The 57,194-nt window shown below is 55.4% G+C and carries 54 protein-coding genes and 6 tRNA genes (2 of these 60 only partly in view); 44 read left to right on the forward strand and 16 right to left on the reverse strand.

The features are described from left to right. The first annotated feature begins 127 nt into the window (after positions 1-127). Together E3U32_RS11660 and E3U32_RS11665 are read left to right on the forward strand one after the other, a co-directional pair. Positions 128-204 (forward strand) — tRNA-Asp (locus E3U32_RS11660). Between the two features lie 52 nt (positions 205-256). Then, positions 257-332: transfer RNA gene (locus E3U32_RS11665), tRNA-Trp, on the forward strand. A gap of 99 nt (positions 333-431) precedes the next feature. Here the strand turns inward: E3U32_RS11665 and hdfR are convergent. Then, positions 432-1,253: an HTH-type transcriptional regulator HdfR gene (gene hdfR / locus E3U32_RS11670; RefSeq protein ID WP_134348928.1), complete on the reverse strand. Its 822-nt coding sequence runs from the start codon at positions 1,251-1,253 to the stop codon at positions 432-434. A gap of 118 nt (positions 1,254-1,371) precedes the next feature. Here hdfR and E3U32_RS11675 point away from each other — a divergent pair, with 118 nt between their 5' ends. Then, a complete protein-coding gene (locus E3U32_RS11675) occupies positions 1,372-1,710 on the forward strand; it encodes a DUF413 domain-containing protein (RefSeq protein ID WP_134348929.1) in 339 nt (112 codons plus the stop codon). 26 nt (positions 1,711-1,736) lie between these two features. Here the strand turns inward: E3U32_RS11675 and E3U32_RS11680 are convergent, their stop codons facing one another. Next, complete coding sequence (locus E3U32_RS11680; protein ID WP_134348930.1) at positions 1,737-3,257, reverse strand: YifB family Mg chelatase-like AAA ATPase; 1,521 nt, start codon at positions 3,255-3,257, stop codon at positions 1,737-1,739. Between the two features lie 341 nt (positions 3,258-3,598). Between E3U32_RS11680 and ilvL the strand changes: the two genes are divergently transcribed. From ilvL to ilvA, 7 genes are all read left to right on the forward strand, one after another. After that, positions 3,599-3,697, forward strand: a complete 99-nt coding sequence (gene ilvL / locus E3U32_RS11685; protein ID WP_001311244.1) for an ilv operon leader peptide — start codon at positions 3,599-3,601, stop codon at positions 3,695-3,697. 86 nt (positions 3,698-3,783) lie between these two features. Beyond that, positions 3,784-3,834, forward strand: a complete 51-nt coding sequence (gene ilvX / locus E3U32_RS23695) for a peptide IlvX (protein ID WP_166792073.1) — start codon at positions 3,784-3,786, stop codon at positions 3,832-3,834. 2 nt (positions 3,835-3,836) lie between these two features. Further along, positions 3,837-5,483, forward strand: coding sequence for an acetolactate synthase 2 catalytic subunit (gene ilvG, locus E3U32_RS11690; RefSeq protein ID WP_134348931.1), 1,647 nt, complete (start codon positions 3,837-3,839; stop codon positions 5,481-5,483). Further along, a complete protein-coding gene (ilvM, locus tag E3U32_RS11695) occupies positions 5,480-5,743 on the forward strand; it encodes an acetolactate synthase 2 small subunit (protein ID WP_059354681.1) in 264 nt (87 codons plus the stop codon). The genes ilvG and ilvM overlap by 4 nt, the downstream gene beginning before the upstream one ends. Positions 5,744-5,761: 18 nt before the next feature. Continuing rightward, positions 5,762-6,691 (forward strand): branched-chain-amino-acid transaminase, encoded by a 930-nt coding sequence (gene ilvE / locus E3U32_RS11700; protein WP_134348932.1) that lies wholly within the window; start codon positions 5,762-5,764, stop codon positions 6,689-6,691. A 61-nt stretch (positions 6,692-6,752) separates the two neighbouring features. Then, positions 6,753-8,603, forward strand: coding sequence for a dihydroxy-acid dehydratase (ilvD, locus tag E3U32_RS11705; protein ID WP_134348933.1), 1,851 nt, complete (start codon positions 6,753-6,755; stop codon positions 8,601-8,603). Positions 8,604-8,605: 2 nt separating this feature from the next. Further along, entirely contained in the window at positions 8,606-10,150 is a 1,545-nt protein-coding gene (gene ilvA, locus E3U32_RS11710; RefSeq protein ID WP_134348982.1) for a threonine ammonia-lyase, biosynthetic, read from the forward strand. Between the two features lie 33 nt (positions 10,151-10,183). Here the strand turns inward: ilvA and ilvY are convergent, their stop codons facing one another. Then, positions 10,184-11,074, reverse strand: a complete 891-nt coding sequence (gene ilvY, locus E3U32_RS11715) for an HTH-type transcriptional activator IlvY (RefSeq protein ID WP_134348934.1) — start codon at positions 11,072-11,074, stop codon at positions 10,184-10,186. Between the two features lie 152 nt (positions 11,075-11,226). Between ilvY and ilvC the strand changes: the two genes are divergently transcribed. After that, positions 11,227-12,702: a ketol-acid reductoisomerase gene (ilvC, locus tag E3U32_RS11720; protein WP_134348935.1), complete on the forward strand. Its 1,476-nt coding sequence runs from the start codon at positions 11,227-11,229 to the stop codon at positions 12,700-12,702. A gap of 86 nt (positions 12,703-12,788) precedes the next feature. Here the strand turns inward: ilvC and ppiC (E3U32_RS11725) are convergent, their stop codons facing one another. Both ppiC (E3U32_RS11725) and ppiC (E3U32_RS11730) read right to left on the reverse strand, forming a co-directional pair. Further along, positions 12,789-13,070 (reverse strand): peptidylprolyl isomerase PpiC, encoded by a 282-nt coding sequence (gene ppiC / locus E3U32_RS11725; protein ID WP_023309650.1) that lies wholly within the window; start codon positions 13,068-13,070, stop codon positions 12,789-12,791. Positions 13,071-13,120: 50 nt separating this feature from the next. After that, positions 13,121-13,402, reverse strand: a complete 282-nt coding sequence (ppiC, locus tag E3U32_RS11730; RefSeq protein WP_134348936.1) for a peptidylprolyl isomerase PpiC — start codon at positions 13,400-13,402, stop codon at positions 13,121-13,123. A 112-nt stretch (positions 13,403-13,514) separates the two neighbouring features. On the opposite strand from ppiC (E3U32_RS11730), the gene rep reads away from it, so the two are divergent. Beyond that, on the forward strand, positions 13,515-15,539 hold the full coding sequence (gene rep, locus E3U32_RS11735) for a DNA helicase Rep (protein WP_134348937.1): 2,025 nt from the start codon (positions 13,515-13,517) through the stop codon (positions 15,537-15,539). 57 nt (positions 15,540-15,596) lie between these two features. On the opposite strand, the gene gppA is transcribed toward rep, so the two are convergent. Continuing rightward, complete coding sequence (gene gppA / locus E3U32_RS11740; protein ID WP_134348938.1) at positions 15,597-17,081, reverse strand: guanosine-5'-triphosphate,3'-diphosphate diphosphatase; 1,485 nt, start codon at positions 17,079-17,081, stop codon at positions 15,597-15,599. 6 nt (positions 17,082-17,087) lie between these two features. Then, entirely contained in the window at positions 17,088-18,356 is a 1,269-nt protein-coding gene (rhlB, locus tag E3U32_RS11745) for an ATP-dependent RNA helicase RhlB (RefSeq protein ID WP_047345477.1), read from the reverse strand. 144 nt (positions 18,357-18,500) lie between these two features. Here rhlB and trxA point away from each other — a divergent pair, with 144 nt between their 5' ends. The 17 genes from trxA to E3U32_RS11830 all read left to right on the forward strand — a co-directional run bounded on the left by trxA (position 18,501) and on the right by E3U32_RS11830 (position 33,658). After that, positions 18,501-18,830: a thioredoxin TrxA gene (trxA, locus tag E3U32_RS11750; protein WP_006179218.1), complete on the forward strand. Its 330-nt coding sequence runs from the start codon at positions 18,501-18,503 to the stop codon at positions 18,828-18,830. Positions 18,831-19,175: 345 nt separating this feature from the next. Further along, positions 19,176-20,435, forward strand: a complete 1,260-nt coding sequence (gene rho / locus E3U32_RS11755; protein WP_134348939.1) for a transcription termination factor Rho — start codon at positions 19,176-19,178, stop codon at positions 20,433-20,435. Between the two features lie 241 nt (positions 20,436-20,676). Continuing rightward, complete coding sequence (gene wecA / locus E3U32_RS11760; RefSeq protein ID WP_134348940.1) at positions 20,677-21,780, forward strand: UDP-N-acetylglucosamine--undecaprenyl-phosphate N-acetylglucosaminephosphotransferase; 1,104 nt, start codon at positions 20,677-20,679, stop codon at positions 21,778-21,780. Between the two features lie 13 nt (positions 21,781-21,793). After that, positions 21,794-22,840 carry an ECA polysaccharide chain length modulation protein gene (wzzE, locus tag E3U32_RS11765; RefSeq protein ID WP_134348941.1) on the forward strand — a complete coding sequence of 349 codons (1,047 nt, stop codon included), beginning with the start codon at positions 21,794-21,796 and terminating at the stop codon, positions 22,838-22,840. Positions 22,841-22,896: 56 nt separating this feature from the next. After that, entirely contained in the window at positions 22,897-24,027 is a 1,131-nt protein-coding gene (gene wecB / locus E3U32_RS11770) for a non-hydrolyzing UDP-N-acetylglucosamine 2-epimerase (protein ID WP_134348942.1), read from the forward strand. Next, on the forward strand, positions 24,024-25,286 hold the full coding sequence (gene wecC / locus E3U32_RS11775; protein ID WP_134348943.1) for a UDP-N-acetyl-D-mannosamine dehydrogenase: 1,263 nt from the start codon (positions 24,024-24,026) through the stop codon (positions 25,284-25,286). The genes wecB and wecC overlap by 4 nt, the downstream gene beginning before the upstream one ends. After that, positions 25,283-25,960 (forward strand): dTDP-4-amino-4,6-dideoxy-D-galactose acyltransferase, encoded by a 678-nt coding sequence (gene rffC, locus E3U32_RS11780; protein ID WP_134348944.1) that lies wholly within the window; start codon positions 25,283-25,285, stop codon positions 25,958-25,960. Before wecC ends, rffC begins: the two co-directional genes overlap by 4 nt. Positions 25,961-25,964: 4 nt before the next feature. Continuing rightward, positions 25,965-27,095: a dTDP-4-amino-4,6-dideoxygalactose transaminase gene (gene rffA / locus E3U32_RS11785; protein WP_134348945.1), complete on the forward strand. Its 1,131-nt coding sequence runs from the start codon at positions 25,965-25,967 to the stop codon at positions 27,093-27,095. A gap of 1 nt (position 27,096) precedes the next feature. Then, positions 27,097-28,347, forward strand: coding sequence for a lipid III flippase WzxE (wzxE, locus tag E3U32_RS11790; RefSeq protein WP_134348946.1), 1,251 nt, complete (start codon positions 27,097-27,099; stop codon positions 28,345-28,347). Then, complete coding sequence (locus E3U32_RS11795) at positions 28,344-29,423, forward strand: TDP-N-acetylfucosamine:lipid II N-acetylfucosaminyltransferase (protein WP_134348947.1); 1,080 nt, start codon at positions 28,344-28,346, stop codon at positions 29,421-29,423. Before wzxE ends, E3U32_RS11795 begins: the two co-directional genes overlap by 4 nt. Further along, complete coding sequence (wzyE, locus tag E3U32_RS11800) at positions 29,420-30,772, forward strand: ECA oligosaccharide polymerase (RefSeq protein ID WP_134348948.1); 1,353 nt, start codon at positions 29,420-29,422, stop codon at positions 30,770-30,772. The genes E3U32_RS11795 and wzyE overlap by 4 nt, the downstream gene beginning before the upstream one ends. 12 nt (positions 30,773-30,784) lie before the next feature. After that, complete coding sequence (gene wecG / locus E3U32_RS11805; RefSeq protein ID WP_134348949.1) at positions 30,785-31,525, forward strand: lipopolysaccharide N-acetylmannosaminouronosyltransferase; 741 nt, start codon at positions 30,785-30,787, stop codon at positions 31,523-31,525. A 197-nt stretch (positions 31,526-31,722) separates the two neighbouring features. Next, on the forward strand, positions 31,723-33,108 hold the full coding sequence (gene thrP, locus E3U32_RS11810) for a bifunctional threonine/serine APC transporter ThrP (protein WP_134348950.1): 1,386 nt from the start codon (positions 31,723-31,725) through the stop codon (positions 33,106-33,108). Between the two features lie 102 nt (positions 33,109-33,210). After that, positions 33,211-33,287 (forward strand) — tRNA-Arg (locus tag E3U32_RS11815). A gap of 64 nt (positions 33,288-33,351) precedes the next feature. After that, a tRNA-His gene (locus E3U32_RS11820) sits at positions 33,352-33,427 on the forward strand. 21 nt (positions 33,428-33,448) lie between these two features. After that, positions 33,449-33,534: transfer RNA gene (locus E3U32_RS11825), tRNA-Leu, on the forward strand. 47 nt (positions 33,535-33,581) lie between these two features. Beyond that, a tRNA-Pro gene (locus E3U32_RS11830) sits at positions 33,582-33,658 on the forward strand. 540 nt (positions 33,659-34,198) lie between these two features. Here E3U32_RS11830 and hemY read toward each other — a convergent pair. From hemY to hemC, 4 genes are read right to left on the reverse strand one after another with little or no spacing between them, the layout of a single operon-like run. Continuing rightward, positions 34,199-35,398: a protoheme IX biogenesis protein HemY gene (hemY, locus tag E3U32_RS11835; protein ID WP_134348951.1), complete on the reverse strand. Its 1,200-nt coding sequence runs from the start codon at positions 35,396-35,398 to the stop codon at positions 34,199-34,201. 2 nt (positions 35,399-35,400) lie between these two features. Beyond that, complete coding sequence (hemX, locus tag E3U32_RS11840) at positions 35,401-36,603, reverse strand: uroporphyrinogen-III C-methyltransferase (protein ID WP_134348952.1); 1,203 nt, start codon at positions 36,601-36,603, stop codon at positions 35,401-35,403. A 20-nt stretch (positions 36,604-36,623) separates the two neighbouring features. Next, complete coding sequence (hemD, locus tag E3U32_RS11845) at positions 36,624-37,364, reverse strand: uroporphyrinogen-III synthase (RefSeq protein ID WP_134348953.1); 741 nt, start codon at positions 37,362-37,364, stop codon at positions 36,624-36,626. Next, positions 37,361-38,302 (reverse strand): hydroxymethylbilane synthase, encoded by a 942-nt coding sequence (gene hemC, locus E3U32_RS11850; protein ID WP_134348954.1) that lies wholly within the window; start codon positions 38,300-38,302, stop codon positions 37,361-37,363. The genes hemD and hemC overlap by 4 nt, the downstream gene beginning before the upstream one ends. A gap of 349 nt (positions 38,303-38,651) precedes the next feature. Between hemC and cyaA the strand changes: the two genes are divergently transcribed. Further along, complete coding sequence (gene cyaA / locus E3U32_RS11860; protein ID WP_134348956.1) at positions 38,652-41,195, forward strand: class I adenylate cyclase; 2,544 nt, start codon at positions 38,652-38,654, stop codon at positions 41,193-41,195. Between the two features lie 95 nt (positions 41,196-41,290). On the opposite strand, the gene cyaY is transcribed toward cyaA, so the two are convergent. Next, positions 41,291-41,611 carry an iron donor protein CyaY gene (gene cyaY, locus E3U32_RS11865; protein WP_028018192.1) on the reverse strand — a complete coding sequence of 107 codons (321 nt, stop codon included), beginning with the start codon at positions 41,609-41,611 and terminating at the stop codon, positions 41,291-41,293. A gap of 135 nt (positions 41,612-41,746) precedes the next feature. Between cyaY and lptM the strand changes: the two genes are divergently transcribed. The 8 genes from lptM to corA all read left to right on the forward strand — a co-directional run bounded on the left by lptM (position 41,747) and on the right by corA (position 48,676). Then, on the forward strand, positions 41,747-41,950 hold the full coding sequence (gene lptM / locus E3U32_RS11870; RefSeq protein ID WP_134348957.1) for an LPS translocon maturation chaperone LptM: 204 nt from the start codon (positions 41,747-41,749) through the stop codon (positions 41,948-41,950). Between the two features lie 35 nt (positions 41,951-41,985). Next, positions 41,986-42,810 (forward strand): diaminopimelate epimerase, encoded by an 825-nt coding sequence (gene dapF / locus E3U32_RS11875; RefSeq protein ID WP_134348983.1) that lies wholly within the window; start codon positions 41,986-41,988, stop codon positions 42,808-42,810. After that, complete coding sequence (locus E3U32_RS11880; protein ID WP_134348958.1) at positions 42,807-43,514, forward strand: DUF484 domain-containing protein; 708 nt, start codon at positions 42,807-42,809, stop codon at positions 43,512-43,514. The genes dapF and E3U32_RS11880 overlap by 4 nt, the downstream gene beginning before the upstream one ends. After that, positions 43,511-44,413, forward strand: a complete 903-nt coding sequence (gene xerC, locus E3U32_RS11885) for a tyrosine recombinase XerC (protein ID WP_134348959.1) — start codon at positions 43,511-43,513, stop codon at positions 44,411-44,413. Before E3U32_RS11880 ends, xerC begins: the two co-directional genes overlap by 4 nt. After that, positions 44,413-45,129 (forward strand): 5-amino-6-(5-phospho-D-ribitylamino)uracil phosphatase YigB, encoded by a 717-nt coding sequence (gene yigB, locus E3U32_RS11890; protein WP_134348960.1) that lies wholly within the window; start codon positions 44,413-44,415, stop codon positions 45,127-45,129. Before xerC ends, yigB begins: the two co-directional genes overlap by 1 nt. 76 nt (positions 45,130-45,205) lie before the next feature. Continuing rightward, positions 45,206-47,368: a DNA helicase II gene (gene uvrD / locus E3U32_RS11895; RefSeq protein WP_134348961.1), complete on the forward strand. Its 2,163-nt coding sequence runs from the start codon at positions 45,206-45,208 to the stop codon at positions 47,366-47,368. Positions 47,369-47,517: 149 nt separating this feature from the next. Beyond that, positions 47,518-47,574 (forward strand): YsgD/CorL family protein, encoded by a 57-nt coding sequence (gene ysgD / locus E3U32_RS23780; protein WP_212743980.1) that lies wholly within the window; start codon positions 47,518-47,520, stop codon positions 47,572-47,574. A 151-nt stretch (positions 47,575-47,725) separates the two neighbouring features. Beyond that, complete coding sequence (gene corA / locus E3U32_RS11905) at positions 47,726-48,676, forward strand: magnesium/cobalt transporter CorA (RefSeq protein ID WP_080330379.1); 951 nt, start codon at positions 47,726-47,728, stop codon at positions 48,674-48,676. 43 nt (positions 48,677-48,719) lie between these two features. On the opposite strand, the gene rarD is transcribed toward corA, so the two are convergent. Both rarD and yigI read right to left on the reverse strand, forming a co-directional pair. Beyond that, positions 48,720-49,616, reverse strand: a complete 897-nt coding sequence (rarD, locus tag E3U32_RS11910) for an EamA family transporter RarD (protein ID WP_134348962.1) — start codon at positions 49,614-49,616, stop codon at positions 48,720-48,722. Positions 49,617-49,667: 51 nt separating this feature from the next. Beyond that, positions 49,668-50,135 carry an acyl-CoA thioesterase YigI gene (yigI, locus tag E3U32_RS11915; protein ID WP_008501538.1) on the reverse strand — a complete coding sequence of 156 codons (468 nt, stop codon included), beginning with the start codon at positions 50,133-50,135 and terminating at the stop codon, positions 49,668-49,670. A 163-nt stretch (positions 50,136-50,298) separates the two neighbouring features. Here yigI and pldA point away from each other — a divergent pair, with 163 nt between their 5' ends. The 3 genes from pldA (at position 50,299) to rhtC (ending at position 53,770) form a co-directional block, all read left to right on the forward strand. After that, complete coding sequence (pldA, locus tag E3U32_RS11920; protein ID WP_087822933.1) at positions 50,299-51,168, forward strand: phospholipase A; 870 nt, start codon at positions 50,299-50,301, stop codon at positions 51,166-51,168. Between the two features lie 90 nt (positions 51,169-51,258). Then, on the forward strand, positions 51,259-53,088 hold the full coding sequence (gene recQ / locus E3U32_RS11925; RefSeq protein WP_134348963.1) for an ATP-dependent DNA helicase RecQ: 1,830 nt from the start codon (positions 51,259-51,261) through the stop codon (positions 53,086-53,088). Between the two features lie 61 nt (positions 53,089-53,149). Next, positions 53,150-53,770, forward strand: a complete 621-nt coding sequence (gene rhtC / locus E3U32_RS11930) for a threonine export protein RhtC (RefSeq protein WP_134348964.1) — start codon at positions 53,150-53,152, stop codon at positions 53,768-53,770. Here the strand turns inward: rhtC and rhtB are convergent. Then, complete coding sequence (gene rhtB, locus E3U32_RS11935; protein ID WP_047959687.1) at positions 53,767-54,387, reverse strand: homoserine/homoserine lactone efflux protein; 621 nt, start codon at positions 54,385-54,387, stop codon at positions 53,767-53,769. The two genes, rhtC and rhtB, sit on opposite strands and share 4 nt — an antisense overlap. A 109-nt stretch (positions 54,388-54,496) precedes the next feature. On the opposite strand from rhtB, the gene pldB reads away from it, so the two are divergent. The 3 genes from pldB to E3U32_RS11950 all read left to right on the forward strand — a co-directional run. Continuing rightward, entirely contained in the window at positions 54,497-55,489 is a 993-nt protein-coding gene (pldB, locus tag E3U32_RS11940; protein ID WP_134348965.1) for a lysophospholipase L2, read from the forward strand. 25 nt (positions 55,490-55,514) lie between these two features. Beyond that, on the forward strand, positions 55,515-56,315 hold the full coding sequence (gene yigL / locus E3U32_RS11945; protein WP_134348966.1) for a sugar/pyridoxal phosphate phosphatase YigL: 801 nt from the start codon (positions 55,515-55,517) through the stop codon (positions 56,313-56,315). Between the two features lie 82 nt (positions 56,316-56,397). After that, a protein-coding gene (locus E3U32_RS11950; protein WP_134348967.1) for a carboxylate/amino acid/amine transporter crosses the window boundary here: on the forward strand, positions 56,398-57,194 show its 5' portion. 103 nt of this gene lie beyond the right edge of the window; only the first 797 of its 900 coding nucleotides appear in the window; it begins with the start codon at positions 56,398-56,400; the stop codon falls past the right edge of the window. Next, a protein-coding gene (metR, locus tag E3U32_RS11955) for an HTH-type transcriptional regulator MetR (protein WP_048339012.1) crosses the window boundary here: on the reverse strand, positions 57,185-57,194 show its final stretch. The gene runs 944 nt beyond the window's last position; the window shows 10 of its 954 coding nt (coding positions 945-954); its start codon lies off the right edge, out of view; it ends in the stop codon at positions 57,185-57,187. The two genes, E3U32_RS11950 and metR, sit on opposite strands and share 113 nt — an antisense overlap.

Raw genomic sequence — 57,194 nt, forward strand, 5'->3', positions numbered from 1 at the left:
CTCAGAAGTGAAACGCCGTAGCGCCGATGGTAGTGTGGGGTCTCCCCATGTGAGAGTAGGGAACTGCCAGGCATCAAATTAAGTAGTAAGCCGGTGCATAAATCCGGTGGTTACAGCAGTCTTCGGTGGAGCGGTAGTTCAGTCGGTTAGAATACCTGCCTGTCACGCAGGGGGTCGCGGGTTCGAGTCCCGTCCGTTCCGCCACTTATTAAGACATTAAGCCTGCCTTACTGGCAGGCTTAATGGTAAAAACTTTAGGGGCGTAGCTCAGTTGGTAGAGCACCGGTCTCCAAAACCGGGTGTCGCGAGTTCGAGTCTCTCCGCCCCTGCCATATACAATCCTTTGCTTCGGCAAAGGATTTTTTTTTGCCTGAAATACTGGAAAAAACCCTCTTCTTTATTTTTAGCCAGCATCCCTGCTGGCTGATGTATCAATCCATTACATTGATTTTTAACAGATCTTTTATCTGGGTTTGCTTGTCACTGTTTTGTAGCCAAATTGCATACAGCGGCCTGGTAAGCGTGGTGGAATCCATCACGGTATGCAGCCCCGCTTTGGTGTCTGCCCAGCGAACAGGTAACCAGGTACAACCTTTCAGCAGGGACAGCTGCTGACAAGCGATCTCCGCAGAGCTGGTCGTTAACTGTGGAACATCATCAGGTGCAATCAATCCCGTCTCATGCTGCTGAAAATCTGGCCCCCATTCCAGGCGCAGATAGGTCAGGTCTGTCTTCATCATTGAAGGTTCAGAGGCATAAAGAGCCAGGCCAAACTGACCAACAATCTGGCTGCTAAATTCATCCATCTTGGGGGCTTCAGTCGTGATCAGAAGATCAAGCTGGCGCTCATGAAGTTGTTTAACCAGCGACTGCCGTTGTGCAATTCTGGCTTCAAACTGCAACTGACCATGAGAATGATACAGCCTGGTAAGCCACTGACTTAGCATACATTCCCACAGGGAAGCGCTGGCCCCTATCGAAAACTCATTGTGCCTCGACGTATGTGCAACCTCTTTGCGTGCTGCCTGCCAGGTATTCATCAGCGTTTCTGCGTACGGGAGCAGTTTCTCACCGGCAGGCGTTAAGCGGATATTGTTGCGATGGCGGGTAAAAAGATTCACACCCAGTTGATTTTCCAGCTGTCGAATACGAAAACTGACTGCCGACTGCGTCAGGTAAAGGGCTTCAGCTGCTCGCCCAAAGTGGCGCGTTCTGCTCACTTCAAGGAAAGTTTTTAGCAATTCCGTATCCACATCTTTCTCCGCAAAATTATTTGTCGTTATGATTTAAATGTTTTGTTTTACACTCTGTCAAGCGTAACTAATACTCCGCGCCATAAATAGCTCGGCCAAAGAATTAGGAGCGTGTAGGATGGCGGAAAGCTTTACGACGACTAATCGTTTTTTCGACAATAAACATTATCCGCGCGGGTTCTCTCGTCACGGCGATTTCACCATCAAAGAAGCTCAACTGCTTGAGCGCCATGGTTATGCCTTTAACGAGCTGGATCTGGGTAAGCGTGAACCAACCACCGAAGACGAAAAACAGTTTGTATCTGTTTGCCGTGGTGAGCGTGAGCCACAGTCTGAAGCTGAACGTGTATGGATCAAGTATATGGCTCGCATTAAGCGTCCTAAGCGCTTCCATACGCTGTCTGGCGGCAAGCCGCAGATGGAAGGTGCAGAAGACTACACCGAGTCTGACGACTAATAAAAAAGGGGCTACGGCCCCTTTTTTTATGCCAGCAATTTCTGCAAATGCAGCAGTAAACGATCGATAGCGCGGTAGCTCAGTGCCTCTTGCAAATGTCTTCTCTCAATGTCAGTGCACCCCTCCACGTCAGCAATGGTTCTGGCCACTTTCAACAAACGCTGCCACGCACGTATGGACAGCCCGAACCGCGTCAATGTTTCCTCCAGCCATCCCGCATCCTCAATGTTAAGAGAACAAAACTGCCGGATCCCGGCATTATCCAGCCGTGCATTCAGCCTGTTCTGACGAGCGTATTGTCGCGTCTGGGCTGCAATCACCCGCTCACGTACATCCGCTGAGCTTTCACCCGTTATGCCCGTCTGCCTGAGCAGGCCCGGCGGGGGAAGGGGGATTTCGAGGGATAAATCAAAACGGTCGAGGAACGGGCCGGATAACTTCCCCAGATAGCGCAACGTCTGCTCTGGCGTACAGCGGTTATGGTTACCCTGGTAGTGACCCGTTGGGCTGGGATTCATCGCCGCGACCAGCTGAAATTGCGCGGGATAGCTTATTTTGGCGCGCGTGCGAGAGATATGTATCTCGCCGGATTCAATGGGCTCCCTCAGCGCATCCAGCACGCGGCGCTCAAACTCGGGCAGCTCATCAAGAAACAGAATGCCATTGTGTGCCAGTGAGATCTCACCCGGCCCGGGAATAGACCCTCCGCCGACCATTGCCGTCAGTGAAGCGCTATGATGTGGGGAACGAAAAGGACGACGGCGCCACTGTTTTTGCAACGAAGTAGAACTGATCAGGCTATATATGGCGGCGCTTTCCAGCGCTTCATGATTATTGAGCGGTGGAAGCAACCCACTCAACCTGCTTGCCAGCATTGTTTTACCCGTACCCGGTGGGCCAATCAACAGAAGATTGTGTCCACCTGCAGCCGTAATCTCCAGTGCCCGTTTCCCTTGCTCCTGTCCCATTATCTCGCTGAGATCCTCTGGGGCACTTGCTATAACATCATCACACTCCTCCGGCTCGGACAGTTCATGACGCCCTTCCAGCCAGGCACAAACTTCCTGTAAATGCCCCGCGATGAGGCACCCCTTCTCGGCGATAAGACTCACTTCTGATGCGTTTTCATTGGCAACAATGATTTGCCGCCCTGCTCGTATGGCTTCCAGCGCTCCCGATATCGCACCGGGAACGCCTCTTAACGCGCCTGTGAGCGCGAGTTCGCCAACGAACTCGTACGAGCCTAGCCTGGTTGTATTAAGCTGCTCAGAAGCCGCGAGAAGGGCAATTGCGATAGGTAAATCGTATCGTCCCCCTTCTTTGGGTAAGTCGGCAGGGGCAAGGTTGATGGTGATCTTCTTCGCGGGGAAGGTATAACCGCTATTTATTATTGCGCTACGAACGCGATCCCTGGCCTCTTTAACCGTCGTTTCAGGTAACCCGACAAGCGTGAGTCCGGGTAACCCATTACTCAAATGAACCTCTACGGAAATAAGCGGTGCCTTTACCCCGAGAGCCGCACGCGTATAAACAACTGACAGTGACATTTGCACTACCTCCTGGGGTGACTATGCCAGTGCCTGTTTTGTCTGTTTAGCCTCATTTTGCGAATTTACGCAGCCTGTTCAGAGATTTTAAGAGCGTAGTGAAACCATTACATAAACGTGGAAACCACCTCGCAGAATGTAAAAAGCCTCGTTTTGATGGTGAGAACTGCAGTAAAAAAATGAAAAATATTCATTTTCTAATTTCCGTATATAAAACAACGGTTTTAAGAAATATGATTTGCTGCCTAATCAAATCCGTCATAAATAAATCTTGTATTTGATTTAAAAACTGTGATAACTCTTTAGGTATTCCTTCGAACAAGATGCAAAAAGAACTGAAAATGACAGCCCTTCTACGAGTGATTAGCCTGGTCGTGATTAGCGTGGTGGTGATTATTATCCCACCGTGCGGGGCTGCACTTGGACGAGGAAAGGCTTAGAAATCAAGCCTTAACGAACTAAGACCCCCGCACCGAAAGGTCCGGGGGTTTTTTTATGACAAAAAAACGTAAATGAGGAGCAGAGAATGACGACTAGCACAAAATTCTGTTTCTCCCGATTTATGACGGGGAACTAACTATGAATGGGGCACAGTGGGTAGTACATGCGTTGCGCGCACAGGGAGTCGAAACAGTATTCGGTTATCCGGGTGGCGCAATTATGCCGATTTACGATGCACTGTATGACGGCGGCGTGGAGCACCTGTTGTGCCGACACGAGCAGGGCGCAGCAATGGCGGCGATCGGTTATGCGCGCGCCACCGGCAAAACTGGCGTTTGCATGGCCACCTCCGGCCCGGGGGCAACGAACCTGATCACCGGTCTGGCTGATGCGCTGCTGGATTCCGTTCCCGTTGTCGCTATCACCGGTCAGGTTGCGTCTCCGTTCATCGGCACCGATGCTTTCCAGGAAGTAGACGTGCTCGGCTTATCACTGGCCTGCACCAAACACAGCTTCCTCGTCCAGTCTCTGGAAGAGTTGCCGCGCGTGATGGCGGAAGCATTTGAAGTCGCGAATTCTGGCCGCCCTGGCCCGGTTCTGGTTGATATCCCGAAAGATATTCAGGTAGCCCTCGGCGATCTGGAACCGCATTTCTCCACCGTTGAAAGCGACAATGCGTTTCCGCATGTGGAAGTTGAAGAAGCGCGTCAGATGATCTCTCAGGCGAAACAGCCGATGCTGTACGTCGGCGGTGGAGTAGGCATGGCGCAGGCTGTTCCTGCCCTGCGTGAATTTATCGCGGTGACGCAAATGCCTGCCACCTGCACGCTGAAAGGTCTTGGTGCTGTCGACGCGGATTACCCATACTATCTGGGCATGCTGGGGATGCACGGTACCAAAGCGGCAAACCTGGCGGTGCAGGCGTGCGATCTGCTCATCGCCGTGGGTGCTCGTTTTGACGACCGCGTTACCGGCAAGCTGAATACCTTTGCGCCGAATGCCAAAGTTATTCATATGGATATCGACCCGGCGGAGATGAACAAACTGCGTCAGGCGCACGTCGCGCTGCAGGGCGATCTCAACGCGTTGTTACCGGCACTGCAACAGCCGCTGGATATCGACGCGTGGCGTCAGCACACCGCAGACATGCGCGCCGAGCACGCCTGGCATTACGACCATCCCGGCGAGGCCATCTACGCGCCGCTGCTGTTGAAGCAGCTGTCCGAGCGTAAACCGGCTGACAGCGTCGTCACCACCGACGTAGGCCAGCATCAGATGTGGTCCGCACAGCACATGACCTACACCCGCCCGGAAAACTTCATCACTTCCAGCGGGTTAGGCACAATGGGCTTCGGCTTACCTGCTGCAGTTGGTGCGCAGGTCGCCCGCCCGAACGATACCGTTATCTGTATCTCCGGTGACGGCTCCTTCATGATGAACGTCCAGGAGCTCGGCACCGTGAAGCGCAAACAGTTACCGCTGAAGATCGTCTTGCTCGATAACCAGCGTTTAGGGATGGTTCGCCAGTGGCAACAGCTGTTCTTCCAGGAGCGTTACAGCGAAACAACTCTCACCGATAACCCCGATTTCCTCACCCTGGCCAGCGCCTTTGGCATCCCTGGTCAGCACATCACCCGCAAAGATCAGGTTGAAGCGGCGCTCGACACCATGCTGAACAGCGATGGGCCTTACCTGCTTCATGTCTCAATCGACGAACTCGAGAACGTCTGGCCGTTGGTACCGCCTGGTGCCAGTAACTCACAAATGATGGAGAAATTATCATGATGCAGCATCAGGTCGCCGTACAGGCTCGCTTCAACCCGGAAACCTTAGAACGCGTTTTGCGCGTGGTCCGTCATCGTGGCTTTCAGATTTGCTCTATGAATATGGAGACGGCCACCGACGCCCGGAACATCAGTATCGAATTAACCGTTGCCAGCCCGCGCCCGGTCGACTTACTGTTTAGTCAGTTATCAAAGCTGGTAGACGTTGCCCATGTTGCCATCTGCCAGAGCACAACCACATCACAACAAATCCGCGCTTAAGCGTGACAGGAAGAGAAAATGACGACAAAAAAAGCTGATTACATTTGGTTCAATGGTGAGATGGTTCGCTGGGAGGACGCGAAAGTCCACGTGATGTCCCACGCGCTGCACTACGGTACTTCTGTCTTTGAAGGGATCCGTTGCTACGATTCTCACAAAGGGCCAGTGGTGTTCCGTCATCGTGAACACATGCAGCGTCTGCATGACTCAGCCAAAATTTATCGTTTCCCGGTTTCTCAGAGCGTTGATAAGCTGATGGAAGCCTGCCGCGATGTTATCCGTAAAAACAATCTGACCAGCGCCTATATTCGTCCGCTGGTCTTTGTGGGTGACGTCGGTATGGGCGTTAACCCGCCAGCTGGTTACAACACCGATGTGATCATTGCCGCGTTCCCGTGGGGGGCTTACCTGGGTGCAGAAGCCCTGGAGCAGGGGATCGACGCAATGGTTTCTTCCTGGAACCGCGTCGCGCCAAACACCATCCCGACCGCCGCTAAAGCGGGCGGTAACTACCTCTCTTCTCTGCTGGTCGGTAGCGAAGCGCGCCGTCACGGTTACCAGGAAGGTATCGCGCTTGATGTGAATGGCTACATCTCCGAAGGCGCAGGTGAAAACCTGTTTGAAGTGAAAGATGGCATCCTGTTCACGCCGCCATTCACCTCGTCGGCGCTGCCGGGCATCACCCGTGATGCCATCATCAAGCTGGCGAAAGATCTGGGTATCGAAGTGCGCGAGCAGGTCCTTTCCCGCGAGTCCCTCTACCTGGCGGATGAAGTCTTTATGTCCGGTACCGCCGCTGAAATCACGCCGGTTCGCAGCGTAGACGGCATTCAGGTGGGTGAAGGCCGCTGTGGTCCGGTTACCAAACGCATTCAGCAAGCCTTCTTCGGCCTCTTTACTGGCGAAACGGAAGATAAATACGGCTGGTTGGATCAGGTTAATCACTAAATATAAATTTGGGACGGCACGCACCGTCCCATTTAAATAGTCAGACGGGAGTAAATAAAGCATGCCTAAGTATCGTTCCGCCACCACCACCCACGGCCGTAACATGGCGGGTGCCCGCGCGCTGTGGCGCGCCACCGGGATGACCGACGCCGATTTTGGCAAGCCTATTATCGCCGTGGTGAACTCCTTCACTCAGTTTGTGCCGGGCCACGTGCACCTGCGCGATCTCGGTAAGCTGGTTGCCGAGCAAATCGAAGCGTCCGGCGGTGTGGCGAAAGAGTTCAACACCATTGCGGTGGATGACGGTATCGCGATGGGTCACGGGGGCATGCTCTATTCACTGCCGTCGCGTGAGCTGATCGCTGACTCGGTGGAGTATATGGTTAACGCCCACTGCGCTGATGCGATGGTCTGTATCTCCAACTGCGATAAAATCACCCCGGGGATGCTGATGGCCTCCCTGCGTCTGAACATTCCGGTAATCTTCGTTTCTGGTGGCCCGATGGAAGCGGGTAAAACCAAGCTTTCCGACAAAATCATCAAGCTCGACCTGGTCGATGCGATGATCCAGGGCGCGGACCCGAAAGTGTCCGACGAGCAAAGCGATCAGGTGGAACGTTCTGCGTGTCCGACCTGCGGTTCCTGTTCCGGGATGTTCACCGCGAACTCCATGAATTGTCTGACCGAAGCGCTGGGCCTGTCTCAGCCGGGCAACGGCTCGCTGCTGGCGACCCATGCCGACCGTAAACAGCTGTTCCTCAATGCCGGCAAACGCATCGTTGAGCTGACCAAGCGCTACTACGAGCAGGACGACGCCAGCGCGCTGCCGCGCAATATCGCCAGCAAAGCGGCGTTTGAAAATGCGATGACGCTTGATATCGCCATGGGCGGCTCCACCAATACCGTTCTGCACCTGTTGGCCGCCGCGCAGGAAGCCGAAATCGACTTCACCATGAGCGATATCGACAAGCTGTCCCGTAAAGTGCCGCAGCTGTGTAAAGTCGCGCCAAGTACCCAGAAATACCATATGGAAGACGTTCACCGTGCCGGTGGCGTGCTGGGTATTCTTGGCGAGCTGGATCGCGCCGGGCTGCTGAACCGTGACGTGAAAAACGTGCTCGGCCTGACGCTGCCGGAGTCGCTGGACCAATACGACGTCATGCTGACCAAAGACGACGCAGTGAAAAAGATGTTCCGCGCCGGCCCGGCGGGCATTCGTACCACTCAGGCATTCTCCCAGGATTGCCGCTGGGATACCCTGGATGACGATCGCGCCGAAGGGTGTATCCGTTCTCTTGAACATGCCTACAGCAAAGACGGTGGTCTGGCCGTGCTGTACGGTAACTTTGCGGAAAATGGCTGTATCGTAAAAACCGCAGGCGTAGATGACAGCATCCTGAAATTCACCGGTCCGGCAAAAGTGTACGAAAGTCAGGACGACGCGGTAGAAGCCATCCTGGGCGGCAAAGTGGTGGAAGGCGACGTGGTTGTCATCCGCTACGAAGGGCCAAAAGGCGGCCCGGGCATGCAGGAGATGCTCTACCCAACCACCTTCCTGAAATCGATGGGCCTCGGTAAAGCCTGTGCGCTGATCACCGACGGTCGTTTCTCCGGTGGGACCTCCGGTCTCTCCATCGGCCACGTTTCGCCAGAAGCGGCAAGCGGCGGCAACATCGCGATCATCGAAGATGGCGACCTGATCGAAATCGATATTCCGAATCGTGGTATTCAGCTGAAGCTGAGCGACCAGGAGATTGCGGCTCGTCGTGAAGCGCAGGAAGCGCGCGGCGACAAAGCCTGGACACCAAAAGATCGCCAACGCGAAGTCTCTTTCGCCCTGCGTGCTTACGCGAGCCTTGCCACCAGTGCAGATAAAGGCGCGGTGCGCGATAAATCTAAACTTGGGGGCTAATGATGGCCGAGTCGCAACCCTTATCCGCCGCCCCTGAGGGGGCGGAATATCTCAGGGCGGTGCTGCGCGCACCGGTCTATGAAGCCGTGCAGGTTACACCCCTGCAGAAAATGGAAAAACTCTCTTCGCGTCTCGATAACGTGATTCTGGTGAAGCGCGAAGATCGTCAGCCGGTGCACAGCTTCAAGCTGCGCGGGGCCTACGCGATGATGGCCGGGCTGACCGATGAGCAAAAAGCGCGCGGCGTGATTACCGCTTCTGCGGGTAACCATGCTCAGGGCGTCGCGTTCTCGTCAGCACGTCTGGGGCTGAAGGCGTTGATCGTGATGCCTGTTGCTACCGCGGATATTAAAGTCGACGCGGTGCGCGGGTTCGGCGGCGAAGTACTGCTCCACGGCGCCAATTTTGACGAAGCGAAAGCCAAAGCGATTGAGCTGGCGCAGCAGCAGGGTTTCACCTGGGTGCCGCCGTTCGACCACCCGATGGTGATTGCCGGCCAGGGCACGCTGGCGCTGGAACTGCTGCAGCAGGATGCCCATCTCGACCGCGTATTTGTGCCGGTCGGCGGTGGCGGCCTCGCGGCGGGTGTCGCAGTGCTGATCAAACAGCTGATGCCGCAGATCAAAGTCATCGCCGTTGAAGCGGAAGACTCTGCCTGCCTGAAGGCGGCGCTGGATGCCGGGCATCCGGTAGACCTTCCGCGCGTCGGGCTGTTTGCCGAAGGCGTGGCGGTGAAACGCATCGGCGATGAAACCTTCCGCCTGTGCCAGGAATATCTCGACGACATCATTACCGTCGACAGCGACGCCATCTGCGCGGCGATGAAAGATCTGTTCGAAGATGTTCGTGCGGTAGCGGAACCCTCCGGCGCGCTGGCGCTGGCGGGGATGAAGAAATACATCGCCCAGCACAACATTCGCGGCGAGCGCCTGGCGCACGTGCTTTCAGGGGCTAACGTCAACTTCCACGGCCTGCGCTACGTTTCCGAGCGTTGCGAGCTGGGTGAACAGCGTGAAGCGCTGCTGGCGGTGACCATTCCGGAAGAGAAGGGCAGTTTCCTCAAGTTCTGCCAGCTGCTGGGCGGTCGCTCGGTGACGGAGTTCAACTACCGTTTTGCCGATGCCAAAGATGCCTGCATTTTTGTCGGCGTGCGTCTGAGCCGCGGCGTGGAGGAGCGCAAAGAGATCCTCAACCTGCTGCATGAGGGCGGCTACAGCGTGGTCGATCTCTCTGACGACGAGATGGCGAAGCTGCACGTGCGCTACATGGTCGGCGGGCGTCCATCGAAGCCGCTCCGGGAACGTCTGTTCAGCTTCGAGTTCCCGGAATCGCCGGGCGCGTTGCTCAAATTCCTGCACACGCTGGGCACGCACTGGAACATCTCTCTGTTCCACTACCGCAGCCATGGCACCGACTACGGCCGCGTGCTGGCGGCGTTTGAACTGGGCGAGCACGAGCCGGATTTCGAAACGCGACTGAACGAGCTGGGCTATGAGTGTCACGACGAAACCCATAACCCGGCCTTCCGCTTTTTCCTCGCAGGCTAAGGGCTGGCCAGGTAAGCGCAGCGCCACCCGGCTTTAGTGGTTCGGCAATATCTGCCAGAACGCATCAATAAGCGGCTCATGCAGCCGCTTTTTTTGTGCACACACGCCAAGCTCAAACGGCGTCTTCTCGTCGCTGCGCTCCAGAATCATCACGCGATTGCGCACCGGTTCCGGGCTATTTTCCAGCACCACTTCCGGCAGCAGCGCCACGCCGCAGCCCAGCGCCACCATCGACACCATCGCCTCATGGCCGCTGACCGTGGCGTAAATCGACGGGTTGCTGATTTTCTGACGGCGGAACCACAGCTCAATGCGACGGCGCACCGGTCCCTGATCGGCCATGATAAACGGCACCGCCGACCAGTCCGGCTTTTCCACCGACACCTGGTTACGCACCGGGCAGGGCAGCGCCGGCGCGATCAGCACCACTGCCAGATTCTCCAGCATCGAGAACGCCACCGCCCCCGGCAGAGTTTCGGGTTTCCCGGCAATGGCGAGATCCGCTTCGCCCGTCACCACTTTTTCCATTGCGTCGGAGGCGTCGCCGGTAGTGAGCTTAATTTCAACCGACGGATGCGCCGCGCGGAAGCGGTCGAGAATGGGCGGCAGATGGCTATAGGCGGCGGTCACGGAGCAGAAAATATGCAGCTCGCCGGAAAGTGACGGCCCCTGCTGGTCAATCGAGTGCCGCAGTTGCTGGTACTGCAACAGCGTCTGCTGGGCAAAAATGCGCAGTTCTTCACCCGCTTCCGTGAGCGTGACGGTACGGTTATCGCGCACGAACAGCGGCTGGCCGAGGTCTTCCTCAAGGCGCTGGATCTGGCGTGAAAGCGTGGAGGGGCTAACGTGCATCGCCCGGGCGCTGCGGCCAAAATGACGGCTTTCCGCCAGGTGCAGGAACATTTTCAGATCGCGTAAATCCACCGATTCCACTCCCTCTTTTTATATTGCAAAAATTGCAACATGATGTTGTGAATATATCAATTTCCGCAATAAATTTCCTGTTGTAATGTGGGTACATTCTCGCTGAAACGCGAACCGAACAATAAGACACACAACATCACGAGGTATCACCCATGGCTAACTACTTTAATACACTGAACTTGCGCCAGCAGCTGGCGCAGCTGGGCAAATGCCGCTTCATGGCGCGCGACGAATTTGCCGATGGCGCGAGCTACCTTCAGGGTAAAAAAGTGGTCATTGTCGGCTGTGGCGCACAGGGTCTGAACCAGGGCCTGAACATGCGTGACTCCGGTCTGGATATCTCCTACGCCCTGCGAAAAGAAGCGATTGCTGAGAAGCGCGCTTCCTGGCGTAAAGCGACCGAAAACGGCTTCAAAGTGGGCACCTACGAAGAGCTGATCCCGCAGGCGGATCTGGTGGTTAACCTTACGCCAGACAAACAGCACTCAGACGTTGTGCGTTCCGTACAGCCGCTGATGAAAGACGGCGCGGCGCTGGGTTACTCCCACGGCTTCAACATCGTTGAAGTGGGTGAGCAGATCCGTAAAGACATCACCGTAGTGATGGTTGCACCGAAGTGCCCGGGTACAGAAGTGCGTGAAGAGTACAAACGTGGTTTTGGTGTGCCGACCCTGATCGCGGTTCACCCGGAAAACGATCCGAAAGGCGAAGGGATGGCAATTGCCAAAGCATGGGCAGCGGCGACCGGCGGCCACCGTGCGGGTGTACTGGAATCTTCCTTCGTCGCAGAAGTGAAATCTGACCTGATGGGTGAGCAGACCATTCTGTGCGGTATGCTGCAGGCGGGCTCTCTGCTGTGCTTTGACAAGCTGGTGGCAGAAGGCACCGACCCGGCCTATGCGGAAAAACTGATTCAGTTCGGTTGGGAAACCATCACCGAAGCGCTGAAGCAGGGCGGTATTACGCTGATGATGGACCGTCTGTCCAATCCGGCAAAACTGCGTGCTTACGCGCTGTCTGAACAGCTGAAAACCATCATGGCACCGCTGTTCCAGAAACATATGGACGACATTATTTCCGGTGAATTCTCCTCCGGTATGATGGCAGACTGGGCGAATGACGATAAAAACCTGCTGACCTGGCGTGAAGAGACCGGTAAAACCGCGTTCGAAACCGCGCCACAGTATGAAGGTAAAATCGGCGAGCAGGAGTACTTCGATAAAGGCGTGCTGATGATCGCAATGGTGAAAGCAGGCGTTGAGCTGGCGTTCGAAACCATGGTGGATTCCGGCATCATTGAAGAGTCTGCGTACTATGAATCACTGCACGAGCTGCCGCTGATCGCGAACACCATCGCCCGTAAGCGTCTGTACGAAATGAATGTGGTTATCTCTGATACCGCAGAATACGGTAACTACCTGTTCTCTTACGCCTGCGTACCGCTGCTGAAAGAGTTTATGACCACCCTTCAGACGGGCGATCTGGGCAAGGCGATTGCAGAAGGTGCCGTGGATAACGCGCAGCTGCGCGATGTGAACGAAGCGATTCGCGGTCACCAGATCGAGAAAGTGGGTCACAAATTGCGTGGCTACATGACCGATATGAAGCGCATCGCGGTAGCGGGTTAACAACCTTGTCGGGTGGCGCTTCGCTTACCCGACCTACAAAACCGTAAGATGTAGGCCGGGTAAGGCGCAGCCGCCACCCGGCTTTTTTATTTGCGATACAGCACTTTGATAATGTGGTATCCGAACTGGGTATGCAGCGGGCCGGTTGGCTCCAGCACCGGGCAGGAGAACACCACCTTATCGAACGCCGGAACCATCTGACCCTGGCGGAATTCACCCAGGTCACCGCCGCGTTTGCCTGACGGGCAGATGGAGTGCTTCTTCGCCAGCTTACCGAAGTCGGCACCGTTTTTAATCTGCTCCAGAAGATCTAAAGCCAGTTTCTCTTCTTTAACGAGGATATGCACTGCTGCTGCTGTTTTTGCCATGATCGTGCCTTGAAATAGGTTGAGATAAATCGGGCGCAATATACCACGCGTCAGCGGCGATAAAGCACCTTAATGATATGGTAGCCAAATTTGGTTTTTACCGGGCCGTAGGGCTTCAGAAGCGGGCAGCTAAAGACCACCTGATCGAATGGGCCGACCATCGCACCTTGTTGAAACTCCCCGAGATCCCCGCCATTGCGCCCGGATGGGCATTTAGAGTAGCGCTTTGCCAGATGATCAAAGCTGATGCCGCGTTCCAGCTTGGTTAGGATCTCCTGAGCCAGTTTCTCTTCTTTTACCAGAATATGCAGGGCTGCTGCGGTCTTTTTCATTGTTCTGCTCTACGGGTTAATCGTGATTTCTCCACTTTATCATTAGCCGGTAAATCTGCGTCCGGCTTTCTGCTACAATCCACACCCCGTTCGAAGATTGAGCAACCATCCCATGCGTTTAAACCCTGGACAACAACAAGCGGTCGAATTCGTTACTGGACCATGCCTGGTGCTGGCAGGGGCCGGTTCGGGTAAAACCCGCGTGATCACCAACAAAATTGCGCATCTGATCCGCGGCTGTGGCTATCAGGCACGGCACATTGCGGCAGTGACCTTTACCAATAAAGCGGCGCGTGAGATGAAAGAGCGTGTCGGCCAGACGCTGGGGCGTAAAGAGGCGCGCGGCCTGATGATCTCTACGTTCCACACGCTGGGGCTGGATATCATCAAGCGCGAATATGCGGCCCTGGGGATGAAGTCCAACTTCTCGCTCTTCGATGATACCGACCAGGTGGCATTGCTCAAAGAGCTCACCGAGGGATTGATCGAAGATGATAAGGTGCTGTTGCAGCAGCTGATCTCGACGATCTCCAACTGGAAAAACGATCTGATGACCCCGGCCCAGGCCACGGCGATCGCCAAAGGCGAAAGGGATCGAATTTTTGCCCACTGCTATGGTCTGTACGATGCGCATATGAAAGCGTGTAACGTGCTGGACTTTGACGACCTGATCCTGCTGCCCACGCTGCTGCTGCAGCGCAATGAAGAGGTGCGAGAGCGCTGGCAGAATAAGATTCGCTATCTGCTGGTGGATGAATACCAGGATACCAACACCAGCCAGTACGAGCTGGTGAAGCTACTGGTGGGGCAGCGCGCGCGTTTCACCGTGGTTGGCGATGACGATCAGTCAATTTACTCCTGGCGCGGCGCGCGTCCGCAAAACCTGGTGCTGCTGAGCAAGGATTTTCCGGCGCTGCAGGTGATAAAGCTCGAGCAGAACTACCGCTCGTCGGGGCGCATTCTTAAGGCGGCAAATATTCTGATTGCCAACAACCCACACGTGTTTGAGAAGCGCCTGTTCTCCGAGCTGGGCTACGGGACGGAGCTGAAAGTCCTCAGCGCCAACAATGAAGAGCATGAAGCGGAGCGCGTCACGGGCGAACTCATCGCTCACCACTTCGTCAATAAAACCGAATATAAGGATTACGCGATCCTCTATCGCGGGAATCACCAGTCGCGCGTCTTTGAAAAGATGCTGATGCAGAACCGCATTCCGTACAAAATTTCCGGTGGCACCTCGTTTTTCTCACGCCCTGAAATCAAAGATCTGCTGGCCTATCTGCGCGTGCTCACTAACCCGGATGATGACAGCGCGTTTCTGCGCATCGTGAATACGCCAAAACGCGAAATTGGCCCCGCGACGCTGCAAAAGCTGGGGGAATGGGCAATGACGCGCAACAAAAGCCTGTTTACCGCCAGTTTCGACATGGGGCTGAGCCATACGTTGACCGGACGCGGGTATGATTCGTTAACGCGATTCACCCACTGGCTTGGCGAAGTGCAGCGACTGGCAGAGCGCGAACCGATTGCCGCTGTACGCGATCTGATCCACGGCATCGACTACGAGTCCTGGCTGTACGAAACCTCAGCCAGCCCGAAAGCGGCTGAGATGCGCATGAAAAACGTGAACCAGCTGTTTAGCTGGATGACTGAAATGCTGGAAGGTTCTGAAATCGACGAACCCATGACCCTGACGCAGGTGGTCACCCGCTTTACCCTGCGCGATATGATGGAGCGCGGCGAGAGCGAAGAAGAGGCCGATCAGGTTCAGCTGATGACGCTGCATGCGTCCAAAGGTCTGGAATTCCCGTATGTATATCTGGTCGGCATGGAAGAGGGGTTGTTACCGCACCAGAGCAGCATTGATGAAGACAACGTCGATGAGGAGCGCCGTCTGGCCTACGTGGGGATCACCCGTGCGCAGAAAGAGCTGACGTTTACGCTGTGTAAAGAGCGCCGCCAGTATGGTGAACTGGTGCGCCCGGAGCCGAGCCGTTTCCTGCTGGAACTGCCGCAGGATGACCTGATCTGGGAACAGGAGCGCAAAGTGATTACCGCTGAAGAGCGTATGCACAAGGGGCAGGCTAACGTGGCGAACATTCGCGCCATGCTGGCAAAAGCCAAAGAGAAAGGATAAGTCCGGAGGGACTTGTAGGCCGGGTAAGCGCAGCGCCACCCGGCATTTTTCACTATCTTACTTTACTTCCAACACCCAGTGCACATAGCTTTGCCACTGGCACTCCTGCTCGATCATCTCTGCCCCAAGCGGGTGATTTTCAATCCAGTTCTCCGGCAGCGTCAGAGACAGTTTTTCGTCATCGGCAACCAGGTTGATAGCAGGGAGTAAATCATCGCGGCGACGGCTGGCAAACAGGATCGCCAGACGCAGCAGGCGGCACAAATGCTCGGCCACGCGCGGCGGTACGGCATTTTGCTGATGCAAAGAAGAGAGATCAACGGCATTGGTTTGGTTCAGCAGCAGCGTTGCCAGCAATTTTTTCTGCGCGGGCGTATAGCCCGGTAAATCAAGATTACGCACCAGATACGCTGCGTGAGCAGGGGCCTGCTTGAAATCAATGCTCAGCCCCACTTCGTGGAGCGCACAGGCGCTCAGCAATAAATCACGACTCAGATGATCAAGAACCCACACGTTAGCGACCTGATCGGCGAAGCGTGACGCCAGTTGCGCCACGCGTCCAGCCTGATCGATATCCACCAGAAAACGGCGCTGCACGTTGCGCAGGGTGCGGCTGCGAATGTCCTGATCAACCGACAGATGCAACATCCCATAGACCAGACCTTCGCGCAACGCGCCGCCAGCCAGCGTCATACAGGTGATGTTGAGTTCGGTGAAAATCGCAATCAGAATGGCCAGCCCGCTCGGGAAGACCAGCGCGCGTTCAAGCGTCAGCCCTTCAATTTCCAGCTCTTCCAGTCGTCCGCACTGAATGGCGCGCTGTTTCAACTGCTGAAGTTTGGCAAGCGTAATCCGCTCGTCCATTCCCTGCGCCATCATAATTTCCTGCAGGGCCTGCACGGTACCCGACGCACCCACGCAGACTTTCCAGCCGTGACAGCGCAGTTCATCCATGACGGGACGTAACACTTCGCGCGCGGCATTTTCTGCCTCGTCGAAGTTCTCTTTACCCAGATTCCGGTCAGCAAAGTAGCGTTCAAGCCAGGTCACGCAGCCCATAGACAGGCTGAACAGAGACGTCGCCTGCGCGCCGGTGCCGGTAACCAGTTCTGTGCTGGCACCGCCGATATCCACCACCAGGCGGCGATCGTCACCCCCCGTGGTGTGTGCAACACCCTGATAAATCAGGCGAGCCTCTTCTTCACCGCTGATAACCTGAACCGGACAACCCAGAATTTCCTGCGCTCTGGCAATGAAATCCACGGCGTTAACCGCCAGTCGGAGTGTCGCAGTGGCGACGACGGTGATTTGGGCATGAGGGATATCCTGCAGACGCTCAGCAAAGAGTCGCAGACACTGCCAGCCACGTTCCATGGCTTCAGGTGAGAGGTCATTGTTGCTGCTCAGGCCCGCCGCGAGACGGACCTTGCGCTTAATGCGCGTCAGCGTTTGTATGCTTCCCGCCACCTCGCGCACAACCAGCATATGAAAACTATTCGAACCGAGATCAATTGCCGCATAAAGCGAGGTGGAGCTGAGCATATTTTCTTAACCTGAACGACGACGATTACGCGGTGCGCCGCCTGAACGGCGCGGACCATTGCCGGAGCGTGGGCGGGTAAGACGCTTAGGCGGCGGCAGTTCGCTTAACAGCGCTTCCGGGTTGTATTTGCTCTGCGGAATAGAGTGACCGATGTAAGTCTCAATGGCTGGAAGATTCAGCGCATACTCTTCACACGCAAGGCTAATAGAGTGACCGCTTGCGCCCGCACGACCGGTACGACCGATACGGTGTACATAGTCTTCGCAGTCGTCTGGCAGGTCATAGTTAAACACGTGCGTCACGGCTGGAATGTGCAAACCACGTGCTGCCACGTCGGTTGCGACCAGAATATCGAGATCGCCACGGGTAAACTCTTCGAGAATACGCAGGCGTTTTTTCTGCGCCACGTCGCCGGTCAACAGGCCAACGCGGTGACCGTCTGCAGCCAGATGGCCCCAGATGTCTTCACAACGGTGTTTGGTGTTTGCGAAGATAATGGCGCGATCTGGCCACTCTTCTTCAATCAACGTTTGCAGCAGACGCATTTTCTCTTCATTAGAAGGATAGAAGAGTTCTTCTTTAATGCGGTGACCCGTTTTCTGCTCAGGTTCCACTTCCACATATTCGGCGTTGTTCATCTGTTCGAACGCCAGTTCGCGAACGCGGTACGAGAGGGTTGCAGAGAACAGCATATTCAGACGCTGGTTGGCCGGAGGCATACGGCGGAACAGCCAGCGGATATCTTTAATGAAGCCCAGATCGTACATGCGGTCAGCTTCATCGAGCACCACAACCTGGATTGCGCCAAGGTTAATGTGGTTCTGTTTGGCGTAATCGATAAGACGGCCGGTGGTACCGATGAGGATATCCACACCGCTTTCCAGCACTTTCAGTTGCTTATCGTAGCCATCGCCGCCATAGGCCAGGCCAAGCTTGAGGCCGGTAGCCTGCGCCAGGGGTTCAGCGTCTGCGTGGATCTGTACCGCCAGTTCTCGCGTCGGGGCCATAATTAGCGCGCGCGGCTGGTTAACTTTGCGGTCTGCAATCGCTGGGTGAGAAAGTAAATAATGAAACGTTGACGTCAAAAACGCCATCGTTTTGCCAGTACCGGTTTGCGCCTGCCCTGCAACATCGCGACCGGCCAGCGTCAGCGGCAGTGCGAGGGCCTGAATGGGCGTGCAGTTATGAAACCCTTTATTTTCAAGGGCTTCAATTACCTTTGCGTGCAGGGCGAAGTCGGAAAACTTCTGTTCTGTTAAATGTGTTTTGCTCATAGTGTGGTAGAATATCAGCTTACTATTGCTTTACGAAAGCGTATCCGGTGAAATAAAGTCAACCTTTAGTTGGTTAATGCGACATCAACACGTCGTTGGTGGAGACAAAACCAACGTACCAGGCTTATTCCTGTGGAGTTATATATGAGCGATAAAATTATTCACCTGACTGACGACAGTTTTGACACGGACGTACTTAAGGCTGACGGGCTGATCCTCGTCGATTTCTGGGCTGAATGGTGTGGTCCTTGCAAAATGATCGCCCCGATTCTGGATGAGATCGCCGACGAATATCAGGGCAAACTGACCGTTGCCAAGCTGAACATCGACCAGAACCCGGGCACCGCACCAAAATACGGTATCCGTGGCATTCCGACCCTGCTGCTGTTCAAAAACGGTGAAGTGGCGGCGACCAAAGTGGGCGCGCTGTCCAAAGGTCAACTGAAAGAGTTCCTGGACGCTAACCTGGCGTAAGGTTTCTCCGCTGTGCGTCCAGAGCATCTGGCTAAATGATGTGGAACTCTGGACGCCCGGCTGAAGTCGTGCTAAGTTAGCTATGACTTCGTTTTAAACATATCTTGTTGTTTGAATCTTGTTTTACCCGATACTTCCCGCTGTTGACATAAACAGTGCGTGAAGTGGCTAAATTCCGGGCTTGTCACTCAATCCGTCTTGTCGTTTCAGTTCTGCGTTCTTTCCCTGTGACCAGACAGCGAACAGACATGAGGTGATGGCCGCTAAACAGGCATGGATGACCCTGCCATACCATTCACAACATTAAGTTCGAGAATCACCCCGAGTTTAAGAACCCACACCATTATGAATCTTACCGAATTAAAGAATACGCCGGTTTCTGACCTGATCACTCTCGGCGAAAATATGGGGCTGGAAAACCAGGCTCGTATGCGCAAGCAGGACATCATTTTCGCCATCCTGAAGCAGCACGCTAAGAGTGGCGAAGATATCTTTGGCGACGGTGTGCTGGAGATATTGCAAGACGGATTTGGTTTCCTCCGCTCTGCAGACAGCTCCTACCTCGCCGGCCCTGACGACATCTACGTATCCCCTAGCCAAATCCGCCGTTTCAACCTCCGCACTGGTGACACCATTTCAGGTAAGATTCGTCCTCCTAAAGAGGGTGAACGCTACTTTGCGTTGTTGAAAGTTAACGAAGTTAACTACGACAAACCGGAAAACTCGCGTAATAAGATCCTCTTTGAGAACTTAACGCCGCTGCATGCGAACTCTCGTCTGCGCATGGAGCGTGGTAACGGTTCTACCGAAGACTTAACCGCTCGCGTTCTGGATCTGGCCTCACCAATTGGTCGTGGTCAGCGTGGCCTGATTGTGGCGCCGCCAAAAGCGGGTAAAACCATGCTGCTGCAGAACATCGCGCAGAGCATCGCCTATAACCACCCAGACTGCGTGCTGATGGTACTGCTGATTGACGAACGTCCGGAAGAAGTGACCGAGATGCAGCGTCTGGTTAAAGGTGAAGTTGTGGCTTCTACCTTTGATGAACCGGCATCTCGCCACGTTCAGGTCGCAGAAATGGTTATCGAGAAGGCGAAACGCCTGGTTGAGCACAAGAAAGACGTGATCATCCTGCTCGACTCCATTACGCGTCTGGCGCGTGCCTACAACACCGTTGTCCCGGCTTCCGGTAAAGTACTGACCGGTGGTGTGGACGCTAACGCCCTGCATCGTCCGAAACGCTTCTTCGGTGCAGCACGTAACGTGGAAGAGGGCGGCAGCCTGACCATCATCGCGACGGCGCTGATCGATACTGGTTCCAAAATGGACGAAGTCATTTACGAAGAGTTTAAAGGTACAGGTAACATGGAACTGCACCTCTCTCGTAAAATTGCTGAGAAACGCGTCTTCCCGGCAATTGACTACAACCGTTCCGGTACCCGTAAAGAAGAGCTGCTCACCACGCAGGAAGAGCTGCAGAAAATGTGGATCCTGCGCAAAATCATCCATCCAATGGGTGAGATTGACGCGATGGAGTTCCTCATTAACAAACTGGCGATGACCAAAACAAACGACGATTTCTTCGACATGATGAAACGCTCGTAACGCAAATAAAGCCAGTGAACGCCACGTTTTTACGTGGCGTTTTTCTTTTATGGACTATACGCTAGTACCACCTACTCCCAATTTTGACCGGTCGGTGCGACAATAAGATTAATCGCACAGTAAAAACATTAATAGCTTGAATAATAAACAAATGGAATTGTGAGAGGTTTACTTTATACCTTCAGGCTCAGCGCCTTCATGGTTATACTTCCTTGACTAACATTTGTTGAGAACATCCATTGTGAACCTACTTGATACGTTTACTGAGCTAACCAGTATTTTCTTGTTTACCACCTGCTTTTTGTTTTTGGCCCGTAAGGTGGCGAAATATCTGGGATTAGTGGATAAACCCAACTTCCGTAAGCGCCATCAAGGTATGATTCCTCTGGTCGGGGGTATTTCTGTTTTCGCGGGTATCTGCTTTACATTTGCAATCGCTGATTACTACATTCCGCATGCCCGGTTGTACCTGACCTGCGCGACGATACTTGTCGTGGTTGGTGCTCTTGACGATCGTTACGATATTAGCGTCAAAATCCGCGCCTTCGTCCAGGCTGCGGTCGCTATCGCCATGATGGTATTCGCAAAGTTACATTTGAGTAGTCTGGGCTATATATTTGGTTCCTGGGAGATGGTGCTCGGCCCGTTCGGCTATTTTCTGACACTTTTTGCGGTATGGGTGGCGATTAATGCCTTCAACATGGTTGACGGTATTGATGGTTTGCTGGGCGGATTGTCCTGCGTCTCATTTGCTGCAATAGGTTTCATTTTATGGTTCGATGGACAATATAGCCTTGCGATGTGGTGTTTCGCCATGATTGCGGCCATCCTGCCTTATATCTTGTTAAATCTTGGTGCTTTGGGTCGGCGCTATAAAGTATTTATGGGTGATGCGGGCAGCACGCTTATCGGTTTTACTATCATCTGGATCTTGTTGGAAACCACTCAGGGTAACGTACACCCGATCAGCCCGGTAACGGCGTTATGGATTATCGCTATCCCTTTAATGGATATGGTCGCGATTATGTATCGTCGTCTACGTAAAGGGATGAGTCCTTTCTCTGCTGACCGTCAGCATATTCATCATTTGATCATGCGAGCTGGATTCACTTCTCGGCAGGCATTTGTGCTTATTACACTGGCGGCTGCTATTCTTGCGGGGGTTGGCGTGACGGCGGAATATACTCATTTTGTGCCTGAGTGGGCCATGTTGGTATTGTTCTTGCTTGCTTTTTCACTCTATGGCTACTGCATTAAGCGCGCATGGAAAGTAGCGCGATTCGTAAAACGCATTAAACGCAGGATGCGTCGTAACAGTGGCAAAAATACAACATTAACTAAGTAAAACCGGGACTATGATGACTCAACCGTTGGCGGGAGCGAAATCAGTGGTAACTGAGAATGAACTGGATATTCGCGGTTTGTTTCGCGTGTTATGGGCAGGCAAACTTTGGATTGCGGGGATCGCGCTGGGGTTTGCACTGTTAGCGCTGGCCTACACTTTCTTTGCAAAACAAGAGTGGAGCGCCACGGCAATCACAGACAGACCAACGGTTAACATGCTTGGGGGATACTATTCCCAGCAGCAATTCCTGCGAAACCTGGATATCAAAGCCAGTCTTGCCACGCCAGACCAGGCCTCCGTTATGGATGAAGCTTATAAAGAATTTGTGATGCAACTGGCTTCGTGGGATACGCGCCGCGATTTCTGGTCCCAGACGGATTATTACAAGCAACGCATGGTGGGTAACAGCAAGGTTGATGCCGCGCTGTTGGACGATCTGATTAACAATATTCAGTTTATGCCGGGCGATGCGCTGCGTAACGTGAATGATAGCGTCAAGCTGATTGCAGAAACCGCGCCGGATGCCAACAACCTGTTGCGCCAGTATGTCGCGTTTGCCAGCCAGCGTGCCGCAAGCCATCTCAATGAAGAGTTAAATGGTGCCTGGGCAGCTCGTACTATCCAGATGAAAGCACAGGTCAAACGTCAGGAAGAGGTGGCAAAAGCCATTTTTGCTCGCCGCGTACACAATATTGAGCAGGCGCTTAAGATTGCTGAACAGCACAATATTTCCCGTACTGAGACTGACGTGCCGGCTGATGAACTGCCTGACTCAGAGATGTTCCTCCTTGGTCGCCCAATGCTGCAGGCACGCCTGGAAAACCTCCAGGCCGTTGGCCCCGATTTTGACCTCGATTACGATCAAAATCGTGCGATGCTCAATACGCTGAATGTAGGTCCATCCCTGGATCCACGTTTTCAGACCTATCGTTATTTGCGAACGCCTGAAGAGCCTGTAAAACGCGATAGCCCGCGTCGTGCATTCCTGATGATTATGTGGGGCATTGTGGGTGCACTGACGGGCGCTGGCGTGGCGTTAACGCGTCGTCGCAGAAACTAAGAACGCCGTTTACGATGAAGGTTACGGCCTTCATCGCCTAATCGAAGAGAATCGATGTGAAAGTACTTACCGTATTTGGCACCAGGCCGGAGGCCATAAAAATGGCGCCTCTGGTTCATGCGCTGGCCAGCGATCCTGATATAGAAGCGAAAGTGTGCGTCACTGCCCAACACCGTGAGATGCTCGATCAGGTCTTAACGCTCTTTTCCATCGTCCCGGATTACGATCTTAATATTATGAAACCGGGACAGGGGTTGACGGAGATAACCTGTCGCATTCTGCAAGAGCTTAAGCCGATCCTGGAGTCATTCAAGCCTGACGTGGTGCTGGTCCACGGTGACACCACCACCACCGTGGCGACAAGCCTGGCCGCATTTTATCAGCGTATTCCCGTGGGACATGTTGAGGCAGGTCTGCGCACCGGCAATCTTTATTCACCGTGGCCGGAGGAGGCCAACCGTACGCTAACCGGTCATCTGGCGATGTACCATTTTGCGCCAACGGAAAATTCCCGCCAGAACCTGCTGCGTGAAAATATCGCTGAGAACAAAATCTTTGTGACCGGCAATACGGTTATTGATGCTTTGATAGGAGTTCGTGACCGTATATTGGCAAATAGCTCCCTTCAGCAAGACCTCGCTGCCCGCTATCCCTTCCTGCACAACGGTAAAAAAACCATCCTGGTCACCGGTCACCGCCGCGAGAGCTTTGGCCGGGGTTTTGAGCAAATCTGCCATGCGCTGGCTGAAATTGCCGCGCAGAATGAAGATGTGCAGATTGTCTATCCGGTGCATCTCAACCCTAACGTCAGCGAGCCGGTTAACCGCATTCTGGGCCATGTCGACAATGTCCTACTGATTGAACCGCAGGACTACATGCCGTTTGTCTGGCTGATGAACCATGCCTGGCTGATCCTCACCGATTCCGGCGGAATTCAGGAAGAAGCGCCTTCTCTCGGTAAACCGGTGCTGGTGATGCGTGAAACGACCGAGCGTCCGGAAGCCGTCAAAGCGGGAACCGTGCGCCTGGTCGGAACCAACACACAGTTGATTGTCGAAGAGGTCACGCGCCTCCTGCACGACGATGAAGCGTATCAGGCGATGAGCCGAGCCCATAATCCTTATGGTGACGGGCAGGCTTGTGGCCGTATTTTGCATGCACTTAAAAACAATCGGGTATCGCTATGAGTTTTACTACCATCTCTGTCATTGGTCTTGGCTACATCGGCTTGCCCACCGCGGCGGCGTTTGCCTCTCGTCAAAAACAGGTTGTCGGTGTGGATATCAACGCCCGCGCGGTGGAAACCATTAACCGTGGCGAAATTCATATTGTGGAGCCCGATCTCGACCGTGTGGTGAAAGAAGCGGTGGATGGAGGTTTCCTGCGTGCCAGTACAACACCTGTTGAAGCGGATGCGTACCTGATTGCCGTTCCAACGCCCTTTAAAGGTGACCACGAGCCCGACATGGCCTTCGTCGAGGCGGCAGCGAAATCCATTGCACCTGTGCTGAAGAAAGGGGCACTGGTGATTCTGGAGTCGACCTCTCCCGTCGGTGCTACCGAGCAGATGGCACAGTGGCTGGCCGAAGCGCGCCCTGATTTACGCTTCCCGCAGCAGGCGGGCGAGCAGGCCGATATCAATATCGCCTACTGTCCGGAGCGCGTGCTGCCGGGCCAGGTCATGGTGGAACTGATTAAAAACGACCGCGTCATTGGCGGAATGACGCCAGTCTGTTCCGAACGTGCCAGCGCGCTGTACAAGATTTTCCTCGAAGGCGAATGCGTGGTGACCAACTCCCGCACCGCTGAGATGTGCAAGCTGACGGAAAACAGCTTCCGGGACGTGAATATCGCCTTCGCGAATGAACTGTCGCTGATTTGCGCCGATCAGGGAATTAACGTCTGGGAGTTGATCAGCCTGGCCAATCGCCATCCGCGCGTAAACATTCTCCAGCCTGGTCCGGGCGTGGGCGGACACTGTATCGCCGTCGACCCATGGTTTATCGTGGCGCAGAATCCTGCACAGGCTCGTCTGATCCGCACCGCGCGTGAAGTGAACGACAGCAAACCTCACTGGGTGCTCAATCAGGTAAAAACCACGGTGGCGGATTGTCTGGCAGAGAGCGGCAAGCGCGCCAGCGAGCTGAAAATTGCCTGCTTTGGTCTGGCATTTAAACCGAACATTGACGACCTGCGCGAAAGCCCGGCAATGGAAATTGCTGAGATGATTGCCGAATGGCATAAGGGCGAAACGCTGGTGGTCGAGCCAAACATTCATGAGCTCCCGGCAAAACTGGCAGGCCACTGCACGCTGACAGCGCTGGACGATGCGCTGGCGACGGCGGATGTGCTGGTGCTGCTGGTGGATCATAAAGAATTTAAAGCGATGCCCGGTACTGCTGTTCGTCAGCAGTATATTGTGGATACCAAAGGCGTCTGGCGGTGAGCAACCTGAATGGGGTACTCGAGCCTCTGCAATGGGAGAGTACCTTTTTCGGCCTGCCGTCGGCTATCGTGCGCCTGCGCAACGATGCGCCAGTACTGACTGAATCGGATTTTACCGCCTGGCAACGGGTGCAGGCTAAGATCCCGGCGGACCGTGCTGACCTGCTTGACGCGCTCCAGCACCACGGTTTTCAGCTGGTTGAAGGTGAGGTAGACCTTTCCATTACCCTTTCCCGCCACGATGCATCCGGCGCGGAAATGGCAACCGAACGGGATATTCCCGTGCTGCGTCAGATAGCGGCCCAGGCGTTCGCGCAGAGCCGCTTTCGCGCGCCCTGGTACGCACCTGACGATAGCGGACGTTTCTACGCCCAGTGGGTGGAGAATGCGGTCAAAGGCACGTTCGACCATGTCTGCCTGGTTTTTCGTGCAGCGGACGGTCAGATCCAGGGATTTGTCTCGCTGCGTAAGCTCAACGAGCGCGAGGCGCGTATTGGCTTATTAGCCGGGCGTGGCATGGGTGAGAAACTGATGCAGGCAGCGCTGCACTGGGCGCAGCAGCAAAAGCTCGTGACGCTGCGGGTGGCGACCCAGGTGGGTAACACCGCCGCGCTTAAACGTTATATTGCGAGTGGTGCCAACATCGACGCCACCGCCTACTGGTTATACAGGTGACAAGATGATTCCATTTAACGCACCCCCCGTCGTCGGAACTGAACTCGACTATATGCAGTCTGCCATGGGCAGCGGCAAACTCTGCGGTGACGGCGGTTTTACCCGTCGCTGTCAGCAGTGGATGGAGCAGCGTTTTCGCAGTGCCAAAGTGCTGCTGACTCCGTCCTGTACGGCATCGCTGGAAATGGCGGCCCTGTTGTTGGATATCCAGCCCGGTGATGAAGTGATTATGCCGAGTTATACCTTCGTCTCCACGGCGAACGCGTTTGTCCTGCGCGGGGCGAAAATCGTCTTTGTGGATATCCGCCCGGATACCATGAACATTGATGAGACGCTGATTGAAGCGGCGATCACTGACAAAACGCGAGCGATTGTTCCGGTTCACTACGCGGGCGTGGCCTGTGAAATGGACACCATCATGGCGCTCGCCAAAAAACATAACCTGTATGTGGTGGAAGATGCTGCGCAGGGTGTGATGTCCACCTACAAGGGACGTGCGCTGGGTACCATCGGTCACATCGGCTGCTTTAGCTTCCACGAAACTAAAAACTACACCGCGGGTGGAGAAGGTGGTGCGACGCTGATTAACGATCGCGCGCTGGTTGAGCGTGCGGAAGTGATCCGCGAAAAAGGCACCAACCGCAGCCAGTTCTTCCGCGGGCAGGTAGACAAATACACCTGGCGCGATATTGGCTCAAGCTATCTGATGGCGGATCTGCAGGCGGCGTACCTGTGGGCGCAGCTGGAAGCGGCGGAACGTATCAACCTTCAGCGTCTTTCCCTGTGGCAAACGTATTACGATGCGCTTGAGCCTCTGGCAAAAGCCGGGCGTATTGAACTGCCAACCATCCCGGCAGACTGCGTCCACAATGCCCACATGTTCTACATCAAGCTGCGCGATAACGACGACCGTAGCCAGCTCATCGCCTGGCTGAAAGAAGCCGAAATTATGGCGGTGTTCCACTATATCCCGCTGCATTCCAGTCCGGCCGGAGAAGCGTTTGGCACGTTTGCGGGTGAAGATCGCTACACTACCAAAGAAAGTGAGCGTTTGCTTCGCCTGCCACTGTTCTATAACCTCGCGCCAGTTAACCAGCGTACGGTGATCAATACCCTTCTGAGCTATTTCGGCTGATATGTCTCTGGCAAAAGCATCGGTGTGGACCGCCGCGTCCACACTTGTAAAAATTGGCGCCGGTCTGCTGGTCGTCAAGCTGTTGGCCGTCTCCTTTGGCCCCTCCGGCGTGGGGCTGGCGGGTAATTTCCGCCAGCTTGTCACCGTCCTTGGCGTGCTGGCGGGTGCCGGTATCTTCAACGGCGTGACCAAATACGTTTCTCAGTACCATGATGATGCGGCTCAGCTTCGCAGGGTGGTGGGCACCTCTTCGGCGATGGTCACGGGTTTTTCGACCCTGATGGCGATAGTCTTTCTGCTGGCGGCGGCCCCCATCAGCCAGGGATTGTTCGGGCACACCCATTATCAGGGGCTGGTGCGTCTGGTTGCGTTGGTTCAGATGGGCATTGCCTGGGCTAACCTGCTGCTGGCGTTGATGAAAGGTTTTCGTGATGCTGCCGGGAACGCCCTTGCCTTAATCCTGGGCAGCGTCATTGGCGTTATTGCTTACTACTTCTGCTATCGCCTCGGTGGCTATGAAGGCGCGCTGCTCGGGCTGGCGCTGGTGCCGGCACTGGTTGTTGTTCCCGCGGCGCTTATGCTGATGCGTCGGGGCGTCATCCCGCTGAGCTACCTGAAACCGCAATGGGATAAGGTGCTTGCCAGCCAGCTGGGTAAATTTACCCTGATGGCGCTCATCACCTCCGTCACGCTACCTGTAGCCTACGTGATGATGCGAAACCTGCTGGCGGCGCATTATAGCTGGGATGAAGTCGGGATCTGGCAGGGAGTAAGCAGCATTTCCGACGCCTACCTCCAGTTTATTACGGCTTCCTTTAGCGTTTATTTGCTGCCAACATTATCGCGTCTGACGTCGAGGCAGGATATCACCCGTGAGATTTTCCGATCTCTGCGCTTTGTGTTGCCGGCTGTTGCGGCTGCCAGCTTTACCGTCTGGTTATTGCGCGATGTCGCCATCTGGCTGCTGTTCTCGGCGAAGTTCACCGCCATGCGCGATCTCTTTGCCTGGCAACTGGTGGGCGATGTGTTGAAAGTGGGTGCTTACGTTTTCGGCTATCTGGTGATTGCAAAAGCGTCCCTGCGGCTGTATATCCTGGCGGAAATTAGCCAGTTCGCATTACTGACCTCGTTCTCGCACTGGTTGATACCCGCACACGGTGCGTTGGGGGCGGCTCAGGCCTACATGGCAACCTATATCGTTTATTTCGCTGCCTGTTGCGGCGTATTTTTATTGTGGCGTAAACGCGCATGACTGCACTGATTCACATCCTGGGATCGGATATCCCACACCATAACCAGACCGTTTTGCGGTTCTTCAACGACGAGCTGGCATCGGGTAATCCTGATGCGCGTGAGTTTATGGTTGCAGGTCAGGATAAGGGCCTGAGTTCAGCATTTCCGACGCTGAAGATCAGCTTCTGGCCGGATAAGGCCACGCTGGCGAAAGCGGTCATTGCCAAAGCCAAAGCGGATCGTGAGCAACGATTCTTCTTTCACGGACAGTTTAATACCGGCCTGTGGCTGGGGCTTCTCAGCGGGGGAATCAAGCCTTCCCAGTGTAGCTGGCATATCTGGGGAGCCGATCTCTACGAAGTCTCCCGCGGCTGGAAATTCCGTCTTTTCTATCCGCTGCGCCGTATGGCACAGGGAAGGGTGGGCTGTGTTTTTGCTACCCGTGGCGATCTCAACTATTTTGCGAAGCAGCACCCGAACGTGCGCGGCGAATTACTCTATTTCCCAACCCGCATGGATCCGTCGCTAAACGCCATGGCGAATGACGCGGTGCGTGAAGGCAAGCTGACGATCCTGGTGGGGAATTCCGGCGATCGCAGTAACGAACATGTGGCAGCGCTCAGAGCGGTGCATCAGCAGTTTGGCGACACGGTGAACGTGGTGGTGCCGATGGGCTATCCCGCCAATAATGACGCCTACATTGATGAGGTTAGCCATCAGGGGCTTGCGTTATTCAGCGCGGATAATTTGCATATTCTGCGGGATAAGCTGGAATTTGATGAGTATCTCGCGCTGCTGAGAAAATGCGACCTCGGGTATTTCATCTTTGCCCGTCAGCAGGGCATTGGCACACTTTGCTTGCTTATTCAGGCAGGGATCCCTTGCGTGCTAAACCGCGACAACCCGTTCTGGCAGGATATGGCCGAACAGCATCTTCCGGTGCTGTTCACCACCGATGTGCTCAATGAAGAGGTTGTTCGGGAAGCACAGCGACAGCTGGCGCTGGTGGATAAAAATTCCATCGACTTCTTTAGCCCGAATTACCTCACGCCGTGGCACCGTGCGCTGCGTATCGCTGCAGGAGACAAAGCATGAGCCAGTTGCAATTCAGCGGGTTGCTGGTCGTTTGGCTCTTGAGCACCCTGTTTATCGCCACGCTCACCTGGTTCGAATTCCGCCGAGTACGTTTCAACTTTAACGTGTTCTTCTCGTTATTGTTTCTGCTGACGTTCTTTTTTGGTTTCCCGCTGACCAGCATTCTGGTCTTCCGTTTTGACGTGAGCGTCGCGCCCCCGGAAATTCTGCTCCAGGCACTTCTGGCAGCGACCTGCTTCTATGCGGTGTACTACGTCACCTATAAAACGCGTCTGCGTTCCGTGCAGGCTGCCGCGCCGCGTCGGGCGCTTTTTACCATGAATCGAGTGGAGACCCACCTGACATGGGTGATGTTGATGACGATTGCCCTGGTCAGTGTCGGCATCTTCTTCATGCATAACGGCTTCCTGCTGTTCAAGCTCCACTCCTACAGCCAGATTTTTTCTGCCGAAGTCTCGGGCGTGGCGCTTAAGCGGTTCTTCTACTTCTTCATCCCGGCGATGCTGGTGATCTTCTTCCTGCGCCAGGACAGCAAAGCGTGGCTGTTCTTCCTGGTCAGCACCGTCGCGTTTGGCATCCTGACCTACATGATTGTGGGCGGTACGCGCGCCAATATCATCATCGCCTTCGCCATCTTCCTGTTTATCGGCATCATCCGCGGCTGGATCTCGCTGTGGATGCTGGTTGCGGCCGGGGTGTTTGGCATTGTGGGGATGTTCTGGCTGGCGCTGAAGCGATATGGAATGAACGTGGCAGGTGACGAGGCGTTTTACACGTTCCTTTACCTCACGCGCGATACATTCTCGCCGTGGGAAAACCTGGCATTACTGCTGCAAAATTACGACAAGATTGATTTCCAGGGGCTGGCGCCGATTGTTCGCGACTTCTACGTCTTTATCCCTTCCTGGCTATGGCCTGACCGGCCTGGCGTGGTGCTGAATACGGCGAACTACTTTACCTGGGAAGTGCTGAACAACCATTCCGGTCTGGCAATCTCCCCTACGCTTATCGGTTCACTGGTGGTTATGGGGGGGGCGTGGTTCATTTTGCCCGGGGCGGTTGCCGTGGGGTTGATTATTAAGTGGTTCGACTGGCTTTACCTGCGCGGCAACGAAGAGACTAATCGCTACAAAGCGGCCATTTTGCACAGCTTCTGCTTTGGTGCCATTTTCAATATGATCGTTCTGGCGCGTGAAGGACTGGATTCGTTCGTATCACGCGTGGTGTTCTTTATGGTCGTTTTCGGCGTCTGCCTGTTGCTGGCCAAACTGTTGTACTGGCTGTTTGACAGCGCAGGGCTTGTGCACAAGCGCGAGCGACAGGGCAGCACATCGCTGTCGCAAGTCTGAGTAAGGATAGTAATGACTGATAACATTTCTGCACCGCGCTATGCGCTACGTGGTCTGCAGCTTATTGGCTGGCGCGACATGCAGCACGCGCTGGATTTTCTGTTCGCCGACGGCCAGATGAAATCCGGCACGCTGGTCGCCATCAATGCGGAAAAGATGCTGGCGGTGGAAGATAACGCCGAGGTCAAAAGCCTGATAGAAGCGGCTGAATTCAAATACGCGGACGGGATCAGCGTGGTCCGCTCTATCCGTAAAAAGTTTCCTGATGCTAATGTTTCCCGCGTGGCGGGTGCCGATCTCTGGGAGCAGCTCATGGCTCGCGCAGGCGCGCAGGGCACGCCAGTGTTCCTGATTGGTGGGAAGCCAGAGATACTGGCTCAGACTGAGGAGAAACTGCGTCGTCAATGGAATGTTAATATTGTCGGCAGCCAGGATGGTTACTTCAAACCTGAAGATCGGCTGGCGCTGTTTGAGCGCGTTCGTGACAGCGGGGCGAAAATTGTCACCGTGGCGATGGGCTCCCCGCGCCAGGAGATCCTGATGCGTGACTGCCGTCAGGTTTGTCCGGATGCTCTCTATATGGGCGTCGGCGGCACGTACGACGTCTTTACCGGCCACGTTAAGCGCGCGCCGAAGGTTTGGCAAAATCTGGGGCTGGAGTGGCTGTATCGCCTGTTATCGCAACCGACGCGTATTAAACGACAGATCCGTCTGCTTCGCTACCTCGCCTGGCATTACACCGGAAAAATGTAATCAAAATGTAGCGCGATATGCTATTCGCGCTGCAACTCGCCTGCAAAACTGCTGATAATCTGTGCAATGCATTCATTTTTTTAATGCATCGTTTGCCATTTGGCAGATTTTAAGAAACCATTCGCACCGTATTTTAGTACCCCTAAAAAACAATACCCGGTCTTAAGCCGGGAAACAGCAAACACAATCGAGGATCTATGGCAGAGAAAAAACCGGAGCTACAGCGTGGGCTGGAAGCTCGTCATATTGAACTGATAGCGCTGGGCGGCACTATCGGCGTGGGCCTGTTTATGGGCTCTGCAAGCACGCTCAAATGGGCAGGCCCTTCCGTATTACTGGCGTACATTATCGCCGGGTTGTTTGTTTTCTTCATCATGCGTTCCATGGGCGAAATGCTCTTCCTGGAACCGGTAACCGGCTCCTTTGCCGTTTACGCGCATCGTTATATGAGCCCGTTCTTCGGCTACCTGACGGCCTGGTCATACTGGTTTATGTGGATGGCGGTGGGTATCTCTGAGATCACCGCGATAGGGGTCTACGTCCAGTTCTGGTTCCCGGACATGGTTCAGTGGATACCCGCGCTGATTGCCGTGGGGCTGGTGGCGCTGGCAAACCTGGCAGCCGTGCGTCTTTATGGTGAAATCGAGTTCTGGTTTGCGATGATCAAAGTCACCACCATCATCGTGATGATTGTCGTCGGCCTGGGCGTGATTTTCTTCGGCTTTGGCAACGGTGGACATGCAATCGGCTTTGGTAACCTGACCGAAAACGGCGGTTTCTTCGCCGGCGGCTGGAAGGGCTTCCTGACGGCGCTGTGTATCGTTGTGGCCTCGTATCAGGGCGTGGAGCTGATCGGCATTACCGCCGGTGAGGCGAAAAACCCGCAGGTTACGCTGCGTAGCGCGGTGGGCAAAGTGCTGTGGCGTATTCTGATTTTCTATGTGGGCGCGATCTTCGTCATCGTGACTATCTTCCCATGGAACGAAATTGGCACGACGGGGAGCCCGTTTGTTTTAACCTTCGCCAAAATTGGTATCACGGCGGCGGCGGGTATCATCAACTTTGTGGTCCTTACGGCAGCGTTGTCAGGCTGTAACAGCGGAATGTACAGCTGCGGGCGTATGCTCTATGCGCTCTCGAAGAATAACCAGCTGCCTGCAGCGATGAGCAGAGTCTCACGTGTCGGCGTTCCTGTTGCGGGTGTAGCAGTATCCATTGTGATCCTGCTGATTGGCTCTTGCCTGAATTACATCATTCCTAATCCGCAGCGCGTGTTCGTTTACGTCTATAGCGCCAGCGTACTGCCGGGCATGGTGCCGTGGTTTGTGATCCTCATCAGCCAGCTGCGTTTCCGTCATGCGCATAAAAAGGCGATTGAAAGCCATCCGTTCCGGTCAATTCTGTTCCCCTATGCGAACTATTTGACGATGGCGTTCCTGATTTGCGTATTAATCGGAATGTACTTTAATGAAGATACCCGCATGTCGCTGTTTGTCGGGGTGATCTTCCTGGCGGCAGTGACGGCTGCTTATAAGCTTTTTGGCCTGGGTCGCCGTGCCACCACGCAGAAAGTGGAGGAATAAGCGGCAAAATGTGCAAACCATAACCAAACGCGCATTTTTTTCAAAAAAGCACTAGACAGCGGGGACGGAGGTACGTAATATCCAGCCCCGCAACGGCGCTAAGCGCCCGTAGCTCAGCTGGATAGAGCGCTGCCCTCCGGAGGCAGAGGTCTCAGGTTCGAATCCTGTCGGGCGCACCATTTACCCGGTGCTAGAGCTGCGGTGGTCTGAGAAGTAGTCAGTACCGCGTGAAAGAATACAGTGGTGGCTATAGCTCAGTTGGTAGAGCCCTGGATTGTGATTCCAGTTGTCGTGGGTTCGAATCCCATTAGCCACCCCATTATTGAAAGAGTTGTGAATTGCGAAGGTGGCGGAATTGGTAGACGCGCTAGCTTCAGGTGTTAGTGTCCTTTGGATGTGGGGGTTCGAGTCCCCCCCCTCGCACCACGACTTTTAAAATGAATTGAACTAAAAATTCAAAAAAAGCAGTACATCGGCGAGTAGCGCAGCTTGGTAGCGCAACTGGTTTGGGACCAGTGGGTCGGAGGTTCGAATCCTCTCTCGCCGACCAATTTTGAACCCCGCTTCGGCGGGGTTTTTTGTTTTCTGCGACTTCTCATCCCTGTAGTGATTCCCCGACAGCGCCCTGTTTCATTGTCGCGATTCAGCGACATATAACCAATTGAAAATAAAAGCATTAATTATCCGTGGGTTTTGCTGTCTCCTCCTGGCGACATATTTCTGCATTTATCGATACGTTGTAGAGCTTAAGACGGTGCTTAACAGCATAATTTCCTTTTATCTTAAAATGTTGCGTCATGTAAAACTTCTGGATGTCATGTTGGCACGTTACGTGCAATAATATACGCGTAGATGCTCATTCCATCTCTTATGTTCGCCTTAGTGCCTCATAAACTCAGGAATGACGCAGAGCCATTTACGGTGCTTATCGTCCACTGACAGATGTCGCTTCGGCCTCATCAGACACCATGGACACAACGTTGAGTGAAGCACCAAATATGTTGTCTTACAGACCTGTTTTAACGCCTGCTTTTATAGCAGGCGTTTTTTTATGGGCGTAAAAAAGGAGGCCATTTGGCCTCCTGATTAATTACTGCTGCGTACCGTTATTTTGCAGCGTCAACAGCAACCCATCACGCCGCATGGCGGCCGCCTCTTCCGGCTTATGCTGCTTGTCCAGCGCATCGGCAAGCCACGCGTAGTCAAAGGCATCCGGACGCTGCTTCAGCGCCGCGCGGAAGGCGAGGCTCGCCTCCTGCCATTCACCGTGCTTCATCAGCGACTGACCGAGTGTGCTCCACAGCAACGGTCGGTCACCGACGGTTTTAATCTGCTGACGCAGCACTTTCTCGACTTGCTCAGGGTTGTTGGTTTTCAGACGCGGGATCACCATCACCAGACGATCGTCGTACTGGCGCTTCAGACCGTCGAGGAGAATCTCCTGCGCAGTGTCGTGATCGTCACATTCAATCAGATGTTCCGCCATCGCCACCTGCAGAGGAACCTGCTGGCGCGTTTTACGGCTCTGATTTTTCCACCACGTTTTCAGACCGTCGCTGCCCAGGTCGGCACGCGCCTGATCCATCAGGCCAATCCACGCCAGACGCTGAAGCTCATCACGATGTTCATCATCACCGACCTCGGCCTTCGCCATCGACGGAATGATGTCCAGCAGCGAGCCCCACGCGCCGGTACGAATATAGGCCTGCTCGGCAAGACGCAGCACTTCCGGATGACGTGGCGCGACTTCCAGCAGGCGGTCGATGCCGTGGCGAGCCGCGTGATCCTCATTGCGCGCCAGCTGCAGACGAACGCGCGTAATTTCCACCGGAATCGGATCGCCATGCGCCAGCTCTGCCGCCCGTTCCAGGTGCTGATTGGCGCGTGCTTCGTCACCGCGCTGCTGCGCCGCTTCAGCAGCCAGCAGATAGTTCACCACCGGCTGTTCGGCATGATCGGCGTTTTTCGACATCAGCTTTTCAACCTGCTGATAGTCACCCTCGGCGAGCTTAAGCAGAGCCTGTTCGGTCTGTTTGCGGGCGCGGCGGCGCTTACGGCCAACGAACCAGCCGCGCGTATGGGCACCGGTGCGGAAAATACGGCGCAGGATCCACTCCAGAACAAACAGCACCACCACGCCGAGGATCAGAATGATCACTAAGCCCGTAACGCTGGTTTCGATGTTGTAGTTATCGGTCTGGATCAGCACATAGCCTTGATGGCCCGCGAGCATCGGCCCCAGGACGATCCCGGCGATCAGCAGGATAAAGAGTAAGAGGACTTTTAGCATCGTTACTCTCCCTGCGGCGCGCTTTCAGACGCGGGTGCGGAAGCAGGAGCCGCTGCCGCTCCACCCGTCTGCTCTGCCGGTACGCCCGGTTGCGCCAGCAGGTTACGTACGCGCGTCTGCATCAGTTTCTCCAGAATCGGCTGGCTGGCCAGCTTATCCGGCACGTTCATGGTGATGTTCTGCTGGCTCAGTTTATCAATGTCTTCGAGGAAGGCGGTGGTCGTCGCATCATCGGTGTTGTAGTAGGCGCGTACCCACGTTGAGACGTTATCCAGCGCCTGTTTGTAGGTCTCTTCCTGATGACGCGGCACGGCCTGTGCCGCCACCAGCAGGCGGGAGCGAATGTTTTCGCGCAGATAGATATCCTGGTTCGGCGCCAGCAGCGGCACGGCGGTTTCGTCGCGACGGCGGATGGTGATAAAGCTGTCCATAAAGTTCTGCCAGCTTTTTTGCAGGTTCACGCGCCATTCGCTCAGGGAACTGGACAGCTCGGTGCCGTCGGAATCCATCGGGGAGTCGTCGTCGTTGTTATCCGCCAGCTGCAGGTTATCAATCTGATTCGAGAGCTGGTTCACTTTAAGGATAATGCCGTCGTAGTCCACCTGCGAGACGGCGGAGAGGCTGGCGATGTCTTCGGTGATCGCACGGCGTGCGGTGATAAGACTTGGATCGTTCATGTCTGCCAGGCTTGCATCAGCGCTTTTCAGCAGCGCGGCGGCAGTGGTGACGTCTTGATCGCTCCAGAGCTTACGTCCGGCGAGCTTCACCAGGAAGTCAGCCTGTGAGAGCAGCCAGGTTTTGGCATCGGTGCCGGAAATCGTGGCGACTTTCTGCTGCACTTCGCCCAGCTGTTTGGTCAGTTCTTCCTGTTTGCTGTTCGCATCGGCAAGCGCGGCAGCCTGCTGTTTAATCACGGTTTCCAGCTCGGTTTTCTGCGTCTCCTGCGCTTTTTGCAGAGCAGTGAGCTGATTCACCAGCGCATCGCTGGTGGACGTCTGGTTAGCACCCTGTTGTTTCACCAAACCGTACAGACCAACGCCTGCTGCCAGCGCAATGGCGATGGCAATCGCGCTCAGCGTGAGGCTCGTTTTGTTGCTGCCGTTTTTCTTCTCAGCGGTTTTCTCAGTCGTCTCTGGCTGTGGCGTTGTCTCCACAGTCTCCCTGGTCTCTTCAACCACGGCGGAGGATTTATCGTGTTCCGTCATTATGGCTTCCCATTTGAGAGTTATTGTAATGCGCGCAGCAGCGCATCGTTGTCGGCGTTATCAGCGATCCGAATATCATGCCAGCCCAGTTCCCGGGCCTGGTTCGCCAGACGCTCACTGACGACCAGAAGCCGACAGTGGAGTAACCAATTTTCACGATACCATTGCGGTACAAGTGACCAGAGCCGCTGCAGCATTTCACCGCTGGTCACGACCAGGGTCGTAATGCCGCGCGTATGCCAGCGCATCGCCTCTTCTGCACCATCATAATGTTTTGCACAACGCTGGTAACACTCGCAGAACGTGACGTTAGCCCGGCGTTCGCGCAGCGTTTCACCCAACAGTTCGCGTCCGCCGTTACCGCGTAAAATCAGCGCGCGTTTTCCGGCAATGGTTTGTAATTCAGGTAATTGTAGCAAGACTTCACTGATTTCCCGATCTAACGGGTAACGAACATCCGCACCGCTTACGGTATGCAGCGCAAGCGCCGTTGTGCGGCCAATCGCGAAATAGCGTGGGGCGGTTGGCCAGAACAGGCCCTGCTGTTGCAGCTGCGCGTGGGCAAATTCCACGGCATGTTGCGACAACGCAAACAGCAGGTCGCCTTCCTGAAGGGTATTCATCTGGTCGGCGAGCGTAGAGAGCTCCCGACCCGGGGAGAATTCAATGAGCGGAAAACTCCAGGCCACCTGCCCCAGTGCGCGCAGACGGCTCACTAATTGCTCTCCTGCGGGAGAAGGGCGGGTGACGAGAATACTCATGCAGGGGGTTCTCCATTATAAACCTCAGCCAGAATTTCGCGGGCGCCGTTATCCAGTAACTCTTCTGCCAGCGAGACGCCAAGCTGTTCGGCATCTTGCGCTTTACCGCGACGTTCGCCACGCACCATCTGCGAACCGTCCGGGGCGCCCACCAGCGCACGCAGCCACAGTTCGCCGTTCGTCAATTCAGCATAGCTGCCAATCGGAACCTGGCATCCCCCTTCGAGGCGGGTATTCATCGCACGCTCGGCTTTTACGCGGATAGCGGTGTCGTCATGGTTCAGCGGGGCAAGCAGCTCGCGGGTACGCGCATCGTCCAGACGGCACTCAATGCCAACGGCGCCCTGGCCAACGGCTGGCAGCGACAGCTCTGGCGGTAACGCCACGCGAATGCGTTCCTCTAGCCCCAGACGTTTCAGGCCTGCAACAGCGAGAATAATGGCATCGTAATCGCCGTTATCCAGCTTGCCCAGACGCGTGCCGACGTTCCCGCGCAGCGAGCGAATGATCAGGTCAGGACGACGCTCCGCCAGCTGACACTGACGGCGTAAACTGGACGTGCCAACCACGCTACCCTCAGGCAGCGCATCGAGCGAGTCGTAGTGGTTAGAGACAAATGCGTCACGCGGATCTTCGCGCTCGCAGATGGTCACCAGCCCCAGCCCTTCCGGGAACTCAACAGGCACGTCTTTCATCGAATGTACGGCGATATCGGCGCGTTTCTCAAGCAATGCCAGTTCCAGTTCTTTGACAAACAGGCCTTTGCCGCCCACTTTCGCCAGCGGCGTATCCAGGATCACGTCACCGCGCGTGACCATCGGCACCAGCTCGACGCGCAATCCACTGTGGCAGGCTTCAAGGCGCTGCTTAACATAATGTGCCTGCCAGAGCGCGAGAGGGCTTTGGCGTGTGGCAATTCTCAAAACATTGTCTAACATGCTTGTTACCGTCATTATCAATCGCTAACCATCCTAACATTGTTGACTCTGGGATGGCAGTTTTACGGTTGATGAAGAGTGAGAGGGACAAGGCGGCGTATTCGTCAGCCATAGCCGTATTCAGGAATTTACACGTACAGAACGGTGCTACACTTGTATGTAGCGCATCTTTCTTTACGGTCAACCGGCAAGGTGTTAAATTGATCACGTTTTAGACCATTTTTTCGTCGGTACCACCATAATGATAAGGGCGAAAAAGGGTAACGGTTATCTTTTTGAAATACTGCGGGCCCGCTGTTATTCATGTTTTGAATAGCTTGCGCCACCCGGAAACATCAGGCGATACGTCTTGTACCTCTATATTGAGACTCTGAAACAGAGACTGGATGCCATAAATCAACTGCGTGTGGATCGCGCGCTTGCTGCTATGGGCCCTGCTTTCCAGCAGGTATACAGTCTGCTGCCGACATTATTGCACTATCACCATCCGCTGATGCCTGGCTACCTTGACGGTAACGTTCCCCAGGGCATTTGCCTTTTCACGCCTGATGAAACCCAACAGCACTATCTGAGTGAGCTTGAACTCTATCGCGGCATGCCGCCACAGGAGTCCCCGAAAGGTGAACTGCCGATTACCGGCGTTTACTCTATGGGGAGTACCTCATCGGTAGGGCAAAGCTGTTCTTCGGACCTGGACATCTGGGTCTGTCATCAGTCCTGGCTTGATAACGAAGAGCGCCAGCTGCTGCAACGTAAATGCAGCCTGCTGGAAAGCTGGGCGGCGTCGCTCGGCGTGGAAGTGAGCTTCTTCCTGATTGATGAAAACCGATTCCGTCATAACGAAAGCGGCAGTCTGGGTGGTGAGGACTGCGGCTCGACCCAGCACATCCTGTTGCTGGATGAATTTTACCGTACTGCTGTGCGTCTGGCCGGTAAGCGTATTCTGTGGAATATGGTGCCGTGCGATGAAGAAGAGCATTACGACGATTACGTGATGTCGCTGTACTCGCAGGGTGTCCTGACGCCAAACGAATGGCTGGACCTCGGTGGCCTGAGCTCTCTGTCAGCGGAAGAGTACTTTGGCGCAAGCCTCTGGCAGCTCTATAAGAGTATTGACTCACCGTACAAAGCGGTGCTGAAAACGCTGCTGCTGGAAGCCTATTCCTGGGAATACCCGACGCCGCGCCTGCTGGCGAAAGATATCAAGCAGCGTTTGCACGACGGGGAGATCGTCTCCTTCGGGCTGGACGCCTACTGCATGATGCTGGAGCGCGTGACCGAATACCTGAAAGCCATTGACGACACCACGCGTCTTGACCTGGTGCGTCGATGTTTCTATCTCAAAGTCTGTGAGAAATTGAGCCGCGAGCGCGCATGCGTGGGCTGGCGTCGTGAAGTGGTCAGTCAGTTAGTGAAAGAGTGGGGATGGGACGAAGAGCGTTTGTCCATGCTCGACAACCGCGCCAACTGGAAAATCGATCAGGTGCGTGAAGCGCACAACGAACTGCTCGATGCGATGATGCAAAGCTACCGTAACCTGATCCGCTTTGCGCGTCGTAATAACCTCAGCGTTTCAGCCAGCCCGCAGGATATCGGTGTGTTGACCCGTAAACTGTACGCCGCGTTTGAAGCGCTGCCGGGTAAAGTCACTCTGGTTAACCCGCAGATTTCGCCTGACCTCTCAGAACCGAACCTGACCTTTATCTATGTTCCGCCGGGTCGCGCGAACCGCACCGGGTGGTATCTTTACAACCGTGCGCCAAGCATGGATTCGATCGTCAGCCATCAACCGCTGGAATATAACCGTTACCTGAACAAGCTGGTGGCCTGGGCCTGGTTTAACGGCCTGCTGACCTCGCGCACCCGCCTGTTTATCAAAGGCAACGAGGTGGTTGATCTCGCTAAGCTGCAGGAGATGGTGGCGGATGTCTCACACCACTTCCCGCTGCGTCTGCCTGCGCCAACGCCGAAAGCGCTCTACAGCCCATGTGAGATTCGCCATCTGGCGATCATCGTTAACCTGGAATACGACCCGACGGCGGCCTTCCGCAATCAGGTGGTCCATTTTGACTTCCGCAAGCTGGACGTCTTTAGCTTTGGCGAGCAGCAAAATTGCCTGGTGGGTAGCGTGGATCTGCTTTACCGCAACTCGTGGAACGAAGTGCGTACCCTGCATTTCAACGGCGAGCAGGCGATGATCGAAGCGCTGAAAACCATTCTCGGTAAAATGCACCAGGACGCCGCGCCACCGGACAGCGTGGAAGTGTTCTGTTACAGCCAGCATCTGCGTGGGTTGATTCGTACCCGCGTGCAGCAGCTGGTTTCTGAATGTATCGAACTGCGTCTCTCCAGTACCCGTCAGGAAACCGGGCGCTTTAAAGCGCTGCGCGTCTCCGGCCAGACCTGGGGCCTGTTCTTCGAACGTCTCAACGTGTCGGTACAGAAGCTGGAAAACGCCATCGAGTTCTACGGCGCGATTTCACACAACAAGCTGCATGGTCTGTCGGTGCAGGTGGAAACCAACCACGTTAAGCTGCCGCAGGTGGTTGACGGTTTTGCCAGTGAAGGGATTATTCAGTTCTTCTTCGAAGAGTCGGGCGACGATGCCGGTTTCAATATCTACATTCTGGATGAGACCAACCGCGCCGAGGTGTATCACCATTGTGAAGGCAGTAAAGAGGAGCTGGTGCGCGACGTCAGCCGCTTCTACTCCTCTTCGCATGATCGTTTCACCTACGGCTCAAGCTTTATCAACTTTAACCTGCCGCAGTTCTACCAGATTGTGAACGTCGACGGTCGTACGCAGGTGATTCCGTTCCGGACCCAGGCCGTCACGCCTGTCGCGCCTGCAAATCAGGACACCGCGCCGCTGTTGCAGCAGTATTTCTCCTGAGCCTTTTCGCTCGCCCGGTGGCGGCTACGCCTTACCGGGCCTACAACAGCTCGGTTCCGTAGGCCGGGTCAGCGCAGCGCCACCCGGCGACAAAATTACCTGAAACTCACGACCTCACCCGCCTGCGCGGTCGCCGCCTGTTCCAGCAGATCCCAGAACGTGACGCCGCTACGGTCGCAAACCCATTCCCCGTCTTTCAGATCGAAATGATAGCCGCCCTGTTTGGCGGCCAGCCATACCTGGTGAAGCGGCTCCTGGCGGTTAATAATAATTTTGCTGCCATTTTCGAAGCTCAGGGTCAGAATACCGCCGTTGATTTCACAATCGATATCGCTGTCGCCGTCCCAGTCGTCGAGACGCTCTTCGATGGTCATCCACAGGTTGTCGGCAAGGCGATGGAATTCACTGTCGTTCATGGTTTTGTTCCTGTTTTTCGTGATGCCGGCAGTATAACCCTAAATAAATCCCGTTGCAGGAAAGCGGCAAACTCTTGCTTTTGTGTCTTCTCCTGCGATGATAGAAACAGATTTGAACTTACGGGCAACTTTATAATGAAAAACGCTTTCCGAACGCTTGCCGTTCTCATCACGCTGTTTAGCCTGACGGGCTGCGGACTGAAGGGACCACTGTACTTCCCGCCAGCGGATAAAACCGCGCCGCCGCCGACGAAACCTGTGAACAGCGGTATTGAATCTACTACGCCAGATACTAACGATCGTGGCGACAACGGTGGTCCGACTCAGGTAAATCTCTGACGACAACGTTCTGTACCCGCGCAATGGAGCAAATGATGCAGTTCTCTAAAATGCATGGCCTTGGCAACGATTTTATGGTCGTCGACGCGGTAACGCAGAATGTGTTTTTCTCCCCGGAACTGATCCGTCGCCTGGCGGATCGGCATCTGGGCGTGGGGTTCGATCAACTGCTGGTGGTTGAGCCACCGTACGATCCTGACCTCGATTTCCACTACCGTATTTTTAACGCGGACGGGAGCGAAGTTAACCAGTGCGGCAACGGCGCGCGCTGTTTTGCCCGCTTTGTCCGCCTGAAAGGGCTGACCAACAAGCGTGATATTCGCGTCAGCACGGCCAATGGTCGCATGGTGCTCAGCGTCACTGATGATGAGCTGGTACGCGTGAACATGGGCGAGCCTAACTTCGAGCCCTCCGTTGTGCCGTTTCGCGCAAACAAAGCGGAAAAGACCTATATTATGCGTGCGGCCGAGCAGACAGTATTGTGCGGCGTCGTCTCAATGGGTAACCCGCACTGCGTGATTCAGGTTGATGATGTGGAAACTGCCGCCGTCGAAACGCTCGGCCCGGTGCTGGAAAGCCACGAACGTTTCCCGGAGCGCGCGAACATCGGTTTTATGCAGGTGGTAGCGCGTGAGCACATCCGCCTGCGGGTTTACGAGCGCGGCGCGGGCGAGACGCAGGCCTGCGGAAGCGGTGCCTGTGCGGCAGTGGCCGTGGGCATCTCTCAGGGGTTACTGGCAGAAGAGGTTCGCGTGGAGTTACCGGGCGGTCGGCTAGATATCGCCTGGAAAGGACCGGGTCATCCACTGTATATGACTGGCCCGGCGGCACATGTCTATGACGGGTTTATCCATCTATGAAACAACCAGGGGAAGAACTGCAGGAAACAGTGACGGAGCTGGACGACAGAGCTGTTGTTGATTATCTGCTGCGCAATCCTGAGTTTTTTATTCGCAATGCACGCATCGTCGAAGAGATGCGCGTGCCGCATCCGGTTCGCGGAACCGTGTCGCTGGTCGAATGGCACATGGCGCGCTCGCGCAACCACATCAATCAGCTTGAAGAGAACATGACGCTGCTGATGGAACAGGCCAGTACTAACGAAAGTCTGTTCTATCGTCTGCTGCATCTGCAGGCGCGTCTGGCATCGGCGCACAGTCTTGAAGAGTTCCTCAGCCGCTTCCACCGCTGGGCGCGCGAGCTTGGGCTTGCGGGCGCAACGATCCGTCTTTTCCCTGACCGCTGGCGCATTGGCGCACCGTCGGGGTTTACCCATCTGGCACTTAGCCGTCAGGCGTTTGAACCGCTGCGCATTCAGCGTCTGGGCCATGAGCATCACTACCTTGGACCATTGAACGGACCTGAACTGCTGGTGGTATTACCCGAAGCTAAAGCGATAGGCTCGGTGGCGATGTCGCTGATGGGGCGCGATGGCGATCTGGGGGTCATGTTATTTACCAGCCGCGATGCACATCACTATGAGCAAGGGCAAGCCACGCACCTGCTGCAGGAGATCGCTCTGATGCTGCCTGAGCTGCTGGAGCGCTGGATTGAGCGAGTATGACGGACGGACTGCTCGCTGCTGACGTCTCGCGCTTTTTGCGCTATCTGGGCGTGGAGCGTCAGCTTAGCCCCATTACTCTGCTTAATTACCAGCGTCAGCTTGATGCCCTCATGCAGATTGCCGACGAGATCGGCCTGAAAAGCTGGCAGCACTGTGACGCTGCGACGGTTCGCGGGTTTGTCGTGCGGAGCCGCAGAAAAGGATTAGGTCCGGCAAGCCTGGCGCTCAGACTCTCTGCGCTGCGCAGTTTCTTCGACTGGCTGGTCAGTCAGGGAGGCTTAAAAGCCAACCCGGCAAAAGGGATCGCCACGCCAAAAGCGCCGCGCCATCTGCCTAAAAATATCGACGTTGACGACGTAAACCGCCTGCTGGATATCGATCTGAACGATCCGCTGGCCGTACGCGACCGCGCGATGCTGGAGGTGATGTACGGTGCCGGGCTGCGTCTTTCAGAGCTGGTTAATCTTGATTTAAAACACCTCGACCTGGACACCGGCGAAGTGTGGGTCATGGGCAAGGGCAGCAAAGAGCGCCGCCTGCCGATTGGCCGCAATGCGGTATCCTGGATTGAGCACTGGCTTGACCTGCGCGGGCTGTTTGGCGCAGAAGAGGACGCGCTGTTCCTGTCGAAACTCGGCAAGCGGATCTCGGCGCGTAACGTGCAGAAGCGCTTTGCGGAGTGGGGCATTAAGCAGGGGCTGAACAGCCACGTTCACCCGCACAAGCTGCGTCACTCCTTTGCGACACACATGCTTGAGTCGAGCGGCGATCTGCGCGGCGTGCAGGAGCTGCTTGGCCACGCAAATCTGTCGACCACTCAAATCTATACCCACTTAGACTTCCAACACCTTGCCTCGGTGTATGACGCGGCGCATCCACGCGCCAAACGGGGGAAATAATGCGTTTTTACCGCCCACTCGGTCAGATTTCAGCCCTGACGTTTGACCTTGATGACACCCTTTATGACAACCGCGAAGTGATCCTGCGTACCGAGCAGGAGTCGCTGGCGTTTGTCCAGAACTACCATCCGGCGCTGAAGACGATGCAGAACAAGGATTTCCAGACGCTGCGTCAGTCCCTGCGGGAGACCGAGCCGGACATTTACCACGATGTGACCGAATGGCGTCGTCGCGCGGTTGAGCAGGCGATGCTCAACGTGGGGCTGAGCGCGCAAGATGCGGCCATTGGGGCTGAAGCGGCAATGGAAAACTTCGCCAAATGGCGCAGCCGTATCGATGTGCCGCAGGAGACCCACGACACGCTGGCGAAACTGGCAGAGAAATGGCCGCTGGTGGCCATCACCAATGGCAATGCCCAGCCTGAGCTGTTTGGTCTCGGCGATTACTTTGAATTTGTGCTGCGTGCCGGTCCCCACGGGCGCTCCAAGCCGTTCAGTGATATGTACCATCTTGCAGCGGAAAAACTGAATCTGTCGCTGGGTGAAATTCTGCACGTGGGGGATGACCTCACCACAGACGTGGCGGGTGCCATCCGCTGCGGCATGCAGGCCTGCTGGATCAAGCCGGAAAAAGCCGACCTGATGATCGCCTCCGATAGCCGTCTTCTGCCACACCTGGAAATTTCGCGGTTGGCATCCCTCACGACGCTGATATAATCATCAATTGTTCTGTATAAATTAACAGGGTTTTGGCGAATGTCATTCGCCTGCCCGACATGACGTGACGGTGCCAATGGACGTTTCTTACCTGCTCGACAGCCTTAATGACAAACAGCGTGAAGCAGTTGCCGCCTCGCGCACCAACATGCTGGTTCTGGCAGGGGCGGGCAGTGGTAAGACGCGCGTTCTGGTTCACCGTATCGCCTGGCTGCAAAGCGTGGAAAACTGCTCACCGTACTCCATCATGGCGGTCACGTTTACCAACAAGGCGGCGGCGGAGATGCGCCACCGTATCGCCCAACTGATGGGCACCAGCCAGGGCGGCATGTGGGTTGGCACCTTCCACGGGCTGGCGCACCGCCTGCTGCGCGCGCACCATATGGACGCCAACCTGCCGCAGGATTTCCAGATCCTCGACAGCGAAGACCAGCTCCGTCTGCTCAAACGTCTGATCAAGGCAATGAACCTCGACGAGAAGCAGTGGCCGCCGCGTCAGGCGATGTGGTACATCAACGGCCAGAAAGACGAGGGGCTGCGTCCGCACCATATTCAGAGCTTTGGCAACCCGGTCGAGCAGACCTGGCAGAACGTTTATAAGGCCTATCAGGAAGCGTGCGATCGCGCCGGTTTGGTAGACTTCGCCGAACTGCTGCTGCGCGCCCACGAGCTGTGGCTGAACAAACCACACATCCTGCAGCACTACCGCGAACGTTTTACCAATATCCTGGTGGACGAATTCCAGGATACCAACAACATCCAGTACGCGTGGATCCGCCTGCTGGCCGGTGATACCGGCAAGGTGATGATTGTGGGCGATGATGACCAGTCGATCTACGGCTGGCGCGGGGCGCAGGTGGAGAATATCCAGCGCTTTCTCAATGACTTCCCTGGCGCGCAGACCATCCGTCTGGAGCAGAACTACCGCTCAACCAATAATATTCTGAGTGCAGCCAACGCCCTGATTGAAAACAACAACGGGCGTCTGGGGAAAAAGCTGTGGACCGACGGCGTCGACGGTGAACCGATTTCAATTTACTGCGCGTTCAACGAACTCGACGAAGCTCGCTTCGTGGTGAACCGTATCAAAACCTGGCAGGACAATGGTGGCGCGCTTGAACAGTGTGCCATTCTCTATCGCAGCAACGCCCAGTCGCGCGTGCTGGAAGAGGCGCTCCTGCAGGTGAGCATGCCTTACCGTATTTATGGCGGTATGCGCTTCTTCGAACGTCAGGAAATCAAAGATGCGCTCTCGTATCTGCGTCTGATTGCAAACCGCAACGACGACGCGGCGTTTGAGCGCGTGGTCAACACGCCGACCCGTGGCATTGGTGACCGCACGCTGGACGTGGTGCGTCAGGCCTCTCGCGATCGCCAGCTGACGCTGTGGCAGGCATGCCGCGAGCTGTTGCAGGAAAAAGCGCTCGCCGGTCGTGCCGCCAGCGCGCTGCAGCGTTTCCTCGAACTGATTGATGCTCTGGCGCAGGAAACGGCCGACATGCCGCTGCACGTGCAGACGGACCGGGTAATTAAAGACTCCGGCCTGAGAACCATGTATGAGCAGGAAAAAGGCGAGAAAGGCCAGACCCGTATTGAGAACTTAGAGGAACTGGTCACGGCAACGCGCCAGTTCAGCTACAACGAAGAAGATGAAGACCTGATGCCGCTTCAGGCGTTTCTCTCTCACGCCGCGCTGGAAGCAGGCGAGGGACAGGCGGATACCTGGCAGGATGCGGTTCAGCTCATGACCCTGCACTCCGCCAAAGGTCTGGAGTTCCCGCAGGTGTTTATCGTCGGCATGGAAGAGGGGATGTTCCCTAGCCAGATGTCGCTGGATGAGGGCGGACGCCTGGAAGAGGAGCGTCGCCTGGCCTACGTGGGCGTGACGCGCGCGATGCAAAAGCTGACGCTAACCTACGCCGAAACCCGCCGTCTGTACGGTAAAGAGGTCTATCACCGTCCGTCGCGCTTTATCGGTGAACTGCCGGAAGAGTGCGTGGAAGAGGTGCGTCTGCGGGCGAGCATCAGCCGTCCGGTCAGCCATCAGCGTATGGGCTCGCCGATTGCGGAAACCGACACCGGCTACAAGCTGGGCCAGCGCGTGCGCCATTCGAAGTTTGGCGAAGGTACCATTGTGAATCTGGAAGGCAGCGGCGAGCATAGCCGCCTGCAGGTGGCGTTCCAGGGGCAGGGTATCAAATGGCTGGTGGCGGCCTATGCGAAGCTGGAAACAGTCTAACATTCAGAAAAATATCATTATTTTGTAATAATCTGCTAGCCTTATACATTGAAGGTCAATTAATGCCCTTCAGCGTTCCGTTGCGTGTTGACGCCACAGTTATAGCTGGCGTAACATGCGCGCACGATTACGCTAAGAGGACATTCGCCTTGGACACACCCAGTAGATACTGGCTCAATTCCCTGTCATCCAGGAACAACTCCTAAGGCTATCTCCCCTTGCTGATGGCCTTAGTGGTTGTCAGCGACATGCACTATTCCCGTCGCGCTGAGTCAGGCTGTTTAATGGTCTGAAACCCAATTTGTTTCTGTGTGCCCACCGAACTGTCCGATATTTTTTGCATTGGGAGTCCCGGTCATGTTGAGCGCATTTCAACTCGAAAATAACCGACTGACTCGGCTTGAAGCCGAAGAGTCACAGCCCCTCGTTGATGCCGTATGGGTGGATCTGGTCGAGCCGGACGACGATGAACGCCTGCGCGTACAATCTGAGCTGGGACAAAGCCTGGCGACACGCCCGGAACTGGAAGACATCGAAGCATCTGCACGTTTTTTTGAAGACGAAGACGGTCTGCATATTCACTCCTTCTTCTTCTTTGAAGATGCTGAAGACCACGCGGGTAACTCTACCGTGGCGTTTACCATTCGTGATGGCCGTCTGTTTACCCTGCGCGAGCGTGAATTGCCGGCATTTCGTCTTTACCGCATGCGCGCCCGCAGCCAGGCGATGGTGGACGGTAACGCCTACGAGCTGCTGCTCGATCTGTTCGAAACCAAAATTGAACAGCTGGCGGATGAAATTGAAAACATCTACAGCGATCTGGAAAAGCTCAGCCGCGTGATCATGGAAGGCCATCAGGGCGATGAGTACGACGAAGCGCTCTCCACGCTGGCGGAGCTGGAAGATATCGGCTGGAAGGTACGTCTGTGTCTGATGGATACCCAGCGTGCGCTGAACTTCCTGGTGCGCAAGGCGCGTCTGCCGGGCGGCCAGCTGGAGCAGGCGCGGGAGATCCTGCGAGATATCGAATCCCTGCTGCCGCACAACGAATCCCTGTTCCAGAAGGTCAACTTCCTGATGCAGGCGGCGATGGGCTTTATCAACATCGAGCAGAACCGCATCATCAAGATCTTCTCGGTGGTTTCCGTGGTGTTCCTGCCGCCGACGCTGGTGGCTTCCAGCTATGGGATGAACTTTGAGTTTATGCCGGAGCTGAAGTGGAGCTTTGGTTACCCGGGGGCGATTATCTTCATGATCCTCGCCGGGCTGGCGCCGTATCTGTACTTTAAGCGTCGTAACTGGCTGTAAAAATCTGGCGGGTGGCGCTGCGCTTACCCGCCCTACAAAACACCTACATTCCTTTGCGGGCCCTGCGCTGGGTATAAATGGCATCTGCAACGAAAATCGCCAGCGCCACCCAGATAAAGGCGAAGGTCACCATCTTATCCGCGCCTGGCACTTCGCCGTAAAACACCACCGCCAGCAGGAACATCAGCGTCGGGCCAATGTACTGGAAGAAGCCCAGCGTGGAGAGACGCAGACGCGTCGCCGCACCGGTGAAGCACAGCAATGGAATCGTCGTCACCACGCCTGCCGCCATCAGCATCAGATTCAGCGACCACGGGTTGCTGCCCATATGGCTGGTTGGGCTGTCGGCGATGCCGAAGAGATAAATCGCCGCGACCGGCAGCAGCCACAGGGTTTCAAACAACATCCCGGTTTGTGCTTCCACCGCAATCTTCTTGCGCACCAGGCCGTAGAAGGCAAAGCTGAACGCCAGACCGAGGGCAATAATCGGCAACGAGCCGAACGTCCAGAGCTGAACCAGCACGCCGCAGAAGGCCAAAATGACGGCCACCCATTGCATCCGGCGGAAGCGCTCGCCGAGGAAAATCATCCCCAGCACGATGTTCACCAGCGGGTTAATGAAGTACCCCAGGCTCGCTTCGAGCATGTGATGGTTATTCACCGCCCAGATAAACAGCAGCCAGTTGCCGCCAATCAGCACCGCAGAGAGCGCCAGCAGGAAGACCTTTCTAGGGGTTTTAAACAGCGTTTTGACGCCCGACCACTGACGGCTGAGGCTCATCAGCGCGATCATAAAAAAGAATGACCAGATAACGCGGTGAGTGAGGATCTCATCGGCCGGAACGTAAGCGATAAGCTTGAAATACGCCGGGGCGATACCCCAAATAAAATAAGCGGCAAGGGCGAGTAAAACGCCCTGCCGCGTCTGTTTAGCATTCATCGGGAAAATCCATTACAAAAAAGTGAATTAATTTTACCCGATTTTGCTGCCTCAACCCACCATATAAGTGGCGGTTGCGCTGGCGATATAAACTTGTTCTTCGTTATGTAATTCAACGCGAGCAACGGCAACTTTATTTCCCGCACGCAGCAGGCTGCTGGTACAGGTAAAGCGATTTCCGCGCCCCGGGCGAAGATAGTCGACGCGCAAATCAATGGTGCCCATGCGCGCCAGACGCTGGCGGAGTTCGTCTTCATTGATGGTGTCATGGCGGGTCAGCGTACTGCCCACGCAGACCAGGCCTGCCGCGACGTCCAGCGCAGAGGCAATCACACCGCCGTGCAAAATACTTTGCGCCCAGTTACCTACCATCATCGGCTGGTTGTTGAAACTCAGCTGGGCAAAGTCTTTTTCGTAACGCTCCAGCTCCAGTCCCAGCGCGCGGTTAAACGGCATATGGTAAACAAAAATCTCGCCCACGAGTTTTAACACTTCTTCGGCGGTAAGCATGGCTGACATGAGGCATCACATCCTTATTGTTAATGAAATGTTGATTTTATGCCTCGGCAATAAGGAATTCCACTTTCAGAAACGAGGATGCAGCAGTTGTCGCAGAAGTATGTAGAATGTTCGCCACATAACTATTCAAGTAATTTTACTCTTTTGCAGGAGAACACCACCGATGCGGACGTATCTGGCCTGGTTACTGGCGGCGGTTGCGCTGCCCCTCACAGCATATGCGCAGGAAGCCACGATCAAAGAGGTGCATGATAAACCTGCCGTTCATGGCAGTATTATCGCGAACCTTCTTCAGGAGCATGACAATCCGTTCACGCTCTATCCGTATGACACCAACTACGTGATTTACACCCAGACCAGCGATCTCAACAAAGAGGCGATAAGCTCCTATAACTGGTCTGATAACGCGCGTAAAGATGAGGTGAAGTTCCAGCTCAGTCTCGCCTTCCCGTTCTGGCGCGGCATTCTGGGGCCGAATTCGGTGCTCGGTGCGTCTTACACGCAGAAATCCTGGTGGCAGCTCTCTAACAGCGGGGAGTCCTCGCCGTTCCGTGAAACGAACTACGAGCCACAGCTGTTCCTCGGTTTTGCAACGGATTATGAATTTGCCGGATGGACGTTGCGTGATGTTGAAGTGGGCTTTAACCATGATTCCAACGGCCGTTCCGACCCGACTTCCCGGAGCTGGAACCGCGCCTATACGCGCCTGATGGCGCAGAACGGTAACTGGATGGTGGAAGTGAAGCCGTGGTACGTGGTGGGCGAAACCGATGACAACCCGGATATCACCAAATACATGGGTTACTACCAGCTCAAAGTCGGCTACCAGCTGGGCGATGCCGTGCTCAGCGCCAAAGGCCAGTACAACTGGAACACCGGCTACGGTGGCGCGGAAGTGGGCTTAAGCTACCCAATGACGAAGCACGTTCGTATCTATACGCAGGTATACAGCGGTTACGGCGAGTCGCTTATCGACTACAACTTCAACCAGACTCGCATCGGCGTTGGCGTGATGCTGAACGATATTCTCTAGCCTGCTCGAATGTTTTTGCGTTAAACGTTGAAGTTTCTCTCTCAGGCGCTGAAAATAGCGCCTGTTTTATTTTTCGCATATGGGGTTAATGTGGCGCAGGCGGAAGTATTGAATCAGGAGTCGCTGGCTAAACAGGTTTTGCATGAAACCTTTGGCTATCAGCAGTTCCGCCCTGGCCAGGAAACCATCATTGAAACGGTGCTGGAAGGTCGCGATTGCCTGGTGGTGATGCCGACCGGCGGCGGTAAATCCCTCTGTTATCAGGTGCCCGCGCTGGTGCTTAACGGCCTGACGGTCGTGGTATCGCCTCTGATTTCGCTGATGAAAGACCAGGTTGACCAGCTGCTCGCCAACGGCGTGGCGGCAGCCTGTCTTAACTCCACGCAAACCCGTGAGCAGCAGCAAGAGGTGATGGCCGGGTGCCGCACCGGGCAGATCCGCCTGCTGTATATCGCGCCGGAACGCCTGATGCTGGATAACTTCCTCGACCATCTCGCGCACTGGAACCCGGTCCTGCTGGCGGTGGATGAAGCGCACTGTATCTCCCAGTGGGGACACGATTTCCGCCCGGAATACGCTGCGCTCGGCCAGCTGCGCCAGCGCTTCCCCGAGCTGCCGTTTATGGCGCTTACCGCCACGGCAGATGACACCACCCGTCTGGATATTGTTCGCCTGCTGGGGCTGAACGACCCTTATATTCAGGTCAGCAGCTTCGACCGCCCCAACATCCGCTACATGCTGATGGAAAAATTCAAGCCGCTGGATCAGCTCTTACGCTACGTGCAGGAGCAGCGCGGCAAGTCCGGCATTATCTACTGCAACAGCCGTGCGAAGGTCGAAGACACCGCCGCACGTCTGCAAAACCGCGGCTTTAGCGCGGCGGCCTACCATGCCGGGTTAGAGAACCACATCCGTGCCGACGTGCAGGAGAAATTCCAGCGCGATGACCTGCAAATTGTGGTGGCGACGGTGGCGTTCGGCATGGGGATCAACAAGCCCAACGTGCGCTTTGTGGTGCATTTCGATATTCCGCGCAATATCGAATCCTACTATCAGGAAACCGGCCGTGCCGGGCGTGACGGCCTGCCAGCGGAAGCGATGCTGTTTTACGATCCGGCCGATATGGCATGGCTGCGCCGCTGCCTGGAGGAAAAACCGCAGGGACAGCTCCAGGATATCGAGCGTCACAAGCTCAACGCGATGGGCGCGTTTGCCGAAGCGCAAACCTGCCGTCGTCTGGTGCTGCTCAACTACTTTGGTGAAGGGCGACAGGAGCCGTGCGGCAACTGCGATATCTGCCTGGATCCGCCGAAACAGTACGATGGCCTGATGGACGCGCGTAAGGCGCTCTCGACCATCTACCGTGTGAATCAACGCTTCGGGATGGGCTACGTGGTGGAAGTGCTGCGCGGTGCTAATAACCAGCGTATTCGCGACATGGGCCACGACAAGCTCCCTGTCTACGGTATTGGCAAGGAGCAGAGCCACGAGCACTGGGTCAGCATTATCCGCCAGCTGATTCACCTCGGCTTTGCCACACAAAACATTGCTCAGCACTCCGCGCTACAGCTTACCGAAGCGGCGCGCCCGGTCCTGCGCGGTGACGTTGAACTGAAGCTCGCCGTGCCGCGCGTTCTCGCCCTGAAGCCGCGGGTGATGCAAAAATCGTACGGCGGCAATTACGACCGCAAGCTGTTTGCCAAACTGCGCAAGCTGCGTAAAGCCATTGCTGATGAAGAGAATATCCCGCCTTACGTGGTGTTCAACGACGCGACGCTGATTGAGATGGCCGAACAGATGCCCCTCAGCGCCAGCGAAATGCTCAGCGTCAACGGCGTCGGCACGCGCAAGCTGGAGCGCTTCGGTAAGGAGTTTATGGCGCTCATCCGTTCACATGCCGATGGTGATGATGAGGAGTAGTCAGCCGGGCGAAAAAGTGCCAGGATGATGACTCACTGAATTATTTCCCCGCGAGCTAATTATGTTAATGCTATTTCTTACCGTGGCGTTGGTGCACATCGTTGCGCTGATGAGCCCGGGCCCAGACTTTTTCTTCGTGTCACAAACGGCCGTCAGCCGCTCCCGCAAAGAGGCGATGATGGGCGTGCTCGGTATCACCATGGGCGTCATGGTCTGGGCGGCGGTCGCGCTGCTTGGTCTGAACCTGATTCTGGCAAAGATGGCCTGGCTGCATAACATCATTATGGTTGGCGGTGGCCTGTACCTGTGCTGGATGGGCTACCAGATGCTGCGTGGGGCGCTGAAGAAAGAAGAGAAAAAACCGGAAGAGCCAAAGGTTGAGCTGGCAACGGGCGGCCGCAGTTTTGTAAAAGGGCTGCTGACCAACCTGGCGAACCCGAAAGCCATTATCTATTTCGGCTCAGTATTTTCGCTATTTGTCGGCGATAACGTCGGCGCGGGTGCGCGCTGGGGCATCTTCCTGCTGATCGTCGTTGAAACCTTTGCCTGGTTCACCATCGTGGCAAGCCTGTTTGCCTTACCGGCGATGCGCCGCGGCTATCAGCGCATCGCGAAGTGGATTGACGGCTTCGCCGGCGCACTGTTCGCCGGCTTCGGCATTCATCTCATCATTTCTCGCTAAGCATGACGCGCTGACGCAAGCAGCGCGCCAACCAGCATAAACAGCGAACCAAAGACTTTGTTCAGGGCCTTCATCTGCTTAGGCCCTTTAATCCACGCCGCAATCCGCTGCGCCAGCGTCGCGTAACCAATCATCACGATGATATCGACGATAATGGTGGTCGCGCCCAGTACCACGTACTGCATCACCTGGGGCTGATGCGGAACGATAAACTGCGGGAACAGCGCGGCGAGGAAGACGATGCTTTTCGGGTTGGTGAGGTTGACGAAAACCGCGCGTTTAAACAGATGGCCGCGGTTTTGCGTCTGAGCGAGCGTATTCAGGTTGATGGAGCCCGCCGCGCGCCACTGCTGAATACCCAGCCAGATCAGATACGCTGCCCCGGCCCATTTCAGCACCTCAAAAGCCAGTACAGAGCGGGAGAACAGGGTGCCCAGACCAATCCCGACCAGGACGATGTGAATGCCCAGCCCGGCCTGCAAACCGGCAATCGACGCTGCCGCACCGCGATAGCCGTGGTTGATGGAAGTGGTCATGGTGTTAATGGCGCCCGAGCCCGGTGAAAGGCTAAGGATGATGGATGTCAGCAGGTAAGCGAACCACCACTCGAAGGTCATTTGAAACTCCCGAATCGTCTGTTTTTATGCCACAATACGCTATTGTTGAGTCATTTTGTGACCGGTTACGAAAAAACGATATTCCTTGGCTTACGTGAGTGGAAACCCGATGTTTCAGCAGAAAAAGGACTGGGAAACACGAGAAAACGCATTTGCTGCTTTCTCCATGGGGCCGCTGACCGATTTCTGGCGCCAGCGTGAGGAAGATGAGTTTACGGGCGTCGGTGATATACCGGTACGCTTTGTGCGTTTTCACGATAAGAAAAATGACCGGGTCATCGTGGTCTGTCCCGGGCGTATCGAGAGCTACATCAAATACGCCGAACTGGCCTATGACCTGTTCCATCTGGGCTTCGATGTACTGATTATCGATCACCGCGGGCAGGGGCTTTCGGGTCGCCTGTTATCGGATACGCATCGCGGCCATGTGGATAACTTCAGCGATTACGTCGACGATCTCGCCGCGTTCTGGCAGCAGGAAGTCGAGCCTGGTCCATGGCGGAAGCGCTATATTCTGGCGCACTCTATGGGCGGTGCGATTTCAACGCTGTTTTTACAGCGTCACGAACATAAATGCGACGCCATTGCGCTCACCGCGCCGATGTATGGCATCGTCATGCGCTTTCCGGACTGGATGGTGCGTCATATTCTCGACTGGGCTGAGGGCCATCAGCGCATTCGTGAAGGTTATGCCATCGGCACGGGGCGCTGGCGGGCGTTGCCGTTTGCGATGAACGTGCTGACCCACAGCCGACAGCGTTATCGTCGTAACCTGCGTTTTTATGCCGACGAACCGCGCCTGCGCGTGGGCGGCCCGACATATCACTGGGTGCGTGAAGGGATCCTTGCCGGTGAGCAGGTTCTGGCGGGCGTCGCGAATGACGATACGCCAACGCTCCTGATTCAGGCTGAAGAAGAGCGTGTGGTGGATAACCGCATGCATGACCGCTTTTGCGAACTCCGCGCTGCCGCCGGCCACCCTTGTGAAGGGGGAAAACCGTTGGTCATCAACGGCGCGTACCATGAGATCCTTTTTGAAAAGGACGCTATGCGCTCAGTCGCGCTTAACGCCATCGTCGAGTTTTTCGACCGGCATAACTGATTTTCTATTGAGGTTAAATTTCCCTATGTACCAGGTTGTTGCATCTGATTTAGATGGCACGCTGCTTTCTCCCGACCACACCCTGTCGCCTTACGCGAAAGAGACCTTAAAGCTTCTGACCGCCCGGGGCGTGAACTTTGTGTTTGCCACCGGCCGCCACCACGTAGACGTAGGGCAGATCCGCGATAATCTTGAGATCAAATCGTACATGATCACCTCTAACGGTGCGCGCGTGCATGATACCGACGGCAACCTGATCTTTACCCACAACCTGGATCGCGATATTGCCGCCGATCTGTTCGGGGTAGTACATAACAACCCGAATATCGTCACCAACGTTTACCGCGACGACGACTGGTTTATGAACCGCCACCGCCCGGAAGAGATGCGCTTCTTCAAAGAGGCCGTATTCCAGTACTCGCTGTACGAGCCGGGTCTGCTGGAGCCGGAAGGGATCAGCAAGGTATTCTTCACCTGTGTAGACCATGAGGAATTGCTGCCGCTGGAGCAGGCAATTAACGCGCGCTGGGGCGATCGCGTTAATGTGAGCTTCTCAACGCTGACCTGTCTGGAAGTGATGGCCGGGGGCGTATCCAAAGGCCACGCGCTGGAAGCGGTTGCGAAACGTCTGGGCTTCGAGCTGAAAGACTGCATCGCCTTTGGTGACGGTATGAACGATGCCGAAATGCTTTCTATGGCGGGCAAGGGCTGCATTATGGAGAACGCGCACCAGCGCCTGAAAGACCTGCACCCGGAGCTGGAAGTGATCGGCACCAACGCTGACAACGCGGTACCGAAGTATCTGCGCAAGCTATTCCTTGAATAATCTTCATTTGATTATTTATCGCTCAGTTGTCAACTAAAGAGTTCGCTACAATGCCTGTCCTTCTTTCTGAGAGACAAGCATTGTGGCGCTACTCATTATCACCACTATCCTGTGGGCCTTCTCCTTTAGCCTGATTGGCGAATACCTTGCCGGTTCGGTCGACAGCTACTTCTCGGTGCTGATGCGCGTGGGGCTGGCGGCGCTGGTGTTCCTGCCGTTTCTGCGTACGCGCGGGCAATCGCTGAAAACGATTGTGTTGTATATGCTGGTGGGGGCGATGCAGCTCGGCATCATGTATCTGTTTAGCTTCCGGGCTTACGTCTACCTTTCCGTCTCTGAATTCCTGCTGTTCACCGTGCTAACGCCGCTCTATATCACGCTGATCTACGATTTGCTCAGCAAGCGCCGCCTGCGCTGGGGATACCTGCTGAGCGCGGCACTGGCGGTGATCGGCGCGGCGATTATTCGCTATGACAAAGTCAGCGATCACTTCTGGACCGGGCTGATGTTCGTCCAGCTCGCCAACATCAGTTTTGCCATCGGCATGGTGGGCTACAAACGCCTGATGGAAACCCGTCCGATGCCGCAGCATAACGCGTTTGCCTGGTTCTATATGGGCGCCGCGATTATCGCGGTGGCGGCGTGGTTTATGCTTGGTAACCCGCAAAAGCTGCCGACCACCTCCGTGCAGTGGGGCGTTCTGATCTGGCTGGGCGTTGTGGCATCAGGGCTGGGGTATTTCATGTGGAACTACGGCGCTACTCAGGTAGACGCCGGTACGCTGGGGATCATGAACAACGTGCATGTCCCGGCAGGGTTGCTGGTCAACCTCGCCATCTGGCAGCAACAGCCGCACTGGCCGAGCTTCATTATTGGGGG

It is taken from the genome of Lelliottia nimipressuralis (assembly GCF_004402045.1).
Lineage (GTDB): Bacteria > Pseudomonadota > Gammaproteobacteria > Enterobacterales > Enterobacteriaceae > Enterobacter > Enterobacter chinensis.

Coding starts and splice junctions, on each gene's coding strand:
- dapF (WP_134348983.1), top strand. CDS start 41,986: ATGCAGTTCTCTAAAATGCATGGCCTTGGCAACGATTTTATGGTCGTC.
- corA (WP_080330379.1), top strand. CDS start 47,726: ATGTTGAGCGCATTTCAACTCGAAAATAACCGACTGACTCGGCTTGAA.
- ppiC (WP_134348936.1), bottom strand. CDS start 13,402: ATGAAAAAGACCGCAGCAGCCCTGCATATTCTGGTAAAAGAAGAGAAA.
- ilvL (WP_001311244.1), top strand. CDS start 3,599: ATGACAGCCCTTCTACGAGTGATTAGCCTGGTCGTGATTAGCGTGGTG.
- hemX (WP_134348952.1), bottom strand. CDS start 36,603: ATGACGGAACACGATAAATCCTCCGCCGTGGTTGAAGAGACCAGGGAG.
- ilvE (WP_134348932.1), top strand. CDS start 5,762: ATGACGACAAAAAAAGCTGATTACATTTGGTTCAATGGTGAGATGGTT.
- gppA (WP_134348938.1), bottom strand. CDS start 17,081: ATGCTCAGCTCCACCTCGCTTTATGCGGCAATTGATCTCGGTTCGAAT.
- rhtC (WP_134348964.1), top strand. CDS start 53,150: ATGTTAATGCTATTTCTTACCGTGGCGTTGGTGCACATCGTTGCGCTG.
- xerC (WP_134348959.1), top strand. CDS start 43,511: ATGACGGACGGACTGCTCGCTGCTGACGTCTCGCGCTTTTTGCGCTAT.
- yigI (WP_008501538.1), bottom strand. CDS start 50,135: ATGTCAGCCATGCTTACCGCCGAAGAAGTGTTAAAACTCGTGGGCGAG.
- rarD (WP_134348962.1), bottom strand. CDS start 49,616: ATGAATGCTAAACAGACGCGGCAGGGCGTTTTACTCGCCCTTGCCGCT.
- rho (WP_134348939.1), top strand. CDS start 19,176: ATGAATCTTACCGAATTAAAGAATACGCCGGTTTCTGACCTGATCACT.
- yigL (WP_134348966.1), top strand. CDS start 55,515: ATGTACCAGGTTGTTGCATCTGATTTAGATGGCACGCTGCTTTCTCCC.
- trxA (WP_006179218.1), top strand. CDS start 18,501: ATGAGCGATAAAATTATTCACCTGACTGACGACAGTTTTGACACGGAC.
- thrP (WP_134348950.1), top strand. CDS start 31,723: ATGGCAGAGAAAAAACCGGAGCTACAGCGTGGGCTGGAAGCTCGTCAT.
- hemC (WP_134348954.1), bottom strand. CDS start 38,302: ATGTTAGACAATGTTTTGAGAATTGCCACACGCCAAAGCCCTCTCGCG.
- wzxE (WP_134348946.1), top strand. CDS start 27,097: ATGTCTCTGGCAAAAGCATCGGTGTGGACCGCCGCGTCCACACTTGTA.
- rhlB (WP_047345477.1), bottom strand. CDS start 18,356: ATGAGCAAAACACATTTAACAGAACAGAAGTTTTCCGACTTCGCCCTG.
- E3U32_RS11880 (WP_134348958.1), top strand. CDS start 42,807: ATGAAACAACCAGGGGAAGAACTGCAGGAAACAGTGACGGAGCTGGAC.
- ppiC (WP_023309650.1), bottom strand. CDS start 13,070: ATGGCAAAAACAGCAGCAGCAGTGCATATCCTCGTTAAAGAAGAGAAA.
- pldB (WP_134348965.1), top strand. CDS start 54,497: ATGTTTCAGCAGAAAAAGGACTGGGAAACACGAGAAAACGCATTTGCT.
- ilvA (WP_134348982.1), top strand. CDS start 8,606: ATGGCCGAGTCGCAACCCTTATCCGCCGCCCCTGAGGGGGCGGAATAT.
- wecG (WP_134348949.1), top strand. CDS start 30,785: ATGACTGATAACATTTCTGCACCGCGCTATGCGCTACGTGGTCTGCAG.
- rhtB (WP_047959687.1), bottom strand. CDS start 54,387: ATGACCTTCGAGTGGTGGTTCGCTTACCTGCTGACATCCATCATCCTT.
- cyaY (WP_028018192.1), bottom strand. CDS start 41,611: ATGAACGACAGTGAATTCCATCGCCTTGCCGACAACCTGTGGATGACC.
- wecC (WP_134348943.1), top strand. CDS start 24,024: ATGAGTTTTACTACCATCTCTGTCATTGGTCTTGGCTACATCGGCTTG.
- rffA (WP_134348945.1), top strand. CDS start 25,965: ATGATTCCATTTAACGCACCCCCCGTCGTCGGAACTGAACTCGACTAT.
- ilvD (WP_134348933.1), top strand. CDS start 6,753: ATGCCTAAGTATCGTTCCGCCACCACCACCCACGGCCGTAACATGGCG.
- hemD (WP_134348953.1), bottom strand. CDS start 37,364: ATGAGTATTCTCGTCACCCGCCCTTCTCCCGCAGGAGAGCAATTAGTG.
- lptM (WP_134348957.1), top strand. CDS start 41,747: ATGAAAAACGCTTTCCGAACGCTTGCCGTTCTCATCACGCTGTTTAGC.
- E3U32_RS11675 (WP_134348929.1), top strand. CDS start 1,372: ATGGCGGAAAGCTTTACGACGACTAATCGTTTTTTCGACAATAAACAT.
- yigB (WP_134348960.1), top strand. CDS start 44,413: ATGCGTTTTTACCGCCCACTCGGTCAGATTTCAGCCCTGACGTTTGAC.
- pldA (WP_087822933.1), top strand. CDS start 50,299: ATGCGGACGTATCTGGCCTGGTTACTGGCGGCGGTTGCGCTGCCCCTC.
- hemY (WP_134348951.1), bottom strand. CDS start 35,398: ATGCTAAAAGTCCTCTTACTCTTTATCCTGCTGATCGCCGGGATCGTC.
- ilvG (WP_134348931.1), top strand. CDS start 3,837: ATGAATGGGGCACAGTGGGTAGTACATGCGTTGCGCGCACAGGGAGTC.
- wzyE (WP_134348948.1), top strand. CDS start 29,420: ATGAGCCAGTTGCAATTCAGCGGGTTGCTGGTCGTTTGGCTCTTGAGC.
- E3U32_RS11680 (WP_134348930.1), bottom strand. CDS start 3,257: ATGTCACTGTCAGTTGTTTATACGCGTGCGGCTCTCGGGGTAAAGGCA.
- E3U32_RS11795 (WP_134348947.1), top strand. CDS start 28,344: ATGACTGCACTGATTCACATCCTGGGATCGGATATCCCACACCATAAC.
- ilvM (WP_059354681.1), top strand. CDS start 5,480: ATGATGCAGCATCAGGTCGCCGTACAGGCTCGCTTCAACCCGGAAACC.
- uvrD (WP_134348961.1), top strand. CDS start 45,206: ATGGACGTTTCTTACCTGCTCGACAGCCTTAATGACAAACAGCGTGAA.
- wzzE (WP_134348941.1), top strand. CDS start 21,794: ATGACTCAACCGTTGGCGGGAGCGAAATCAGTGGTAACTGAGAATGAA.
- rep (WP_134348937.1), top strand. CDS start 13,515: ATGCGTTTAAACCCTGGACAACAACAAGCGGTCGAATTCGTTACTGGA.
- ilvC (WP_134348935.1), top strand. CDS start 11,227: ATGGCTAACTACTTTAATACACTGAACTTGCGCCAGCAGCTGGCGCAG.